This window comes from Eoetvoesiella caeni (assembly GCF_003315175.1).
In the GTDB taxonomy this organism is placed as follows: Bacteria; Pseudomonadota; Gammaproteobacteria; order Burkholderiales; family Burkholderiaceae_B; genus Eoetvoesia; species Eoetvoesia caeni.
In genome coordinates, this window is the sequence record NZ_QNRQ01000018.1 from 1 (window position 1) to 54,814 (window position 54,814).

Here is a 54,814-nt window from a genome sequence, read left to right on the forward strand (position 1 = left end):
AGCGTGCCATTACAAAATCAAGATCAAAAAAGACCGAAACCCGCGTGAACAGGGTGTTTGATCTCGAACCAGGGGTTCAAACTGTCGAACTCAGGTGGTAAGGACATAGTTGCTTCTCCTGATGGCTTGGGCTTCGAGTCGCCGCGTATCTTGGTTGAAGTAAAGCATCGCACTGAGCAAATGGGCAGCAACGAAATACGTAGCTTTATTGGTGGACTTCGCAGCGGCGATAAAGGACTTTATGTCAGCACTGGTGGTTTTTCGAAAGAAGCACGTTACGAGGCAGAGCGAGCCAAGGAGCCTGTGATGTTGATGGCCTTAAATGATTTGGTATATAGCATTATTGAGCACTACGACGAGATGGATAGCAAAGGCAAGGGATTGCTGCCTTTGACCAAAATCTACTGGCCTGTCTAAGCCGCAGTTTTCACCTTACTTATCGGTCAACGGACAAAGCTCAGTGCTCCCAACGGTCAATACAGCCCCGTCCGAGTAAGAACAGTATCGACTGAAACCTTGGACGCGCTGATCGGTTAATGACCCGAAGCCAGCATTCCGGTTCTCGATTGTTATTGTGGGTGAACCGTGGTTCTGGAAAACGCCGGAATTATTGATGGGGCATAGTTCAGTACTACCAACGGTAAGTACGCCACCATCGCTGTATGTGCAGTACCGGCTGAATCCGCTAATGGATTGAGATTGCAGGCCACCCCAGGCATAGGCTTCCGGTGCATTGAATGCCAGCAAGGCCAAGCATACGACCGCAAGCATGTTTGTAAGCTTTAGCCAGCGAAGGCTATCTACGCGGCTTTTAGAACTTACAGGGGCAACGCTCAGTGCCGCAGAATCTGGCCAAGTTGTTTTCATGTCTCCCTGTCTCCTTCGTGTCGCATGAAGTATTCTCGCCTGGGTTTTTAGCAAAGCTAATGTTCGTGAGCCTTTCGACAAATTGTCTCCCATGTCTCCCGTGTCGCCTAACAAAATTTTATTTTCAGAAAAATGCAGACCGATATCTGGAAATCAAAAAACCAAGCCATATACTTTTCTTGATGAGACATGGGAGACATAGGAGACATTAGCTAAACGCTATACTTTACGGCCATATTCACCACCTCAGCCTGTCGCATAGCCGTCTCCTTTTCTTCGTATTGGGAGACACCACCAGCAAGAAAACCCGCCGTCAAGTGATAAACACGTGTTTTACCGATCCCTGGAAGCCGCTTTTCAACTTGCGGCTTGCCATCCTTAGCCGTGGCCAAAAATCCGCGTTCCACCAGGACCTTCGTGACATACGTGGGATTCAGGCCTGAGCATACTTCGGACTTGTAGACCTCGGGGAAAATAAAGTACTCGGTTTGTTCACCGACCTGCTGACGAAAACCCGCACGATTAATTGTTTTGTTGTATCCACTATTTTCAATGCCTGGCGACAACAAGGTAAAACGGCTTTCCCCGTGCATTTCGATAAAGTGTCTAACTTTGGCAACGGCTTGTTCGGCTTCATGGTTTCCCACCCCGCCCCGCAGATCAATCCATGCTTTAAAACATTTATGACACGCCTCGAAGGCTTCACCCTCGGGCCAAGGCAATATTCCAAGTTCAATGCACAGCTCACCTGCCGCTGCAACCAAGCCAAAGCGATCTGCAACCCGAGCCACTTGACCTGCCGACTGAGTAGGTACATTCGTATTCACAAATTGCTTGATCAAACGACGGGTTTGCTCGATGAGTCTTGGCCGTAGCTCTGGATCCGCTAATTGCGCTACAAACGCAGGGCCAGCGTGTCCGTGGTGCTCCGAGACAGCTCTTTTGAGTTGATCTGCAAATATCTGCGATGACGCAGCAGCATGGATGCTTTCAAATATGCCATAACTACATCCGGCATCAGCCGGTATTTCCACCATACGTACTTCTTGGCCCGCCATAACAATATGCCCCGCTTGTGCCATCATCGTAGCCATGCTCTTTTCCCCTGACGAGAGCACAATATTCCGCCAACGCTTTATGCTTCTTGCGTCACCGTCTTTAGTAGCACGGCTCTTGCCCTGCCCATTGCCTAGCATGTAAGCCGCTTCGCCTGCCGTTTTGGGGTCTGCCTGTCCTAGCTCGTCTAATGGCAACAGTATGTCGTTGTGCAAGGCATCCTGAACGACTTTGTGCCCAACGTCAGCAAGTTGACACTAGTCGCGGACTCAGATTGTCTGCTGACTGAGGAGAAGCTGGCATTGGAGCTTCGCGGGCGCGGGTTCGACCTGATCGAGTTCAGTGACCCGGTCGAATTCAGATACGCCTATGAGTCCAAGTACCGTTCGATTTGGGACCGGGGTGAGCACACCGATCTGGTGGTGGTCCTCCGCTTGCAGAACGCGGAGTTGGAATCCTTGCCTTACGACCTGCTACAGGCGGGCAGGAAGTTGACGTTCAATTTGGGAGATCTCTTTCCCAACCTGAGTTATCCTGTCATTGAGAAGCTCGATCGCAGCCTGTTGGACAGGCTTTTTGAGGCTCAGTGTAAGTCGCCGCCAGACCCCATGGGCGATAACGCGACTAAGGATTTTATTCTCTGTTATGTGTTTGGCATTGCCGCAGAACTGATTACCAACGAGGTAGAGCTGCTTCGTGCCTTGCTTCGTCTGCATTACGGCAAACTTCAACTACCGCAAATGCTGGCCGAGCGGCTAATCCAAGTACTTAAAGGCCGCGATGGATTCAAGACCTGGCCGCTCTCTGAAATAGTTCCGGATGATGACGCCTTTTTCGCCTTTTTGCAGGAACGCTGGCCATTATTTCTTGCCAGGCTCGGCAGCATCAACCAAGTACGGGAAGATTCGCCGGAATACGGCCTCAAATATCCCGGCCCTGATCGCCTGCCGTTCGATCATCAGGACATCAAGGTCTACATCGACAACCTGTTCCTGGAGGGGAAACTCACACCTGTCGAGGCTAAAGGCATTGAAGTGGATGCCGGATCCTGGGTTCAAAGCGGTATCGCCATGTCCGGCGTGGACGATGATGTTTCCAACGTCCTTGACTCCCTCATCAATCCTGGAAAAACCAAGGCGGTGGGGCTGGTCGTGGATAAGGTTGACAAGATCATGCACGGCATGCAACTTGGCTCAGCTGGGATGCACAACCAAATCAAGCAATGGTGTCAGGGTGGTTTCCTGGCTGCGCTGGTGGGCCAACTATTGGAATACGGCTATGAGGTCTGGCTGACCGCCGATCATGGCAACATCCAATGCGACGGCAAAGGCCGCCCATCTGAAGGTGTAATTGCTGAAACTCGTGGCGAGCGTGTTCGTGTATACCCCACTCCGGAGCTTCGCGCTCAGGTCGCAGGAGCCTTCCCGTTTGCTCACGAGTGGCAGCCGGTCGGATTGCCAGCGGACTATTTCCCTCTGGTGGCTAGTGGTCACGACGCATTTGTCAGCCCAGGAGAGGCTATCGTAGGTCACGGTGGTATAGCCATCGAAGAAGTCATCGTGCCCTTGGTGAAATTTGAGAGAAAGAGTAGGTAATGGCTCAAAGGCACGAAAAATTAGGTATTAAGCAAACGATTCAAAAGGAATGGATGGATCTAACTGTCCGGATGATGCTGGCAGGCTTGTCCGAAACAGAAATCCGCTCTGAGTTAGATGATTATTTGTCCACACAGAAGCAAAGTGGTGGGGTAGGCCGCAGGGGCGAAAAGACATATGGCATGGCTATCTCTCTCCTTGCTTCATGGTTTGCGCCAGAAAGGGATCTGCGATCATTTCGTGACGATGCTTTGACTTTAGCGAAGAACATAAAACCAACGGAGTGGCTCCCCTTGCATTGGGCGGTAATTTCGGCTTCATATCCGTTTTGGCTCAACGTCGCAAAACAGACGGGCCGACTACTTAACTTGCAAGATCAAATCACGCAAGCACAGGTCTTTAATAGGCTTAAAGAAAAATATGGTGATCGTGAGACGGTAGGCTTCAGCTTTACTCGGAATAAGAACGGTGTGCGCCCCGTCATCGAATCGGACGACTATATCGATACCATTCCTGATCTCGCCCATCTAACCGTTGAAGGCCTCAAGCGTGATCGACTTTTTGTCCATGACGTCGATGGCGACATCACCGAACACTCGGTATATCGTTGTATTTACTTCGAGATCCTCGATGGCGACAAAACGAAGATCATCTTTGATGGCAAGTGGTATGAAGTCGACGCAACATTTATTGGTCGAGTCGCTGAGACATTGGACTTAGTCCCAATATCCACTCTTCCATTCCCGACAGTTGAAATATGGGAGGAGGACGGTAAATCGAAAATTGAGTCTGAGGGTGACTACAATATTCGAGCGGCTGCAGCGTACGGATATTTTCTGCTGGACAAGAGACTTGTTAAGACCAACCGCACCACATCACCCATAGAACTCTGCGACCTCCTGACCCCTGCTAAGCAGTTGGTGCACGTAAAGCATCGCAAGGGTGGATCGGCTGGACTTAGCCACCTATTCGCTCAGGGAGGGGTAGCTGCCGAAATTATGCTAGGCGATAAAGCGTTTCGCAAGAAGGCGCGAACTGTGCTGCGTGGTGTTAATCTGGCCGCACAGGGTCTCATACGACTGGCCAAGCCTTCACGACGCAGGGCCTCCAGGTCTATCTGCATGTCGCGAATTTTGCGTAGATCGCCGGGCGTCTGGATGTTGCGCGGTCGGCCTTGGATGGCATCAAGTGCAGCAGGAGGGGGTGATGGTTTCATCGTGGAAGACGGAAGGCTGGCAGCTGCTGTTCGCTGGGCTTTACGCCAGCGGTACAGCGTGATAGCGAAGGTGCTGCGTTGCACGGTCAGACCTGCAGCGGCCAGATCCTCCAGTACGGCGGCGTGTGGCACACCTGCAGCAAACTCGGCTTCGATCATTGGAAACAGTGCGCGTAGTTGGGCTGAAAGGCTGATGCGTGGGTCAAGGCCAGAAAGTACGGCCCGATAACGAGACACGGGTTGGGGTGAGTACATAGGTTTCCAGGAGTTTGGTTAGAGACAGTGCCGCTTAGTGCGACAGATCAGGAAAGACCCGGGTCTGCTTGTCCGCCAGCCAGGAGCAACCTGCAGCCAGCGCTTCGTCGTAGGCAGACTGTTCGTCCGCGAACTGGACGGACTTGCCGCGTGCGGAGAAACGTCCGCCGCCGACTTCGTGACCGTCACTCAGCAGGCGCAGGGTGTAGCCGCCGGAGTCCGAGTGGTGGGGGACGATCTCGAAGGAAAACCGGAGTCGGGCGTGAGTCACTTCAGTGTGAAATTGCCGGGCGACTTCGCAGAGGCGTGCAGCCCAGTGTGGGCCGATGCGATCCAGGGCTTGGGCGATGCTGTAGCCGCGCTCGCGCAGCCAGTCGCTGCGATCCAACACCAGGGCGGCAGTGAGTGCTTCGCCCAGGCTCATGGTGCCAATGCCGTAGTGGGCGGCTTGTTGCACGATGTGCAATATCCGGGTGTCGATGGTCGAGTGCATGAGGACTCCTTTGCCCAGCAGCTTGAAGGGCAGTGATGGGGGATGAGGGTGAGGTGTGTCCGAAAGGGCGGATGTGGTCACTTGCAGACCGATGCAGCCGCGATGCGGTTGCCCAACGTGACAATTCAAAACGGCGTGGGTTGTGCAGGCAATGTGTTGCGATCAGGTGGAGCGCAGGTTGGACTTATCCACAGGCCTTGCTGGTAGTAATAAGGTAGAAATAAGGTAGAAGGCGTTTTGATGGCTGGAAAGCGCCTGTTCATGCAGGTTTCCAGAAATGATGCGCGATGCTATGACGAGAAAGCGCGATGTTATGACGATAAGCCGCGATCTTATGACGATGCAGGCGCGATGCTATGACGACGGCAATCAGCACTTATCCACAGCCTGAGAATCGGCTTTTAAGAACACTTGCGCGATGTTATGACGATGGAATATTTACCGATCCAGCCGTGTCCAAACTGCTTGCTCGTGGCCCTTGATTGCGGTTTCTATGCGTGGCTCTGAGATCACTTTTAGGGCTTCCAGTTCCGTCAAACTACGTTCCAGACTTGTCCGAAAATCACGCATGCGACCGGTGTATTGAGCGCGTTGCTTCAGAATGTCCAGGCTGTACTTTTGCTGGATGTCGGAAGAGGTACCAATCAGGCGTTGCAGGCTTTTGGACAGATCATGTCGCATATGCAGGCGTTTGGTCCAGTCCACCAGGGCGTACTCCCGGTTGCTAAAAATCTGTGCCCAGCGAGGGTCAGCGTAGATCGTGTAACTGCCGGAGGGTTCGTCATAATCGAAGCCGCCGAGCATCGCGAGGACTCGGGTCGATGGGTGGTTACCATAGCTGTATTTGACCGAGCCATCCTTTCTACGGGCCTCAATGCACAGGGAGAAGCGGGCCAGGTCTTTCATGCCTTCATGCAGCCATTCATAGGCGCTGCCACCTGTGGGTCTGCCCATGCCGCGTAGGAAATCCGCCCGGTTGATGGTTGGCGCTTCGCCCAACAGGGCCGTGGTCTGCAAGTACATGGCATGCATCCAGATGTCGGCGTGATCCTCACTTAACTGCTTGCCGGATCCTTTAAGCAGGATGTTGCTGCCTTCCAGAAACACGGTCTCGTCGTGTAGGGTGCGCCAGCCCCGGCGAACCGGCGCAAAGATGGCGCTTCGGGCGATGTAGTTGGGAATGGCTCGGGCCGTTTCATTGATGCCGGGTAGTATGAACGGGGCAGGGGTGACTGCTTGCTTTTCTGCGGCGGCGGCCAAGGCTTGGTTGGCCTTTTGCTGGGCGCGCTGCATGGCAGCCGACAGACGCAGCAGATTGCTGTCCCGATGAAAGGGCAGGCGAGTCGATGAGGTCATGGGTAAAACTCCAGACGAGCCCATACAAGGCCTGCCCGGAGCGTGTGCAGTGCCTCACACGGATTCAGGGGTAGGGATGACTAGGCAATAGGAAGCCAGGTCAAAGGGATTGGGACAAATGCCTGTTAGGGCGTCGTTAGCGGCGGGTCAGCGGCTAACTTGCCGCGAGGGTTCAAACCAAAGCTCTTTCAGCTGAAACCGCTCGAAATACAGCACGATGTCTACGGTCTGGCGCAGAAATGCTTGAATCGTTGCCAGGTCGAGGTTGCCGCCGGTAGGCGATTGCTTGATAAGCACTGCCAAGCGATGAAACGTATCGGTCGCCCCATTGGCATGGGTGGTGGTGACCGACCCTGGATGGCCGGTGTTCAATGCCGCCAAGTAATCCCAGGTTTCAGGGCCGCGCAGCTCGGCCAGGAATATCCTATCTGGCGACAAGCGCATGCAGGCTGCCAGGCTCGCCGTTGCCGAGACGCGACCCCGCGTTCCGCCATACATCAGGTGAACACGGTTTCTATGCCTAGGCAGAATGAGTTCATGAACATCTTCAATCGTGACCAGGCGTTCATCAATGGACACCCGGTCGATGAGTGATCTGGCAAAGGTGGTTTTGCCGGAACCTGTCGCCCCGGAAATGACCAGATTCTTGCGTGCTTGGACAGCGGCATGAAGGAATTGCGGAATGTCGCCAGCCGCCTTTAGGGCCAAGAGTGTCTGGTCGGTCTTCGAGAGGCCGCCTGCTGCGCAATCGGCGGTGGCGTCGTGGGTGGCTTCAAAAGCGCCTTGCGCCTGCAGCTCCTCCAGGGAGAGGGCCACTTGGGCGTGTTTTCGGATATTGATGGCCAGCGTGCCGTCGATGCAGGCCGGAGGCTGCACGATCTGGCCACGCTCACCGTCGGGCAGGACGACCGACTGAATGGGGCTGCGTGCCATGTGGTTGTAGGCGGCCAAGGCCGTAGCCAGGGCCTCCAGGTGAGGATAGGAAAGCTGAGCGCACTCGTGCAACTGCCAGGCTCCGCGCGTGCGGGTGTAGAGCTCACCAGGGCGCACGATGGCGATTTCAGTCACGGTAGGGTCGTGCAGGTGGACGGCCAACGGGCGTAGAAATGTACGAACAGCGATGGCACGATCAAAGGGAATAGGTTCAGGGGACGGGTTCGAGCTCATAGACTTTGCTGAAATCCAGATCGCGGGCGACCATGATGCCAATGCGCTCGCCCTGGTTTTTGTAAAGGGTAGGGGGTATATCCAGGGACTTTTCCAGAATCTTGGAGACGGCCTCCTGGCCGCCTTGGCTCGTATTATCAAAACGGATGTTGTTGCTGCCCGATTCTCCCTGATTGGATGCCCAGTTGCCCAAGTCACCGATCAGGGAAAGTAGGATGGCGTTGCCAAAGCGGTCCCAGAAGTGGTTGTCGATATGGCCGTCTAGCCCTGGCTCGCCCAAGGGTCCCGTTCCGGGCGAGCTTAGATTCACGATGACACCGGTAGGGGTTTCCAGTCGATTCCAGGTCACGAAGGCGCGGGCTTGGCCCTGCTGTATGCCGCCGGACTGGTATCCCGTGAATTTGGAGCCAGCATCAATCAGTTTGACCTTGCCGTTGGCGCTCATGACCTCGTGCGTGGCTAAGCAGGTCAGCAGCCCGGCCTGGGTGCTGACGAGCTTGGTTTGCAACGTGCAGTCAATCATGGTGCCTTGGGTCAGTAGAAAATTGCGGTCGCCCAGTTGGCCTGCAACGGAAGGGGAAAGCTCTAGCGGTCGCAGTTTGTCAGCTAAGGGGCCAGCATCGCTATACGGGCCTTGCTTGCCGCTCGCTTGATCTGTCGTCGCGCCGCTTTGGTCGTTGCCGCCTGCTTGCAGTGGGCTGGCCAGTCGTCGTTGGGCGACTTCATTGATGGGCGCTGGCGCACTTGGCATCGGTGGCGGAACGTAATAGCTTCGCGCAGCCTCGGGTTCAGCGGCCGGTTGAGGCACGGATGGTGGTGGCGCGGGGCGTTCGACCTTTGGGGCTTTAAGGCGATTGGTGATGCCGCTTTGATCGACCTCCAACCCGGTATCCTCCTTTTCCCGGGGCCCACGGCTCCAGGTCTTTACGAGCACGCCGATTGCCACAGCCAGCGCGATTAATATTGTGAGCCAGAGGAAGGCACGAGCACCCCTAGGCGTACTGTGCCCGGTTGTGTCCAAATCGACCGTCTCCCGTTCCAGCTCACTATGCGGTTGGTTTGATGGGTGATCGTGGGCTAAATCATCATCTTGATGCCTGGCTGCTGCTGGATCTGAGCCTTGTTCCTTTTCCGTCATGGGGTGTTCCTTCATTGCGTGACTTCGCGTATCCGTATGGTGGGTACGGGTGCCACAGCGGCGGGTTGTTCGGCAGCGGCACCTTTGATGCGGCGCTTCACGGATGGCGATGTAGTTCCGGTATGTGCTGGTGCGGCTGTCGTGCCGTAGGCGCCGTTGTAGATGGCCAGCACTTGCTCGCCCAGGCGAAGATGCCAAAGCGCAGAAGTGCGACGCAGCACCATGGTGCGTTCATCTGCCATGTGGTAATTCGTAATGATTTCCTGGCCATCTGGTGTGACGCGATACACAGTGGGAATGTCGGCCTGCGGGGCGAACTGCAGCCAGGTCTGACGGCCATCGTCCCAGGCATGCACGGGTGCGATGCCTGCATCGCCGCTGCGGGTGTAGGACTGCCACTTCAAGGCTGCGCCAGTGGCTTGCAAGGATCGTTCAATGGCCGCCTTCTGAGTGGCTTTAGTTCGTTGTTTGGCTTCAGTTTCTGGGTAACGGATCACAAGCTTGTAAAGGGCCGGTGAGCTGTGGCTGCTGCTATATGAGAGCCTAAAGCTGTAGTCGCGACGGTTGGTGACCACGATTAGGTTGGTGTTGGCATCTTCTGCTGTCGGCTTGAAGAACAAATGATTGTCCTTGTGCGTAAACGCATAGGCCTGGCTGTCGCCAAAGACGTGATAGACATAGTGCTCGCCGGGTTCGAGCACGATGTGAGTGGCCACGCCGATGACGGCATCGAGCTGGATGACGTTGGCCGTGTTGTAGTTCACATAGCGCACGCGATGGTCAAGCCGTGAATTGCGAGGTGTTTCCAGTGCCAAAACGCTGGTAGGAACGGCCAGGCAGACAAACAAAGCCAGCGCCTGCCGACTGGGGAAATGTTCAAACATAAGGATTCCTTCTGAGCTTTGTCGGTGTCAGCGAGATAGGTCGGCAGCCAAGTCATAGCGCATGATCTGAAAGCCCAGCGGGTTTAGGCGGGCGACTTCTTCGGTGAGGGGAACGTTGGTGTATTGGTAGGCCATGGTGGCGATCAGATGCCGGACCTTGCTGATATTTCCCGTGCTGACTTCCCGCTCCGTCTTGGTGAAACGGACAATGGCAGCCTGGTTGGCCCCCAGGGTGATGGAATGAACTTGCACGTCCACGGAGCTTTGGGCACCAAGGCGCGTCGTGACAGCGTCTGGGCCTTCGAATCGTTTGCCATACTGGATCTGAGTCGGCGCGGAGGAAAGCAGGGCGCAGGTGTTGAATTGCTCCTGAATGGTTTGCCAGCTATAGCCTTCGCAGTTCAGCACATAGGTATTCAGGAAATACTTGGCGATACGCTGACCATAATCTTCCATGGGCTGGCCAAGGCTGCTGACATGCTCGATGGTGCCAGTGGCGTTATCCACCCGCACCACATACATTTCGGGCGGCTGCTTGAGCGGCGTGAGACCGGCCACGGCGGCAACGGAAGCGAAAGCAATGAGGCCGGACGCAATGGCTACCTGCCAGGCGCGTTTTCGGCTGCGCACGAGCTCACCCAGATGATCGCGCTCCAGGCCGCGCGATTGCTCCAGGTAGGCGGCAATGTCTTCGGACTTGAGTGGGTCAGACATGAATCAGACTCCTTTGAAATGCGGCGGCGTGGCGTTCACTGGCACGCGAGGCGTATCGGCGGGTTGTGGCGGCTGGGGAGCATGAAAGGCGCAGCCAGCCAGTAGCCCGGCCAGCGCCAGGGTGGCGATGATCTTTTTCATGGATAAAGGATTCCTAACCGGCTCGACTGGCAGGTGGATGGGGGAATTTGAAGAGATTGGATCGGCCTGGTGTTGGCCGGTAACGAGACCTGCTTACTTGGCGCGCAGGCGTAACATGCTGCGCAGCCGCAGGATGGAGAAAGCGCCTTTGGCTGCGGTTCCGACGCCCAGTTGAGCACCGAAGCCGTTGGATAGACCGGCAGCCAGGCCTGGGATCATCACCATGATTACGAGGCTGGCGATGCCTACCAGTGTTTGGGCTCCGAAGAGAGACATAATGTCCTGATCGCCTGCGTTGATTTGGCCTGCGATCATGCGAATAAGCTGAATGTTTATCTGTAGCAGCAACCCAAAGATGAGCCCCGCTAGCAGCGCCAGAAACACGAAGTTAAGGGCCTGTGAAATCCAACTGTTGAATAACGGTTTAGTGGGTTCAAACAGAGTAGCTGCTATAAAAATTGGTCCGGCAGCGACGATGAGTGCCATCCCCACTTTGCAGACCACGATGATCACCATAATGATGCTGCCCAAGACGGCAGCATTGATGCGTACCAGCGTGGCTAAGATGCTGACGAGGACTTCCTGGGTTGAGGGAAGAAAGCCAAGCATGGAATCACCTCCACCAGCACCTAGCATGGTGTTGGACGTCTCGCTAGTTTCGCTTTGCAGTTTGTCGACTTCGTGAGCCACGTTGCCAGTACCTATTGCTAGCTCAGTTACATCATCTGGCAGCGCAACCATAGCTTTGGCGATGTCATTCTGGTACAGACCACCCACCCCGAAAATCATCGAAATGATGGCCACGAGAATTGCTTTGCGAAAGAACTCAGTCACCGTCATATTGCTCTGTCCGTGCATAAGGGCAAACGCGTACACGACAAATTGAAGTGTGAGGCCAACCACGATGACTGGCATCAAGGCCTCGAATAGGGTCTGCATGGGTCCATTCACGGCGTCATTCAGGACATTTTCTGTTTGGGTCATGACCCATTGGGCGATGTCGCTGGGTGCTGACGGCGGGGTGACAGTAGGAGTTAGGTTAGACATGATGCCGCCTCACTTTGCAGGGTTGGTCGCATCACTTGCATTAGTGGTATTGCCAAACCAGCCCCCATACACCTGTTGCGCTCTTGCCTGCAATAGATTGCGCTCGGCTTCTAGTTGTTGGGACGCGAGCTGAATCCGGGTCTGCTCCGCTAGAATGTTCGCTTGCTCTATCTGAATACGAGCCTGTAGCTCAGCGATTTCCTTAGGGTTCGTTGTCTGATTGATCTTGTCCTGTAAAGCATCGACGTTGGCTAGGCGTCGAGTCATGGCGTCATAGGCCCGTTCGCTCATAGCTTTGGATGTAGCCTCAATATTCAAAGAGCGCTTGGACAGTTTCTGGCGATCTTCCTGGAAATTCACGTGAGCCATCACCTCGTCCGTGATACGGCCTACATCGCCATCCAGGTTCGACCCTCCCGACCGATCTAGTAGGCTCTGAGCATTGGATGGCAGGGCTGCGCGCAGTTGGTTCCGAATATCGTCGTTGCCGACGACGTTGCCGTAGCCGCTGGACTGAGTGAAGGCTGCTAGCTGACTTTTGGCGGTAGCTAGCTGATCAGTCAGGTTTTTCAGTTGATCGCGGGCGGTCAGTAGTTGTTCCTGTAATTGGACGATCGTTGCAGCATCGACGGTGGGGATGCCGTTGGCATGGGCAGAATTTACAAATGCGGCGGACAGGATTATGCCCGCCGCAAACGACTTGCAGCGTGTCATGAATGAGACTCCAGGATGTTCACGAAGGCCGACGAACGCCGGCCTGTGGATTGCGCGGGAAAGAGTTACGTCTTGTTGGTAGCGCTTTGGTATTGTGTTTCGGTGATGCGATGGGCTTTCATGCGACCCGAGACGATCACATCTTCCTTTTCGTCGTATGCCAAATGAACAGTCTCGCTTATGACCAGTATATTGTCGGCTTCTTTAATGACAGCCGGTACGGTGCGAGTTCGATACCCCACCTTTCCGACAATGCTCCATGCTGTTTCATGGAAAAGGAAACTCTCGCCGTTACGCTCGATATGGACCAGCACTGGGTGATTTCCTTTGTCTGACTTCCAGTACCCAAGAAATTTTTCACCACCTGGTTCTGTTTTGCATCCAGTCAGGAAGTTCAGCAGAGCAGTAGCACTGGCGGCTGTGATGAAATGTCGTCGATTCATTGGGTTTCCTATGGTTAACGGTTGTCCGAGTTCTCTTGGCAATGCTTGAAGGCTGCCTAGATGTTGGCCACGCTGCTGACGTGTTGGGTCTTTGTACGCCAGTAGGCTCGTTTGTCAGGTTTCAAATTGTTCCCCATCGTCATGCTCAAGGCTTCATTGGAAGGAGTGGCCGTTTGCTTATGGAAGGCACTACAGACATAGGTCTGGGCCCTCCTGCTTTGCTTCCTGTAATTGGAAAGCTTGGTGATCAAAGCGTACGTTGAGCAAGTTGGCTATCCGCTGATAATCAGCAGGTTCAGGTGGATGCCCGTTCACGTCATGGACGTGCAGGCTGTAATATTTTTGTACACCTTGTTCAAAATAAGTACGATCTTCGCGAGGATAAGTGGAGCGGAACCAGATGTCCGGACTCATCTTGGGATCGGTGCAAGATGGTTCGGAAAGACCGTAGTTTCGGCTATGGCGCACCAAATCGTCCGCACCGACCGTGACGTAGTCAAGTTCGGTTTCTCGGGTGTTGGCTTCGCCTGCTTCCAGTTCCTGATGCGTCCAGTGTTCACAATGGATGGAAATTACAAAGGTATCTTCCAGAGTGTCGGTGTCAGGGTCTGTAAGCCCCAGACGGGTATAGAACTCCTGATCCTTTGCTGCTTGCCGATCGTCTTTGGCCTGTGCTTGGCGCGAGTTGTGTTCAAGCGCTACCCGCTGTTTCTCCCGATCTAGGGTGTCTTGTTTCATGGTTCACCTTTCTAAGGGGTGGTGGTTATCTGACGGCTTTGCCTGACAGTGTCCAGATACACAGGTAGCCAGACAGCAGGGTCATGCCCGGCCTGGGCCACGGCCTGCTCTGCTATCTCGGCCATGTCGGGGCTGCCGGAGAACACCAGCAGTTCGTCTTCGCAACCAGACAAGTCCAGTTGGGCGACCGTGACACTGGATCCCTGCTTGATGAGGAACTTGCGGCTGGCCTCGCCCAGGGTTTTGAGCAGCTCGAACTCGGCGGGCGTCAGGCCAAAGCCTTCGATGTAGTCGCGGGCCTTGGCCCTGGGATTGGGCAACAGGACTAAGGTGGCTGTTTGCTGCACCAGAGAGGGGCCGACCGGGTTATCTATGATGGCTCCCGGCTCTTGGGTGGCGAAGGCCAGTACGCCGTTTTTCTTCCTAATCGTGCGGCTGGCATCCTGCATGTCATCCTGAAAGTGCAGGTCTTTCAATGGGTGCTGACACTCGTCGTACAGATTGATGATGCGCCGGCCATCGTGCAGGGCGTCAATACGGTGCTTTAGATACATCGTTGCCGCGCCTCGTACCGCGTCATCGTCCAGCAGCTCGGTGAGGTCAAAGCCGAAGATAGCGGGCTTACCTACTTCATTGGCCAGGTTCAGCTTATCAGCAGGGTTGTCGAATACCCAGCCGTACTCCCCTCCTTGGCACCATGGGGCCAAACGAGCATGTACAGTGCTTGTGGTTTCATCCTCGCTGTACGGGTTAGGTAGCAACGTATTCAAAGTGGAAAGTGTGCGGGCGTCGTGGTCAATTAGGGTGACCAGCTGCTGTACTGCCTGCGTGATGTCAGCGTGCTGGCGCGTGGTGAGCGTTTCACCCCTGCGTTCGGCCAGGAATACGACCAGGCGCACCATGAACGCGATATTCCCTTTGGTAGGCTCTATTTGGAATGGATTCCAACCTGTTGCTTCGCCAAGGTGGATGTTGAAGTAGTGGCCGCCGAGCGCCATGATCAGTACCTGCATGCCCTGATCCTTGTCCCAGACTACGCAGGTCGCGCCGAACTTCTGGGCTTGAGTGAGCAGCATTCCTTGCAGGACAGTCTTGCCCGTGCCGGTCATGCCGATAATCATGGTGTTGCCCGGACGTCGTTTGCCAGTTTCATCCATGTCCTCCGTCGAGGCATGGAAATTGAAGAAGAACGGACTACCCGTTTGGGTTTTGAGCAGGGTAACTGCCGGTCCCCAGGGGTTCCCGACTGGCTTGCCGATCAGCTGATTGTGCAGGCTGGAAAAGCACAGGAAGTTAAGTGAGGTAATCGGTACGGGGCGCGGCCGCCAGTGCCAGTTGCCGGGCAGTTGTGCCCAGAAACCGGCTTCCAACGCTCGATCCAGCGGTCTGAAGCCAATGGCATCTTCGGCCAGTGCTGTAGCGCTTTGAGCCAGCGCCTGGCGTACCTCTTCTGCGGTGTCGCCATAGACCAGTAATGTGGCGTGATGGTCTCCCAGGCCGAGGCGGGCGGAAGTTAGGTCGTCCATGACGTCGGCCAGCTGGGCAACTTGGCTGGTGGAGTCGTCACCGGAATCAACCAGCAGCTTGTGGTGTTTTTTGACCAATTTTTTGGCGGCTGCCCCTGTATGGCTACCCCAGGATTGGGTGAGTACGAATTCATGTGGCAGGCTCACCAAGCGGTCCAGGTGGCCAGGTTTGGTCGATTCGGGGTAGTCGCGCAGTTCCATCATGCCGAAAATGCGGGAGTTCGCAATACTGCGCAGTTCTCCGAGTTCTCCGCGACGGCCAAAAATCGGTCGAGCGAAGGGGAGCGTTTCACGCAAGCGTTCCCGACTGATGGGCACCGACCGATGAACCCCGCAGAGCAGATACCCCAGAAACTCTGCGGCTTCGCTAAAGGCAAAACCCTTGCGATCCACAATCCCCAGAATCTGAGGATCGTAGCGGTATAGGCCGGCGGTCATGGTTCGCAAGATATTGTTCAGCCGTTCGATGGATTCGGCCTGCCAGAGCGCAACGCGCTGGGCGTCAGCCTTCTCTAGGCTGGCGAAGGTGCCCAATATCGGGTCCTGAACCGGGTGAATGAGTATCGTCAGGTACAGGTCGTTAATCATCAGGCCGGAGGCATCAAACGTCGCCCGATAAGCTGCATCGAACCGGCTGGCAAATGGCTGGGTAAAAGTGCTGTCGGGATATTCCGTTACTCGGCGACGGACGATGTGGGAGTACAGACCAAGTGTTCCCATGGGTAGGCCGCGCAATACGTTATGCAGAGCTTCGATCCATTCTTTCAGTTCGTCTTGCGCATAGGCGTCTGGGGTGCGGCCCGCTACCTTGATAACGGCCAGGTACTCGTGGTTGTCGCAAGCAATAATTTGATCGGTGACATGATGAGAGTAGGGCAGGTAACGCGATACGCGCCGTTCGTCCACAGCTAAGGTGGCAGCAGCAGTCATGGAATCTTCCTTTATTTGATGAGGTGGCGCCAGGGCCGGTGCCGGTGATAACCCTGCAGGGCGTAGCTGGATCCGCGCCAGAAACGCTGATTGCGGTTGCGACGCCGTGTCTTGAATTCAAGCCAGAGCACGTCCAGCGCCTTATCGTCATCACGGGTGAGGACAGCAAGCACGGGTATGACCAGGAAAAGCAATCCCCACCAAGCCAAGCCAGCCATCATGGCGATGATCGCTACGCAGGCGAAGGCTCCGAGCAACAGCGTGGTGGGGATACCCATAAACGTGGCCTTTCGGCCCAGTCCCTTGAAGACGGGATAGGAGTTGGCTGCCATGGCTTACTTCCAGAGCAGCATGACCAGTTCTGCGGCAGATCCCGCGAGCAGAACTCCGATGCCCCAACGGATGGCATCATCTTTGCGCATGACCTCTGCGGAATACAGTACGAAGATGATGACGCCGATGATGACGGCGGCAATGGGCAGAATCACATCAAGATTGTCTTTGAGTGTCTGTAGTGTGGATTGCGCCCTGGACAGACCGCCAATGGACTGGGCAAGTGCAGCCTGATGGATACTAATCAGTAGCCAGGCCGTAGCCAGTTTGCTAATCATGCGTAGGGAGGGTGCTGCCATTCTGAATTGTTTCAGTAGAGACATGAAAAGACTCCTGCCCCAGGACGCCGTGTGGCGTTGGGGTCATAGGTGGTGGTAGGAAGATGGAGCGGTTGAGGCATGGCCCTGCAGGCGTTAGAGCGCTGCGCCTTGGTCAGTTTCTGACTCTTTGTCGTGCGTCTGTACAAAGCCGTCTACAACCGGGTTAGCAATGAAGCCGTCTGGCGTCCCTTCAACTTGAGCAGGCGCTTCGTGGCCTGGAGTCTGTGTTGACGGTGATTTCGGCGATTCGCCATCCCTTGTGGGGTGAGACTCTTCTGCTTTCAGGGGTGTCAAAGCAGGCACCTTGATGTCGGCCTTTGCCAGAACCTTGCCAACATACCCATTGGTGAAGCCGCGCGTGAAATTTCCGGTGTTGTAGCAGGACAGTGCTGCACGCAAGGCCTGTTGTGGGGCCTTGTGTCGCGACAATGATCTGGCATAGCACTCTGCAAGCACCGTCTGGGCAGCTGCCAGATTGCGGCAGGGATCGAAGACGGTTTTGGCGTCCAGGTTTAGCCAGGCCCAGTTTCGTACGTTGATCTGCCCTAAACCGGCATCGAAGTCGATACCTTGATCAATGAGGCGTTGAGCTGCTTCGGCGGCTTCCGTCAACGTTCGAGGCTGTTGTTGCAGATGCATGCCCTTGCGGTTTACGCCGATGGCGTATTGTCGAGCGCGAGACTCATGACTGATCAAAGCATGTAGCGTTATCGGGTGAATATTGGGTGCGCAGGCAAGGGCCAAGGCAGCAATTTCTGCGATCATGGAGTGGCCCCTATCAGTGATCGGCCCTATGCCTGGGATCGGTTAGAGAGAAATTCCAGCCGCTGGCCCAAATGCCGCCATGATCGGCATCCCATTTGGCTTGTGCTGCGTCGTAATCTTCAACTTTGACCCAGTGCCCGCCCATGGTGGGTCTCCCTACGTAGCGCACAGACAGCTCATGAGTCCAGGAGTGATCGTTGTAAACGACACAATACGTGGGCAATTGATCGAGTGTGACAGTAGGAAGCGGATGGACTTCGTAAACGGTCTGCCCGCTGTCGCCGCCGAACTCGTGCTTACGCCATTTGTAGGCCGTATCGGCATAGGTACGGTTCAAATAATCTGGGTCGCATTTCCCGGCCCCGCGTGAGATGGCGTCAATGCGTTCTGGCATGCCCTGATCGGTTGATGCTGGGCATTGAGATAGAAAAGAGCGTCTGGCGTCGGCTGTTGCTGACCAGTCCAGGCCATGTTTGCTGTATTTTTTGATGTCGAAGTAATGATCCAGCGATGGGCTGCATTCGTTGGGTCGCAAGCCGGAGGATAGGCACAGCGTTGCTTCGCAAGCCAGACGAGGGATACCGGTGAGCAGGTCAGTAGCGACAGCATGGGTGGCTGGAGCTAGGACGCAGGCGAGCGCCAGCGTCCCTGCCCGCAAGGCGGGAAAGGATTGCATGAAGATGTCTCCGGGGAAGGGGTAAAGCAGATGGCGGTGGAAAGGCCGGGGATGGGTCAGCGTTGACGCTGCAGAGTCTGCTGAGCGATGGCGATCTGTTCAGGCTTGGCCATGGCTCGCACCAGATGAGCGGTTTCGATGGTGGCCTGGCGAGTATCGCGCAGATGTCCCAAGTCGGCCACGATCTGGCGTAGCAGGGTTAATTCTTCCTGCAGCGTGTCGTCGGCAGACAGTCGCCGTCTTATATAGTTAGAGAGGGATAGCCCGGAAAGAGCAGCAGCTTCGCCCAATCGGGCAGCATGAGACGAGGTCACCCGGATACGGATGACCTCGGAGAGAGGTTCGTTCATGGGGATTACCTGTGGATGGGGTAACGCAGCAGCGCTGTGTCGGTACAACGATTATTGTCTGAGATGTATTAATCTAGACCCGATCTGTCATGTGCTGTCAGATGCGTTAACTTGAGGCTGACAACTGCCATTGCCGGCGAGAAGCTAGATATTACGGAGGGCTAGGAGCTTGTGCGAATTATCGACTCTTGATGGGGGGATATATCGTCGCACCCTGTGGCACAAAATTGAAGGTCTTTCGTTAGTTCACTATCGAGATATCCACACCGAAAAACTTCTCCATTAGATATTCCCTGAGTCAGCTCAGTTTCTTGTAACTCATAGAACTCATTGAGGCATACCCAAGTGTTCAAGGGCAGGGAGCAACAACCAGCAGTTAAAAGAAAGGCCGGATAATAATTGCCAGACTGGCAGCCGTGATCATTTCTGTATCTGTGGCCTTTGGATGTTGTTTTGACCGTGATGGCTATCCCTGCGCTTTGTCCGAGAACAATCAAATATTTGTCTTTAGTCGTTCCATCAGAAAAAACGAAGTTTTTATGTAGAAGTATTACACCTGGCCTCAACTTACTTCTCCAGCACAGCTATTATTTCTTTTCGATCTTTTATCGATTCAACCATGTGCTCAAAGTCTTGCTTACGCAAAGACATTGCATAGGGGATCTGTTGCTGTTTGCGTTTTTCAACTTCGTAAATTTGATGCCAGGGAAGATTCTCCAAGTGGGTGCGCTCAACCATTTCGTCTGCGGTCGCGTCACGAAATTCCGACGCGAGCTCTTGCATGATTCGTACTTCTCTTTTCGAGAAATGCAACGGGTTAAATTCGTTTAGTGCTTGTACCGACAGCATTTCCTTGCCATTACGAACAGGAATGGACTTGAATAAGCAGTTCCCTTCCCAGTCTTTACTTGGGTTGTCTAATTCATTGTGAAATTCGACAGGAACCGGCCCCATAGGCCAAGCAAAATACTCCATTCCCGTCACTGGCCTTCCAGTGTCGCGGTAGTGGGTAAAATCGAGAAAATACAATAGCTTATAAAGCTTTGTCTTTCCCAGTTTACGAGTATTTAATGCGAAAAACTTTACTGCCTCTACTAGTTTTTCACGTTCGTGATGGATTAGCATCGTAATAGCATACTTTAATCTGTGGCTTTGGGTAATCTGAAAGTCAGTTGTGGTGGTTGGTTGTCAAATTGGTTCTTTTAAATCACGTCCATGTTTGTCCATGCATAACAAGCACCAACTGAAAGTAATAGAAGGAAAATAGGCGCTCAGCCCTGCAGCTTATCCAACTTCCCCACCAAATCCTCAGCCCTCAAATGCGTATACCGCTTCAGCATCTGCATGCTTTTATGCCCGCTGATCGCTGAAACTTCCTGATCTGACAGCCCGGCCTCTACCAGTCGGCTAACCGCTTCATGTCGCAGATCATGGAAGCGAAAATCTACCAGGTCGGCAGCTTTCTTTGCATCATTCCAAGCCTTATCAAACAGATAAGGCCGCCGGACCCCATCACGGCCAGGCTCACCAAAGAACACCAGGTCAGTTTCAGGCGGCCGAATCGGATTATCTAGTGCGGCCTGAAACGTGCTTGTCGCAGCCTTGGTCAGTGGCACAGTACGCGGCGAGGAGTTCTTCGTGATATCTAGTCGCACAACTCGCTTTTGCATATCCACCTGGCCAACCCGCACGCCAGCAATCTCCGATAGCCGCATCCCTGTTTCCAGCGCGATCCGTACTATCCAGCTAAACATTGGATTCGAATAGGCATCCACTGCTATCAGTAGCCGTTTATTTTCCGCTGGTGTCAGCCGTCGATTACGCCCGGCACCAGGTGCGGGGCGGCGGATATTAGACACGGGATTGAACGGCAGCCCAATGCCCCATTCCTTGATCGCAATGGTGAATAGGTGGCCAAGTAGGGCTAGCTCCAGGCGTACGGTGTTATTGCTACGCGGTACGCGCTTGCCGGTCTCGTCTTCATCACCAGCCAGGCGCGCATCACGGTACTGGGCGACAATATCAGCGCTCAAGCCAGCCAGGGAATACTTACCCAAATGCTTAATCAGCGCCAGGGCCTTTTTATGTTCGCCAATTTGGGTCGATGCGCGCTTAGTCGGGGTAACTTCCCGCAGATAACGCTTCAGCGCCGCCTCAAGAGTCATCCGTTCGGCCGGCGCACGGTGTATGTACATGCCGCGTACCATTTCATCTTCAGTACGGCGCGCCCAGTCTTCGGCGTCTCTTTTGGTGCGGAAAGTTTTGGCGGTAGTAGGCCAGCCCGTTTTGCGGATTAGTGCCTTCCAGGTACCGGAAGGAGTCTTGACGATAGTGGCCATTCAGGCTCCGGATGATGCTCGACGCTTCACCACTGTACCGAAACTGTACCTAACTCGCAATCTTGGAAAATCCCCCAGTCTTGGGGTAGAGGTCTGAACCCAGCTAAACACTTGTAAATATTAAGTATTTTAAGCTGGTGCCGGGGCCGGAATCACAGGATGACCGCAAAGCCAGTGTTCATGAGGGTTCTGGGGATTTCTTGTTTTTAGGGGCACACCCTTGGGGACTTAAAGTGTAAACGTCTGATAAAGGCAACATCCGATGCTATACGGGACTCATACTTGGTTTTCTACGTCATTACAGGCGCATGCGATGCGATCCTGTTCAAAGCTACCCCTAATGCCCGATCATCGAATAAACGATTTTTACGCGCGGCGGCATGCTTTCCCCCTTGCCAGTGGTGTAGGCCCTCGCGCAATGCGGGAACATTGGGTGTGACATGTTCCTTGGCTAGCAGCCAATCAACAGTTGCCAATAATTCCATGCCAAAAGGGGATTCAAAGCCGTCAATGGCAGCGGCTGTTTCTTCAAGCGCAGGGAGGTAAGCTTTAGCCTCTGTCTTCAAGTATGTTTGGACAAAGTCCTTGCGCTCGTCGTCAAACCAAATAACGTCAAGCGGTCCAGCATCACTGATACGTTTTTCACAGTGAAGATAGCTTCCATCCAAGCCTTCAAGCAAGTGACGCAGGCGATCTGCATAAGGTCCGTATTGATGAGCTTTAAACCTCAAGTCCAGAGAGGGCAAACCCGCTTTTTCAATGGAGCGTTCCAGAAACCAGGCTAGTTTCTGTATCTCTAAAAGGCTGCATTCCATGCCTAGAACCCAATAGCGGCGCACAAGCTCGGCGATTAGAGCGCGAGCTGGCGTGAGTTTTTCCACCCCTGTTCGTTTGGCTACATTCTGATATTTTTGTGTGGGCTCGAAGACGATGATATCCAAATCTAGATCGCTAAGCTCTTTTTCGATAATGGAGCGTACTTCGCTCCATGCCAAACCGCCATTACCTGCTCCCAACGGAGGAATTGCAATGGACTTGATCTTCTTCTCAAGCAAGAACCGGCGCAGGTCCTGCAGGCCATCAACAATCCACTCCAGGCGCGATGGCGAGCGCCAATGCTGTTTGGTCGGAAAGTTGACGATCCAGCGTGGACCGGCTAGCTCATTGACTTCGGTAATGAACATTTTTCCCGTTTGTACCTCATTTGCCTTGCAGGCCGCAGCGTACAAACGGTAGTTGTCGGCGAAGCGCTCTTTGAACATCAGGGCGATGCCCTTACCCATCACCCCTACAGTATTGACCGTATTGACCAATACTTCGGCGTCTGCTTCCAGTAGGTTTCCGTGCGTGTAAGTAATCATTAGAAGTACCATTGCGGCATTACATGCACCGCCAGTTGCAAACCTTGTGCTCGGATTTGCGTATCAAGTTGAACCTTTATGGCCTCCGTATAGCACACCACACCCAACAAGCCATGTACCGGTACGCTTTGGTGTACCAAGGTCTCTGCCTGATAGCGTTCAATCTGCTCCGGGTCGTCGGCGTTACGGGCGAAATTCCTCGCTTGTAGCAGAGGCCAATCGATGTGAAAAAGGTCGTCAATCTGATTGTAATACTGAGCCATAGCGGTATAGGCATGGCGATCAGTAAAAACAAACTCTAGCCCCACTTCCCGGATGCGATGAACGCTTGATACCAATATACATATGTCCTGATTCAGACGTTTGGGTACACCGCCACGCCCCGTATAGATGTTATACATCATAGGAGAAAACGGAGTGAAATAAAACGGGACATAGTCCGACAGGCATCCACCTGGTGCGATCGGAACAACCCGTGTGCTACGTCGGCCGATCAACTCCGAGTTGCCGATTGTAACGAAGTGGGGATCGCGCACCGTAGAGTTCATGCAATGCAAACCGTGTTGGAGAATCCATGCGAGATTCTCTAGGTGAACAATTCGCCAGATCAACGCACGATCCGAGTTCAGGTTGGGGTAGTGGTTCGCCATTGGCTATTTCAAGTATTGCAGCATGGTTACGTTGATCCCGAAATACGCAGTCACGAAATAATAGCTAGCCAATAGAAAGAATGGTAGTGGATCCATGAGATTTCAAGCCGCTTTCGTTCTCTCGTTGGTCGGTGCTGTGATCTGCGGATTGCAACCCGGTAGTTCACGAATGAGGGCCTGCATCCATGCCGGCAGTGTGTTGAAGCCTGAAATCAAATCCTGGCGGATGGCATCGCCTTGTGTATCGGCGAGCAGTTGGGTCAATCGTTTGATGATGCGGGGCTTGTCAGCAGGCAGAGTGTCCTTTAGCCAATGCAGTGCCTGTACGACACGCATGGCCGGGCGGCCGGCCCAATACAGACGGCTCGGTGCGGTGAGCTTGAATGTGACGGTCAGGTTGTCGAGCTGGATGGTGCGCCGGCGTGCATCCGTATGGATGGTGACATGCGCGGGCACGGCGTCCGTCAGGCCCAGGTCGTTGGCGGCGGTCATGCCATCGACGAGCAGGCGCAGTTGGTCGCGGCGGGCGATCGCATCCACGATGGCACGATAGTCGGGAGTCGCTGCCTTCGTGGTCAGGCTGTTCACCTTGGGCCTGTCATACAGGCCACGGTCGATACGGCGAAGTTCGCCGGTCGCAACCAGGCGCTGAAGCGCCTTGTCCATGGCACTTCGGCTACCGAGGTGAGAAAAATCAGTCGGCGTCCAGACTTGGCCGGGAGCGGCTGCGGCGATGTGGGCGAGGATTTGCGCTTTGAGATCGTTCATAAAAATGCCTATGTCCGACATTTGTATGCGTTTTTCGGACTTTTGGCAAGTTTATCCGAAATTTGTAGTTATTTTTCGGACTTATGGCTAATGAGCAGCGGGTTACTTAACTCTTATGAACCTACTCGCGTCGAGTCTGCATTGCCCCGGACAGCCGGACACCGATGCGGTCCACGATGTCGTTATGGCTCTTCGTGCCTCTCCAGGTCGGATGGCCGTGAAGACCCTACCTCCACTGTCTGCTATTGGAGGGAGGCGGTCTTGCTGTTCCCTTCACCGTATCACGGCGTTCGCGCAGTAAAGGGCTGCGCGTGCCGGCACGCTTGCGGCCAGGTGGCCGTCTATCGACCCCTGACTGCTTGCGCTGCGCCGTGCTGAACACGGTTCCGGGCAATTCCGCCCGAGTAACCGGAGCACGATCATGTCGCAATCATCCTTTTCCTCTCTCGATTCCGCTTTGCTGGTACATGACGCGCAGGGGCGCTATCTGCCGGCGACCACAGACCAGATTCTTGAAGCGGCCCGCCAGGCGGTTGACCAGAAACTGGTGCGCGGCACGGCGTTTACGTCGCCAGCGGTCGTCAAAGAATATCTGACGGCAAAACTGGCTGGCTTCGACGTGGAGATGTTTGCTGTCCTCTTCCTGGATTCGCAGCATCGTTTGATCGAATACGTGGAGATGTTCCGAGGCACGCTCAATCAAGCCTCGGTCTATCCGCGTGAGGTCGCCAGGGCGGCGTTGAACCGTCACGCGGCCGCTGTGATCGTGGCGCATAATCACCCAAGCGGGAATCCCGAGCCGAGCGCGGCGGACAAGGCGCTGACCGCGCATCTCAAGAAGGCACTGGCGCTGCTCGATGTCAATACGCTGGATCACGTCGTTGTGGCTGGGCGGGAAACGGTGTCGTTTGCCGAGCGCGGCCTGCTGTAGGGATGGGGGGCGTGAACTGTACTCCAAAGGTTGGAATAGCGTTCAACTTTTGGGGTGCAGTTCATCGGCCTTTTGTACAGAGCCAGGCTGTCCGATGCTGCTTTGTTCGAGGCGGTTCAGAAGATGAAAAGTTCTGCTACCGCTGCATCGACGATGTGCAAGCAGGAGCTAGGCAGGGCTTAGCCAACTGGCCCAACGCTAAAGCGCCTCAACATCCTTGTCCAGAAAGGACTCCGGGTCATCCTTGGATTCACCTACATTTTTGCCACAATCATCTAATTTCGGTTACGATCTCTTACTCGCTCAACACGTCTATGGAGGTGATAGGTGGCAGAAAAACGGAACGTGTTTATCAGCCATGTCCATAAGGACGACGACGGGCTAAAAAAGCTCAAAGATCTGCTGGCTCCGAAAGGAATGGATGTGAGGGACTCCTCTATTCATACCGGGAAATTTAACAATGCTACGGATGAGCACTACATCAAGACACAGATTTTGGCCCCAGCCATAAACTGGGCAGGCGTATTTATTTGCTACGTTTCACCTCAAACCAAGGATAGTAACTGGGTGAACTGGGAAATCGAGTATGCGGCCAAGCAAGGGAAACGTATTGTTGGCGTCTGGGAGCATGGTGAGAAGGAGTGCGATATTCCCGAGGCACTGAGAGAGTATGCCGATGCCCTCGTCGGCTGGAATGGTGACTCGATCATTGATGCCATCGACGGAAAAGATACATGGGAAAAACCCGATGGTGGTGCCTGTGACTCGGTTCCTCTGAAAAGGCATCCTTGCAGATGACACGTATCCACTCTTACGTGGTGCGTTACGACAGTGGTTTCGCCCCTAATCCGTTCTATGAATACTGCACACTGGCAACTTGTAAGCCACCTATACGTAGTAGGGCCGCCATCGGTGATTGGGTGGTCGGCAGTGGCAGCAACGATCGACGTATTCAACGAGGTGGGTATCTGGTGTACGCGATGCGGGTCACCGAAACGTTGACATTTGATGAATATAGTGTGGATCCACGATTCCAGTCCAAAAAACCTTATCGCAATGGTAGTCGGAAACAAAGCTGTGGGGACAATATCTACTTCCGAACCTCGCCAGCCGTCGCTTGGCAGCAACGTGATTCCTTTCACTCGCTCCCCAGCGGTTTACTAAACCCCGAACATGTCACTCGCGACACAGCGGTAAATAGGGTTCTGATAAGCAATGACTTCGTGTACTTCGGGGGGGAGGGACCAGAATTCCCGGAAGGGCTAAAAGACAAGAAAGGCCGAAGCCTATGCAAAACAGGAAGAGGTCGAACTATTTTCGACGATCCAGAACTGACCGTACACTTGGAGCGATGGATTCGTAGCCTTAGGGTGAGTGGATATCAGGGCGCTCCATTTGAATGGCTAATGCTTCGGAGGTAACTGATGCACAAGGAAGCTTCTCTGCTGCTTTCGGACTACGCTTCAGAAATTGCAGCTACGGATGTATTGAATCCGACTGACTTCAATCCCGTCCTTCAAGGGCTTTATGGAGAAGTCGGTGGAATAATGGCTACGGCCAAAAAGCATGTCCGGGAAGAGTCTGCGTATCCAGGTTTCAGAAGGGCGGCAGAAGAAGAATTTGGCGATACCCTTTGGTATCTAGCTGCAATCTGCCGACGAATGCGAGTACCCCTTGAGGATGTTTTCGCCGAAGCAGCAAATCACGGAAACTTCAAGAACATTGGAGCGGCAAGCGATATCGCTGAAGGTGCACTGGCTTACATCGCCATGCCAGTGTCGGCACCAGCGTCGTTGGACGTTACTCTAGTACGCTTAGGCCAAGCCGCCGCTGCCATGCTGGGAAGTAGCCCCATGCGCGATGACGTAGTTACATTTGCACGAGCCTATCTTGATGCTATCCATGCGTCGGAGTTGATGTTTTCGAGCGTAGCGCGGGGGAATCTCCGGAAAGCTAGGGGCGCATTCTTAGATCCACAGCCTGCTGACCTAATTGACCTTGACTTCGATAGTGAGTTTGGAATTGAAGAGCAGCTTCCTAGAGATTTTAAAATCCGAGTCAATCAACGCGGCAGCGGTAAAAGCTATCTTCAATGGAATGGTGTGTTCATAGGTGATCCTCTGACTGACAACATCGCTGACCGAGATGGCTACCGATTCCATGATGTTTTCCATTTCGCATACGCGGCTATATTGCATTGGTCGCCCGTGATACGGGCATTGATCAAACACAAGCGAAAGAGTCAGTCCAAGTACGATGAAGAGCAAGACAGTGGTCGGGCAATCGTCGTTGAAGAAGGGCTTACGGCTTGGATTTTTTCCAGGGCTAAGGAACTGAACTTCTTCGAGAATCAAGAAAAAATTTCTCTTGGAATTCTCAAAACCATCGGTGAGTTCGTGAGTGGCTACGAGGTCGAGAGGTGTCCACTAAAACTTTGGGAAAAGGCCATTTTGGACGGTTATTCTGTATTCCGTAACATCAAGAGAAACCAAGGCGGTTGGATCATCGGAAATCGAGAAGAACGTACTTTACAATATATGCCACTTGAGTCTGAACAATGAAACTTCACCCCTTCGTTGAAGCCGTTTCTTCACTACAATTCGAGAACTGCTTTAATCCTTATTCTGATCGCTGCGAACTTCATGATCGTCGAGATGCACCACGTCGTCGTGCTGCTGCGCTTTCCGCGTTATTACGTTGCGCTAGCGAGAAGCCTGTAGATGCGATTTGGATTGGCCGAGATTTAGGATATCGCGGAGGTCGCCGTACAGGGCTAGCCCTGACTGACGATGTTCACATGAGCCAGCATGCCAAGCGTTGGGATATTGATCTGGCCCCAGAACGGCCGACAGTAGGTGATGCTGTAGCCGAGCGAACCGCTGCAGTCATATGGGGAATGCTAGAGCACATTGATGCTCGCATTTTTTTATGGAATGTTTTCCCACTGCATCCGCATGAATCAGGGGATCCATTTACCAACCGGCAGCATAATGCCCGCGAAAGGCGAGCTGGCGAAGAGCTGCTGCAGCAGCTTATTGTTTTACTCCGCCCCTCGCGCATTATCGCCATCGGCAACGATGCTGCCGCAGCCGCTCATCGAATCACAGATGGCTTGCCCGTCATTTGCGTGAGGCATCCGAGCTATGGTGGGCAAACGCAGTTTCAAGGGCAAATCACGGATCTTTATGGGCATTCCATAAAAACAGGATCACTATGTTGACGAAGTGTTTTGCGTCCTAGTGAGAGCGGATGCCTCACTGATTGTCGCTTGTAGGTAGGTCACCCTCGCTACGCAATCTCTACGGACTTTTGGATGCGCGCAGCCTATCGCGCTGATAGTGGGAGCGCTACAAACCTTCCGCAGCATTGTGACTTCATAATCGGCTTTTGTAGCACAGTGACGAACGGAGCACTATTTAAGCGTGCCGTCCGTAGTTGCGACCAAATGAACGTGAAAGAGGCGCGCAAAGTCCACATCGGCAAGCTCTGTGTCAGAGAAATATCCATGCTCCTTAGCGAGGTTTAGGGCAGCCCCTCCGGGTGCAGGCACCGGCAGCACTTTAGACGTAGGATGGCATCGCCTGAAAATTTCATGCTCGACTTCCACCCCCTCCATCCCGCCGATGAAGACAGCAGCAACTAAATCTTCACGCGAAAGCATTATTTCGCGCATGAACTGCAAGCTCGCGCCCCTATCATCCGGCACTGCCTCGGTGAGGACGACGTTCTGGAAACGCCTGTTTTCTTCAGGATAGCGATCCTGAAAGAATTTGCTTTGATACAGCACTACGGATTGCGAGTAATCCATGCCTAAGTCTTCGCAAATGCTCCAGATCATTGGCGTAATAGCTGGATGTCCACCCCACACGATCTTGTGCTGCCGAATGACGGCCATGATCAATTCTCGCACCGCACATTGGATGAGAAATGGGTTGGCAGTTTCGTGATATTTGCCTCGGTCAACAAGTGGCACGCTGGCGGAGAGAAAAATAGCACCCATACTTTAAGCCTCCCAATCTGCAAATTGCCAACCAGCCTCGCTGGCCTTGACCCACCGTGCCGAGTGGATGTGCTGCCCTAACCACTCTAAATGCCCCAACCAACGAGGATGCAGACCGATGTGATCGTACACAACGGCTACAGATTGATTGGGCGAATTCCTGGATGCGTCGTGCAGCGTTGTTGATGTGGGAACACCGACCGTCGGGTAAACGACTACGTTCCGACCATCAGGCAATTGGATATGAACTGCTTTGTGGGTTCCCACTCCAATGACCTGTCCGCCGATAGTTTGTACTGCATTGCGTATGTTGCTTACAAGATTGATGGAGCGAACTGCATGGCTTTGGCTTCGGACTTCCTCAAGTTGCAAGCAAATGCGCTCCACAGCGTCATCAGCGATGTGTCCGGTAGCCTGATTAACTTCCTCAGGTAATAGCTCGGCGCGGCTTGCTGTTGCCGTGCGGGCAGAGGGGGTCGCGTCTGGCCAGCCTACCCGCAAAACGCTGATACCTTTCGCCAGAGCTCTTCCGAATTCTGCGCTAGTCCATCGGCTTTCGAAGTACCTTGGCGTATCAAGCATCAAGAGAACGTCAGAATCGCAAAGGCGATGCCATAGCATTGTCTGAAAGTCTTCTGCAGGAGGAATACCGTGTGTATCAAGGAACACATCGAAGAGCCGCGAAGACAGAGCGTCGAACAACTGCAAAGCAGCCTCTCGGGCTTCATCGCGGCGGTAGCTGACGAATACTCGGCGTTGCCGGGGCAGTAAGCCAGCACATTCCAACAATGCGGTCGCAACGCGTTGTGCACCACCTGCTGTATACACTAGACAGTTGAGCGGTTGCAATATTCCCGGAATTTCGGTACTGACTCTACTGAGATCCGACGCCACGGGCAGCAACGGTATGCCACGTTCTAACAGATTTGCAATATTGGCGAGAGGTGCATTCTCACCGCCGAAAAAGACAGCAGCTGCTGATCGCTGTTGTTGAGGATTGAATGTTTCGGGACAAATTTCCCATCCCACCTCTTGACCCAGCCGAAGATTGAACATGCCCACGGCGTGGGACAAGATATTCTCAAGCTCAGAAATCTGAGCGGCACTTGGAGCTCCAAGTATTCCAAGTTGATATAGAGAAGGCATGTTTACTTTAGCCACATAATTTTAAAAAATCGGGCGATAGCGTCCCGTTTCATACACGATCCTTATGGCTCTCCAAAAAAATTAATACCTTTGCCATGCTGGCGCTAACTGACCATCCAAGAATCTAGATCGAACGTACACAAAAGAATCCTTACCCACCTCATTCCCTCGTTCAGTCATTTCTTCAATTGCTTCTACATCGTCAAGTTTAATTTCTATCGGAGTCTGTTGATTAATCCGAAGATGGCGCGTTGGGCCTAAAAATCCCTCGGCCAGAACTAGTGCTCCATGCTCCTGAGCAGCAAAGAAGAGATCGGCACTATTGGGCGCCCATCCAGCTTTCCCCTTTCCAAGTGATTCCGTGAAATCGCTTTCATTACCCATCGTGCCGACGCTTAAGACATCTATTCGATCTAGTGGTATTTTTAGATAACGAACAGCCTCTGCCAGTGCGGGGAGAATAGGATTGTTTGCCCAAACACCACCATCGAGAAAAGATTCAGGAGCAACCGGTCCATCCCAGACAGACTCGTCAAAATATGTAGGAGCAGCTGACGATGCGAGAGCTGCTTCGACCGCTGAGATGTCACGAAATGCTGTTCTATCTGGGCTATGAGCTGTGACAATAGCTTCAGCCTGCCCATGTTTCGCTCTTACTGTAGGGATAACGAGTCTGCAGCACGAGGAGTCAGTTATTTTCCTATCACCATATACTTTAAACAGTAAATCTCGGAGTGTGGAAGATTCGTGCTTGGATCTCAGCCAATGCCGAAGTTTTCTATCTTTTGGGAAAATTAATGGCCCTTGTGCTTGGTAGAATTTCAGTATATCTCGTGGAGTTATTCCGAGGGCTAGCCCAATCGCAAGTATTGCACCAGTGGATGTGCCAGCTACTAAATCGAAATGCGATATTAGATTGTTGCCGCCACCCCCTCTGAGCATATCATCCCACTTTGCCAAAACGGCGGCAGTGAACGTCCCTCGCAACCCTCCTCCATCAAGAGCAAGAATTCGAAAATTCCGACTCCGCGATACACTGCGTCGCACTAGCGGTAGAAGCTTTAGCTGAGTAACAATCGTTTCTACAATACGTTCAATAGATGTATCGTTTGCAATTTCACGATTCGCATCTTCAGATAGTCCATTTTGTAGCCTCGAAGGCAAGCTCGGGTTGTCCTTTATATAACCTGCGATTGCTCCTCCAAATCCCGCAACAATGAATCCTGGTTTTCCGAGTTCCAGCATCGCATCGAGTTCTGTGGGGACACCTGCTTTGGCCTTGTTTATGTCCCACCACTTACCTCCAACGCAGACAACCGCATCCGATCGCTCAGCCATCCAGTCTCGCATGGGCGTTAAATCACTATTGCTTACTCCATCAGTCTCGGCGGGAACTATCTGTACTGCTGCGAATTGGCGTTGAATTTCTATTTCTGTAATTTGCTCATCTGTTTCGGCAAACTTTTGAGCTCGCACCAATGTTAATGCACCCACCTCGCCGCCAGCTTGAAGAAAATCTTTTGCGGCATCTTCTAATGGTTTAGACAAGGATGGGTGACTTCCATGAATTACCGAGCCTCCCTCGCTAAATATTCGTGAGGCGAGCGTGTTCACAAACAAGCATATTTCTTCTTTCCGTTCATCTAGAGCAGATCCTGAGAGATGAATTCGCACCCCGGCAAGAGGCTGTCTTGAGGTCATGAATAAACCTTGTTGGCTAGGACGATTTTATTAGGCGTAATTTCCTCTAATCTCAATAGCTTTTTCAATCCAGTCCTCTAAGTTTTCCTTGATATGGCTGTACACGTTAGTGCTAGTGGAATATGGCGGGTTGTAAGTTTTCACAATCTTATCCATGGAGACACCGTTTATGGTGAGCTTTGAAAATGGATTGAGTCCTTTTTCTGATTGATCTCCATCACTATCCTTGAGGTTATGGATATGGATTCCGAGTATTCCCTTATTATCTACCCATGCTTTTTTTATTTCATAGTTGATCCACTTTCGTCCAGCGGTATTCTGTCCGATGAGAACGATCGCAACTGACTTCCCTTTTAATTGGGCATCAATCCAGTCTTGAATTGCATCATCTCCGCCCGCCTTAACATCTTCCCAAGCGTTATCGGAAGCCGGCTTGTTTCCCTCAATAACACCCATGCTTCTAACCTGAGCAGCTCTCCAATTGTCTGGCTTGTAGTGAAAGCTGTAAAAGGCTTTACGCGTCATTTTCCCTCCTAATATTTCTTCGCGGCTAAAGGCATATTCTCCAGTCACAATTTACAACAGATGTATTCGTTTTGTGAAACTTAGTTGAATTGCTAGGGACAACCCTAATCAGGAAAGCATACCCGGTCGCGCTGTCAGACTACGTATCGAGCCGCCTGTCGGGTTTCGTTCCCGGAAGGCTTGCATTGTTCCCTCACCTCACTTTACTCGGCTGACGCCTTCGGCCCGGCTTCTCAGCTTCGGGCCTGCGCGCTGGCGCTTGCGTGCAGCCTGCACACCAAGACGGGCCGTTGCCTGCTCAACCACCTTTCCTGACTTCATCACCTTGTCCGCGACTGTAGCCCGTGGCCGCGTGCCGTCAAGGCGCGCCAGGCCGTGTCCTCGGCTCTCGCCTGCGGGCCGCACCCCCCTGACGCTTCTCTCCTTGACGGCCCACGTTCGTGGGCTCCTGACCGTCGCGGGCGACGAACTCAGGACAGACGGTGGCAACGAGGCCAACCGGGTTCTTCGTGCCGACCGCACAACAACAGCTCAAAAGCCTTGGGCTTCCGAATCTAGGAATCCGGTGTGCGGCAAACAGCAAACCCTTTCTTTGTCAGGAGAAACATCATGCTTGCATCCCGCTTCGGTTCCCACTCCCCGGTGCTTCGCAGCGACCGCCCGCTGTCGGACGATCAGATCCGGGCCGTGGTGCCGTCCATCTATGCCGATGCGCCACACCAAAGCCGTTCAGAACGCTATCGCTACATTCCTACGGCGGCGGTACTGACGGAACTACGGAAAGAGGGGTTTCAGCCCTTCATGGTGACGCAAACGCGTGTGCGTAACGAAGATCGACGCGAACACACCAAGCACCTGATTCGCCTGCGTCATGCCAATCAGGTCAATGACAGCATCGCCAATGAAATCATTCTCTTGAACTCGCACGATGGCACGAGCAGCTACCAGATGCTGGCCGGGGCGTTTCGTTTCGTGTGCAGCAATGGGCTGGTGTGCGGCGACACGGTGGCCGATGTGCGCATCCCGCACAAAGGCGACATTGCCGGGCAGGTGATCGAAGGCGCGTACGAGGTGCTGGCGGGTTTCGAGCGGGTGCAGGAATCCCGCGAGGCCATGCAGGCCATCACACTGGGTGATGGCGAAGCCGAAGTATTCGCCCGCGCAGCGCTGGCCCTGAAATACGACGACCCGGATAAGCCCGCGCCCATCACCGAAAGCCAGATTCTGATGCCGCGCCGGTATGACGACCGCCGCCCCGATCTGTGGATGACCTTCAACCGTTTGCAAGAAAACCTCACCAAAGGCGGCTTGCGGGGCCGCAGCGCCAACGGACGCCGTCAAAGCACCCGAGCGGTGCAAGGCATTGATTCCGACATTCGCCTGAATCGTTCCCTGTGGCTGCTGGCCGAGGGCATGCGCCAGTTGAAAGCCTGATTTCCCTACGTGGCAGGGGCAGGCAGCCACCCTTGCCGCGCTTTTCATGGCTGCAATGTAAAACCTCAAGGAGTGTTCACCATGAACGCGATCAACCACACCGAAGTCCAAGTTATCGACACCGCTACGCCCGAAGCCGCCGCCCCGGCGCAAAACCTGATTCTCGTACCGCTGTCGCAGCTTCGCGCTTCAAAGCGCAACGTGCGCAAGACCAAGACCGCAGGCCAGTCGATTGATGCGCTGGCCGAGAGCATCGCCCGCGTGGGGTTGCTGCAAAACCTCACCGTCATCGCCGCCGTCAATGGCGAGCATTACGAGGTCGTGGCCGGTGGCCGCAGGCTGGCGGCGCTCAAGCTGCTGGCGAAGAAGCGCCGCATCGCCAAGGATTGGGAGGTTCCATGCCTGCTGGTGGCGGACGCCAGCGCCCGCACCGTGAGCCTGACCGAGAACGTGCAGCGCGAAGCCATGCACCCGGCTGACCAGTTTGAAGCGTTCGCCGCGCTGGTCAAAGAAGGCCGACCCATCGAAGACATTGCGGCGGATTTCAGTGTGACCCCGCTGGTGGTGCAGCGGCGCTTGAAGCTGGCGAACGTCTCGCCGCGTCTGCTGGCCGATTACCGCGCTGATGCGGTGAACCTTGAACAGTTGATGGCCCTTGCCATTACGGACGATCATGCGGCGCAAGACGCGGCGTTTTACGATGCGCCCGAATGGCAGCGCCAGCCCCACGCCTTGCGTGATCGGCTGACCGAGCGGGAGATTGACGCAGGCCATGCACTGGTGCGTTTCGTTGGGCTGGATGCCTACGAAGCCGCAGGCGGCGGCATCCGCCGTGATTTGTTCGCGCAGGATGATAGCGGCGTGTATGTCACCGATGCGGCGCTGTTGGAAACGCTGGTGCGCCAAAAGCTGGACGAACACGCAGCCACCGTGAAGGCCGAGGGGTGGGCATGGGTGGATGCCACACCCGCCGCCTCCTATGCCGATTTGCAAACATTCCAGCGCGCCCCGCGTGAGCGGCGCAACCCCACCAAGCGGGAAAGCGACCGCATGGACAAGCTGGAAACCAAGATGCAGGCCATTGGTGAAGCCATCGATGCGGCGTTGGAAGATGACGACGAGGAAAAGGCCGACGCCTTGCAGGCCGAAGGCGATAGCCTGGGCGAACAATTGCAGGCGCTGGAAGATCGTTTGCTGGATTACGCCCCGAACGTCAAAGCCGCTGCCGGTGCCATCGTCACGCTCGATCGGCAAGGGGAAATTGTCGTGCATCGCGGTCTGATGCGCGAAGCCGAAGCGAAGGCGCTGCGCACCTTGGAACGGCTGCGGCAGGGTTTCAGGGGCGAAGACGACACGAACGACGACGAAGACGACGCGCAGCCCAAGGCCGCTTCTATGTCCGACCGGCTGGCGCAACGCTTGAGCGCCCACCGCACCGCTGCGCTGCAAATCGAATTGGCCCGGAATCCACAAACCACCCTGGCCGCTGTGGTGCATGGCATGGTGCAGACGGTCTTGCAAAAGGGGTATTACTATCGTGATAGTTTGCCGCTGGAAATACGCCTGACCGAGCAAAACCGGCTGGAAAGCCTGGCCCCGGACTGGCCCGAATCCCCCGCCGCCGTGGCGCTGGCCGAATTGCAAAAGACCATAGGCGAGGACTTGCCCCAGGACAGCCCCGACCTGTTCGCCGTCTTGTTGGCAAAGTCGCAAGATGAACTGGTGCGGCTGCTGGCAGTGTGCGCGGCGGCAAGCGTGGATATTGTCACACCCCGCGCTACGGCGCAGCAACCGGGTGCGGTACTGGCGCAGGCCGTGGGGCTGGACATGGCGGCATGGTGGCAGCCGACCGCCGAAGGTTATTTCAAGCATGTGTCCAAGGCCGTGATTCTGGATGCCGTGGGCGAGTTCGCACCTGACCACGTATCCCGGCTGGCGAAGCTGAGGAAGGCCGATATTGCCAGCGAAGCGGAACGGCTGGTGCAGGGTACGGGCTGGATGCCCACCATCTTCCGGGGGGAAGCCCCGCAGGATGCGGCGGCAGACGAAGACGGCGCAACCGTCGAGAATGCCGACGCGCCCACTGAACCGGCTGATGTAGTCGCAGCATAACTCCGACGAGTGACCAGCGCTCCGGTTCCAGCCGGGGCGCTGGCGGTTTATGGGTTCATTTAGCACCGTCCCTCATGTCCTTCTGCCATGGGGGACGGTGAGCAAAATCCGGGCGCTGCATCGCCGCGCCCGGTGATAACAGCCAAAGCGAAAAGCCAAATCAGCCGGTCGCCGCCCACGGGGCCAGCGGCGACCGGAGCCTATGACACAAGCGCGCTTGGGGGCGGACGGCCATCGCTGCGCTGGACAAATAGCAGCCCATCCAGGCGCAAGGCACGGAATGACAAGGGCTGTCATAAAATTTTCATGGCTTATGCACAGGCTTGCTCACAGAATCTGTGGATAAATCCGTGCGTGCCGGCGCAGCGCCGCCGGGCTGTCGGACTTCGCTCCATGCTGGCTTTGCCGTCACGGCCATTCGGCTTCCATCCCTCACGCCTTCGCGCCGGGGGCGCTGCGCACTGCGCTTGAACGTTGCGCGACCCGCAACGATTACAGTCTGGCTGCGTTGCACGCAGAGGATTCCAACGCAAAACCCAGTGACACGGTGGGGGCTGTTTTGCTCCCGGCCATTGTGTCATGCCGTTCTTATTTTCAAGGGCGGCGCGTCGCCGTGGGCGCCGCTTGCGGCCGCTGGCCGTCTTCGACCCTTGAAACCTGCGCTGCGCCATGCCTTCGGGTTCCGGGCAATTCCGCCCTGAACACTGGAGCGCATCATGAACAACACCATCGCCGCACTGAGCTATGACAACATGGACGAGGCCTGCACCCTGTATGTACGCAGTCCCAGTGGCCGCTACAAGCTGGCCAGCGACGAGCAGATTCTGGCGGCGGGCCGTAACGCTGCGGAAAGCTTGGTTTCCCAATCGTCGCCGGTCGATCAGCCGACCAAGGTAAAGCAGTTTTTTCAGGCCAAGCTGGCCGGGCTGGGCCACGAATGCGCCGCCTTCCTGTATCTGGACTCACGTTTCAAGCCGATTCGCTACATCGAGCAGGGGTCGGGCACATTGAATCAAGCTAGCGTCTATCCCCGCGAGATCGTGAAAACTGCCCTGCGACTCAATGCCGCCGCGCTCATCATGGCGCATAACCATCCGTCCGGTTCAACTGAGCCAAGCATGGCAGACCTGAACCTGACCAAGCATCTGAAAAACGCGCTGGCGTTGATAGATGTACGGCTGCTCGATCATGTCATCGTGACGGCGGCCAGCACGGCCTCATTGGCCGAGCAGGGGCAGGTGTAAAGCTCCGACAACCGCACAGGGCGTTAGGTCCTGTGCGGTTGTTAAATAAGCAGGGTCAAGTGCTTGCGGCTTCTTCTGTATAGCGCCCGCCAACGGCGGCGCGGGTAAGACTACGCCTGGACTGGCTGGCGCAGGTTGCACGCACGCGTGTCGTCCTCGATGCTGGCAGGTGTTTGTCTGGACATCACGAGGGACGGTTCACCGATACGCCGCCCAGCCTGAGCTTATGGAACTTCCACACCGCGCCTTCAAAGGCAGCGCCGCAGTGTGCGGCGGGGATGTTTTCGCCCAACATCGGCAACTTGGTTCTTGCCCGCGTCAGGGTGCTTACCGGTCGAGCATGTATGCGGTGAAACCGAGTCCGCCACCTCTCCTTGCAGGACGGTCGGCCTGTACGTCCTTGTCTTGTCGTGAATCCTGGCGGGGGACGGCAAGCCTTGGGCTGATGGGCCGCAACCGTCCAGCACAAACAATTTCCCCTGCGCTACGCGCATTCCTCGCGGGACAAATTCTGTGTGCTTCCCGGCCCTCCACGCTGTTACGGCCGCTTGCGCGGTGCGGCCCGCCCACCCCCGCCGACCGGATCACAACAAGGACGCACTGGCGCGACCTTGATTTCCTGAAAGGAGTATCACCATGGCTACCATCGGCACCTTCACCGCAGATAACAACGGCTACACCGGCACCCTGCGCACCCTGACGCTCAACGTCAAGGTCAAGCTCGTTCCCAACGACAAGGGCGAAAACGGTAAATCCCCCGACTTCCGCCTGCAGGCCGCCGGCAATGACATCGGCGCGGCGTGGAAGAAAACCAGCGAGGCCGGGCGGGAATACTTGTCCGTCACCCTGGACGACCCCACGTTCCCGGCTACCGTCTACGCCCGCCTGATCGAAAACGAGGACGGCACGCATGATCTCCTGTGGACGCGTAGCAAGCCGCAGGCGGCTTAAACCACCGCGCGCCCCGCCTTTTGGCGGGGCACTATGCACCCGACGGCCCATGGCGGCGTTGCCGCCCCAGACCTTATTCTGAGACCTTGCCTTCGGCAAGCTGGGCTTCTGTCCGGGTCATGAGCACTGCCGTGCTGCATTCGAGCGCGCCGGCGATCTTGAAGATGATGCCCAAGGTGGGCGTGTGTTCGCCGCGCTCGATCTTGCCCAAGTGGGAGCGTTCAATGGTGGCCAGATTCGCCAACATTTCCTGGGCGATGCCGCGCTCCGTGCGCAAGGCACGCACCGCCATGCCGAAGGCTTGCGCCAATTCGGCATCGTAGGTGGTGGCGCCCAGGGGTCGACCGCGCTGGATGGATCGCTTCTGCATAGACAGAAGGTTCGTTTGGCGGCACAATTAAAACCACGTTATCTTTAACTCATTCATCTAAACTTTATTTTCTTTTTGTGTCATTACGGAAATCCGTATTGACGTATTAACTTAAAATCGGAGAACCCCAATCGTGCTTTGCATGCCTTGCGCACAAATGGCATTACGATTGCCCGCATTTACGGCTTCAAGACAAACCGCTTGCGGGTCTTCGCACAAAAGCACAAAGACAGATCAGCGGCTTTACGCTTTGGCAGAGAAAATGTGATCCATCCACTCATTACTAACGAAGAGCGTGCGCAATTGCTTGCGCATGGGCAAGCGCGCGCCACAGGCCAGCGCATCGACCCGCTGCCCGTTGTACGGATCTTCACGCCGGACGCCCATGCGACCTGGCTGCTGGCCAGTCTTGACCCGATGGATGGCGATACGGCCTATGGCCTGATCGACCTGGGGATAGGCATGCCGGAGTTGGGAGCGGTGCAGCTTTCCGCCTTGGCCTCCATCGTCGGCCCACGCAAGCAACCCGTGATGCGTGACCGCTATTTCCAGGCGGTACGCCCGCTCTCGGAATATGTGCGCCTGGCAAAAGAAAACGGTTCGATCACGGATTGAAACCGGTGGCTGCGATCAAAACGCGCCGTCCATCCAGCCAGGGCGCATTGAGACTATTTCGGTCATATTCAAGACCGGTACGGTCTGAATCAGGAGTCTTGCAGAAAAGCGCAGCAGCTCAGACTTAAATAGTCATGATCTTTTGCACGCAATGCGCCAGGGTGATGAGTGCTGCACGCTGATTGTTTAGCGGCGTGGGCGACGCATTCAGATCAACAGCGCAAGGGTTAAGACGCAATCGGGCTTGATGGTTTTAGTTTCATTTTATGCGATTGGTAGTTAAATCTTAACGTATTGAAACTGCGTTGTGTTTGTTTTTCTATGCCGTCGCCCCGCTGAGTAAAAAAGGGGGTTGCGTCATGGCCGATTCGCTCGCCACCAATCACTGGCATCCGCCAGCCGCGTATCTCTATATCCTGCATCTGGACGGCCCGACGCTGGCCTGGGAGTACCTGCGCAGAAACCCTGATTACCGGCTCGACTGGCTGCGCCGCCATCGCCACCCGGACGCGGGGCATCACTGGGGTTTGCACCTGTTGGAAGCCCCAGCGCTAGATGCCCGTGATGCTCACCCGATCTGGCTTTCTGATCACGATACTGTGGTGCAGCTCCACCTGGATGCCGACCCGCTGCCTGATGCAGCGGCTTTCGCGTTCTGGCATATCCCTGGCCGCAAATATCTGATCCACGATGGCAAGCGCCTGGTGCTGGTGGCGCAGCGGCTGGGCTGCGCCATGCGGCTCGTACTGGCTCCGGGTCTGGAGGACGGCATGGCCTTTCTGTACGCCATCCGGGCAAGCGCCACGCCCAGCGCACGCTATCGCGTATTCGCGGCCACGCTGGACGCATTGGCCGCCGCCACGAACATCATGCCAGTGGCCACAACCCGTTCTCGGCCCACACCAACTGCATTGCTGGAACTGCACACCTTGCAGGCGCTCGACGCGACCCTGGCGGGCGCGTCCTTGCGCGAGGTGGCCGAAGGACTGTTCGGTGTGGATGCCGTTGTGGCGGACTGGCACGCCGACAGCGCCTTGCGCGCCCGCGTGCGGCGGCTGGTGCGTCGCGGCGATGCGCTGATGCGCGGCGGCTATCGCCGACTGGCGCAGCTTCCAGCGCCACTGGCTCGATGAGGGGGACGTTTCGCACCCCCTGCAAAACGTCCCTGAGCAAGCGCCTCCTCTTTGTTGAGACTGTCTGCATCCGGCCGCGCTGCGTGGCCGGGCGTTCTCAACCGATGGAGGTTCACCCCATGCGACCCGCACCTTTACGGCCTGCCGCCGCTCCCGCTGCTTTCGCCGCTGCGCCCGCGCAACCCCAACGTTACCTCACCAATGACGAGGCCGCCGACTATCTGCGCCTGTCGCCGCGCACGCTGGAAAAGCAGCGCGTGATCGGCGGCGGACCGAAGTTTCGCAAGTTCGGCCGGCGCGTCATGTATGCCGTGGCAGACCTTGATGCCTGGGCCGATGCGCGCAGCTATGAGGCCACGTCCGACCCGGAATACGCCGAGCGTCACGCGGGCGACTACCGTGATGGCCGTTGATCGTCGGCTCGCCGGTGGCCTTCGCCATGTCCAGCCCTTCGCCGTCATTGAGGCAACGACCACCGCAGCAGCGCGAACAACTGGCGTTGTTCCGCGCACTGCCGGGCGAGGACATGGCGCCGCGCGATGCCCAGGACTTGATGGCCTATCCCTTCTTTTCGCTGGCGAAGTCGCGCCGCATCGCGCCCATCGACTTTCGCAGCGGCCACATCACCATTCGCGTGGAGGGCACGGCCGAGCATGGCATTGCCACCATCTGGGATGCCGACATCCTGATCTGGGCCGCCAGCCAGATCGTGCAAGCCCGCGATGCGGGCCTTCGCAGCTCACGGCTGATGCAGGTGCGTCCCTACGAAATCCTGCGCTTTATCGGGCGCGGCACGGGCTTGCGCGACTACCAGCGCCTGAAGGCGGCGCTGGACCGTCTGCAATCGACCACGGTGGCGACATCCATTCGGGAAACCACGGGGCGGCGACTGCACCGCTTTTCCTGGATAAACGAATGGAAGGAATTGGCCGATGCCAGCGGCAAGCCGCTGGGTATCGAACTGGTCCTGCCGGACTGGTTCTATGCCGGGGTGATGGATGCCGCCCTGGTGCTGACCATCGACCTGGCGTACTTCCGGCTGACCGGTGGTATCGAACGCTGGCTGTACCGTCTCGTGCGCAAGCACGGCGGCAGACAGGAAGATGGCTGGCAGTTCGACTTTCGACACCTGTATCGCAAGTCGGGCAGTGTGGCGCGTTTCTACGACTTTGCCGCCGACTTGCGCGCCCTGGTGAACAAGCAATCCTTGCCGGGCTACGTCCTGGGCATCGAGCTCATACCGGAGAACAGAATCGAATTGCTCACCTTCCGGCCCGTGTCGCCCACGGCACGGGGATAAATCTGTGGATAAGCTGTGAGTATCCTGTGGATAGTGTCGTGCTATCAGGCAACAGAACACTCGTGCTATCAGGCAACACATCCTCGTGCTATCAGGCAACAAAAACGGCCGCAACCCCGCTCCATTGCTGGCTTTGCGCGCCCCTTAACTTATCTAACTTAACTACTCTAACTTTTAATAGAGCAGCGCCATATCCATGGGCAACATCCCAAAGCCAAAAACCAGGAAGGTCTGAACCGCGAAATCAGCCGAAAAGCCAAGCTCGTTTGGCAAGGCGAAAACAGCCCGGTTTTCCAGGCGGGAGGGCAGCGCCATGATCGTTGCCTTGCTCAATCAGAAAGGCGGTGTGGGCAAGACCACGCTTGCCACCCACATCGCGGGAGACCTCGCGCTGCGCGGTCAGCACGTTATCCTGCTGGACGCCGACCCGCAGGGTTCATCATTGGACTGGACACAGCGCCGAAGCCAGCAAGGACTGCCACGGTTGTTCAGTGCGGTGGGCCTGGCCCGCGAAACGCTGCATCAGGAAGCGCCGGAACTCGCCAGACGGGCCGATCACGTTGTCATTGATGGTCCACCCCGCATCGCCGCCTTGGCGCGCTCCGCGCTGCTGGCAGCCGATTACGTGCTGATTCCCGTGCAGCCTAGCCCCTACGACCTGTGGGCCAGTGCCGAGATGGTGGCGCTGATTCGCGAGGCCCAGGTGTTCCGGCCCGCCTTGCAAGCGGCTTTTGTCATCAATCGACGGGTCAGCACCACCGTCATTGGACGTGAAGCACGCCAGGCGCTGGCCGAGCAGCTATTGCCGGCGCTGCGGACCGAGGTTCGGCAACGGATTGTCTTTGCCGACAGTGTGGCCGCTGGGCGGCTGGCATGCGAAATGGCGCCCGATAGTGCGGCGGCGCGTGAGATCACCGCGCTGGTCGATGAGCTGCTGCGGTGGCCGACATGACCGCCAAGTGTCCACCACAGCCCAAGCGCGTCGGCATCGGCGCACGCCCGCCCGCAAATCCACACGCCGAGGCATGGATTCGCCAGCGCGACGCCGGCGCACTGAACAAGGGCGACCGCTACACCGCCCGCCTGACGCTGGACATCACACCCGCCATGCGGGCGCGCATCAAGGTGTCGGCCTTCAAGCAAGGCCTGACCGTGGCCGACCTGCTGCGCGGTCTGCTGGAGCGCGAGTTTCCAGAACATCGCAACGAGGACACGCCATGAATACCTCCGTTTCGCCTGCCGCTGACGCGGGGACGGCGACATCGCTGCCGCCATCCGCCGTGCTTGCCTTGCAGGCCAACCGCGCACCGCTGACATGGGTGGCGCTGGCCACAATCGAACCCCACTTCAATCTTTACCTGCGTTTTGGCGAGCCGGCACATACGCTGCGGCTGGACCGTTGGCGACGCTGGGCAGTGTTTCTGCCGGGCGCGGTGCTTTGCCGCGTCCGCTGGCAGGCCAACGACTACGGCACGGTGCGCTGGCAACTTATGGTGATGCAGGCCTGCACACCGATGGATGCAGCGCAGCGCATCCTCGGCGTGCAGCCCGGCGCGCGCCTGCTGCTGCACGTCGAAGGCCATCATCCAGTCCGTTCGGTGTTGGAACGTATTGACGCCATCGAGGCGCGGGGGATTGCCCCCGCCGCCGTCTCGCCCGCGTACTGGCGCACGCTCGCCAATCGGCTGGCGGCTCGTTTGCCGCTACCCGACTACACCGCTGAGCGGCACGCCGCCTGGTTGGCCGGAAGGATGCGGCCATGAGCAGGATTTGCACTGCTGGCCCTGCGCAGCAACCTCGCTCACGCTGGCGTGCTCGCATCGTGCTAGCGGGCTTCGCCGCCGTCGGCCTCGCAGCACTGGCCTGGACGGCTTTCATGCAGCCGCTACCGCGCCTGATCTATAACCCGTCCGACAGCGTGGCAGTCGGCTGGTATCGCGTCGAACCGTTCCAATATCAGTCCGGCTCGCTGCCCCATCGGCTGGAAGTGGGTAGCATCGTTCTGACCCGATTGCCTGCCGACGCCGCCGCGCTGGCCGCGCAGCGCGGCTACCTGCCAGGACATATCCCGCTACTTAAACATGTGGGCGCGGTCGCGCCGCAACACGTCTGCATCATCGACGGTCAGGTACGTATCGACGGCGTACCGGTGGCCGCCGCGCTACCTACCGACCGGCTGGGCCGCCCACTGGCATCCTGGCCGCAGTGCCGGCCATTGATGGCGGGCGAACTGTTCTTGTTGAGCGCCACGAATCCGGCCTCGTTCGACAGCCGCTATTTTGGCCCGATCAGCGCAGCCGCCGTGATCGGCATCGCGCATCCGATCTGGCATGAGGTGCAGCCATGACGATCGCCGATTTAATGCACGTCGCGCTGCATGTCATCGTGCTATCAGGCGTGTCTTCCTTGGGGCTGCCGTCATGTCGTTGCGTCTGCCGTGCTGGCGCCAATCCTGTGTATTGGATACTGCGCGCCGCGCGACCTCCGGCGCGGCCCTCCCACGTGCAGGCGTCTTGTCTCGAACGCGCCTGGTCTGCGGCCCCTGGAGCATCCATCGGCGCGTTCGCCGGTGTGCGGGCTGCCCGCAGCGCTGCGCCACCGGGCCGCCGACGCCGGGAGCGAAAGCGACAAGCAAAGGCGGAAGGCAAGACAAAAGGGGGCGGCACCCAGACGCCCGCAAAGCCAGTCTGCACATGGGGGTGGCGCGGCACGATGCGGCGTTGCCGCCGTGCCGCTGGGGGCGTGATTCCCGCGCCAAGACGGGGCTGGCCGCGTGCTCCACACGACCGGCTACGCCACAACTGCATTCAGAACTTATAGAGAGCGTAGCCATGAGCGACCGCCGCGATGATGATTTCCGGGTGCGTCCCAGCGCCCCGAAGAACCGGAGCAAGGGCCAAGGCCAAGGTTTTATTGCCAAGGTACTCAAGCAGACCGGCAAGGCCAGCGGGGGCAAGTCCTCAATGCGCCATTCCACAGCCGGTGGCTGCAGCGTACGCGCTGGCCAGCGTCCCGGCGCACGCCTGGGGCGCGGCCATACGGCGGCACGATTCGCAGGCGCCAATCTCACGCCATTCTCGCGGCGCGTGACCATCAAGACGCTGCTGGTGAATCAGCAACGTGCCAGCCCCCAGTCGCTTGCCAAGCACCTGCGATACATCGAACGCGATGGCGCGGGCCGTGATGGTGAACCGGGCCAGGCCTATGGGCCACAGACGGACGTCGCCGATCTGGATGCCTTCAAGGAACGCTGCGCAGACGACCGGCATCATTTCCGCTTCATCGTCTCGCCCGAAGATGGCGCGGAGCTGGATGACCTGCGCACTTACACCCGACATCTGGTGAACCGCATGGAAGCAGACTTGGGGACGCGCTTGGATTGGGTGGCGGTGGATCATTGGAATACCGATAATCCGCATACTCACCTGATCGTGCGCGGGCGCGACGATACCGGCCAAGACCTCATCATTGCGGGTGACTATATCGCCCAGGGCTTGCGTCATCGCGCTTCTGAACTGGCGACCGAATGGCTGGGGCCACGCACCGAGCGGGAAATCCAGCAGACCATGCGGCGTGAAGTGGAACAGGAGCGGTGGACAAGCTTGGATCGAACTCTACGACGCGAGATCGGCGAGGATGGGCGGGTGCATATCCAGCGCTTCAATGAACCGACCTTGCAACGCCAGCGCCTGCTGTTGATCGGTCGTCTGCAACACTTGCAGCGCCTGGGGCTGGCCAACGAAATACAGCCCGGCACCTGGGCCATGCATGTCGATGCCGAAAAAGCCTTGCGCGCCCTGGGCGAACGCGGCGACATCATCCGCACCATGCAGCGGGCCATGAGCGGAAAACAACGTGAACTTGCCGTGTTCGAGCCGGGCCAAGACGACGATGGGGGTGGCCGCGCCATCGTTGGGCGCGTGGCGGCCAAGGGGCTGGCCGACGAGTTGCACGACCGGGGCTATCTGGTGATCGACGGCGTGGATGGCAAAGCGTACTATGTTGCGCTCAATGCGCGTGACGAACCGGCCAACTATCCGACCGGTGCGGTGGTGGAAGTGAAGGGTTCCGCTGATATCCGGGCTGCCGACCGCAACATCGCGACACTGGCAAGCGATGGCTTGTACCGCACTGATCATCATCTGGCGATTGAACAAGGCCGAGCCAAGGCGGGACGCTACCCTCAGGAAGTGGTCGCATCTCACGTTCGCCGGCTGGAAGCCTTGCGCCGCGCCGGCATTGTGGAGCGCGTAGCCGAAGGACTATGGAAAGTGCCGGGCGATCTGCCCGAACAAGGTCGTCAATATGATGCGCAACGCGTGGGTGGTGTGGCGGTGGAACTGAAATCACCCCTGCCGATCGAACGGCAGGCCCGCGTGATCGGGGCCACTTGGCTCGACCAGCAACTGATCGGCGGCGGCAAGGGCTTGGGGGATGTGGGTTTTGGGGGCGAGGCCAAGCAGGCCATGCAGAAAAGGGCTGGCTTTCTTGAAGAACAGGGGTTGGCACAGCGACGCGGGCAGCGTGTGATCCTTGCCCGGAACCTGCTCGGTACGTTGCGCAATCGGGAACTGGCGCAGGCGGCCAAGGACATCGCCGCCGACACTGGCTTGGAGTACCGACCGACGGCAGACGGGCAGCGCGTGGCGGGCATCTACCGGCGCAGCGTCATGCTCGCCAGTGGACGTTACGCCATGCTCGTCGATGGTATGGGGTTCAACCTAGTGCCGTGGAGCCCGGTACTCAAGGAGCGGCTGGAGCAGGAAATTGCTGTGACTGTGCGTGGTGGCCGGACTTCTTGGGAACTCGGAGTGCGCCGGGGTCTTTCTGTCTGATGGCTTTTAAGCCAGAGTGCTAAAAATAGGTACCCGTGTCCTGCACGGCCAATGCCTCTATGCATTTGGGTCGTGTTCTTAACGCTCCCCGTAAAATCGCTTAACGAACGGCTGACGGAAATTTTGGTGGCAAGCTAAACAGCTTTGTTGTGTTTTTGAGAACGCTTCGATAACTCTTTGACCATCTGCTTGCTTTGCCGCTTCGCCCATTTCTGTAGCCGCCTCCTGAACCTGCATATCAAAGCTTCGAAATTCTCCCGCATCAGATCCAAGCCAAGTGAGAATCTGCACCTTTTCCAACATCGGTGGTTCGGCATGGTGGGAAATTTTCGGTGCTAGCTCCGCAATTAGTGCCCAGTCTTCCTTAGAAATTGCGCCAGTCACTGCTTCCATATCATGGCCAAGTTTTTCCATTACGGTACGAAGACTCATGGGTTCTTCGGCTTGTTCGGTCTGCGCATTAAGACTCGTGGTGTACGCAGCCAGAATTACCGAGAAGAAAGTTTTAAGCAAAGTGTGAGTTTTCAAGAAGTTGTTCATGGAGTTCTCAATGTTTGTTATGAAGGCATGTCGTTATGGGTTTTGTAGAGATGGAAGTTTTGGATGGCTGCTAAGAGCGTTAAACGTGTTTTTTAGGGGCAGATAGAAAATTCGGCCAAAGTACCTCATGACCATGTTCGGGTACAGTCACTTGCCAATCGAGAATTTTTCTCAAGGTATCAGCCAGTGTTTGCGACGCTGTGGGTTCTCCATGTACGACAAATGTTTGCGCCGGTGGTCTCTCGAAAGCTGCTGCCCAAGCCAATAGAGCATCTTGGTCGGCGTGTGCTGAAAGACTATCAACAGAGAAAATGGAAGCCCTTACCGGGATATCTTCGTCGAGTATGCGTACTTGTTTTGCACCGTCTACCAAACGTCTACCAAGCGTGCCCTTGGCCTGGAACCCAGGGATGATCACGCTGCATTCTTGCCGTGGCAAGTTATGATGTAAGTGGTGACGGATGCGCCCAGCTTCGCACATGCCGCTTGCAGAGATAATAATGGCGCCGGATCGGACTCGGTTCAGTACTTTGGATTCGTTAACATTGGCAGTGAAGTGTAAATAGGGTAAGTCGTGCTCCAGAGCGTGCCATTCTGCGAGATGTTTGGCCTCTTCGTTAAATAGTTCGATATGCTCGCGTGTAATGCTCGTCACGGCTGTCGCCATCGCCGAGTCAACAAATATCTTGGGAGGTCGAAGTCGCCCCTCGAGAGTAAGTCGGTGTAATTGATAGATAATCTGTTGAGCGCGTCCGACTGCGAACGCTGGGATGATGACGTTTCCGCCTCGTTCAAAAAGGGTGTTTTCAACAATGGAAACCATGTCGTTTTCGGTCGCAGTCAAACTCTGATGTCGACGGTTTCCGTATGTCGACTCTATAACGAGGATGTCAGCATTTTTTATTGAAGTAGGGTCTTGTAAGATCTGACGTCCAGGTTGGCCAAGGTCGCCGCTGAACACAAGCTTTGTCGGGTAACTGTATTCGGTGATCCAGATTTCGATAATGGCTGACCCGAGAATGTGCCCGGCATTACGGAACCGACACTGTACTGTTGCATGTGGGGAAAACTTTTGATCGTAGTCCACCCGCTTGGTTTGACAAAGGCATTTCCGAGCATCATCCAAGGTATAAATTGGTGATGCTGTTGTCTTGTGCACACGTTGTACGGCATTGCACCTGGCATCGCTTTCTTGAATGTGAGCGCTATCGGGGAGTATCACGCTGAGTAAATCTGTTGTTGCCTTCGTGGCGTAAATTGGCCCTTTGAAGCCAGAGCGGGTGAGCTTGGGCAGTAAGCCACAGTGGTCGACATGGGCGTGTGTAAGCAACACGAAATCAATGGAAGTCGGATCGAATTTGAATGGCTTGTTATTACGTTCGGCTGCCTCCTGCCCACCTTGCACCATGCCGCAGTCGACCAGGAAACGAGTGTTGTTCGTTTCCACCAAAAAACATGAGCCAGTAACTTCGCTCGCTGCACCCAGAAAACTCAATTTCATTGAACACTCACTCTGGCTTGTGTCGTGAGCAGGTGTTACGGCCTAACAAACGGTATCCTGGGCAGCGGCCGATCAAACCGGTGGCCAAGGGCATGACTCCTATCAGTCCCAGCCAGCGCCACGGTGTGTCGAGCCAGAATGGCAGACTTAACAACACAAGGCCAATGACGATACGTATCAGGCGGTCGATATTTCCGACATTAGTTCCCATGGCTAATCTCCTTTTGTGTTTGAGCTAGGGTTTTGTAGATGCGGTAATGCTCTTCGGCCGATGGAGGTGTCAACGCCGGCTTTTCGGGTGCATTCCAACCTCCACCCAATGCTTTGTACAAAGCAATCATTTGTACGGCTGCGTTCAGCTGGGCGTGCGCCACTGCTTTTTCTGCGTCGTGGTAGTTGCGCTGAACAACCAGCAGTTCGATCAGCGTTATGTCGCCCGCGGCGTAGCGCGTTCTGCTGCGTTCGTAACTGGTACGAGATGCGTGTAACGCGGCGGTACGACGTTCCAGGCTCGCAAGCCCTGCGTGGTAGTCGCTTATTGTGCGTTCGGCATCCCCCAAGGCAGTTAGTACGGCCTGCTCATAGGCCCATGCAGCTTGATGTGCAGCGGCCTCGCTGGCCCGGATCTCTGCACGCACCCGACCACCGTCGAACAGCCTCCAGGACACCAACGGCAGGACGGAGAAGCGAGAACTGGATGGGTCAAACCAGTTTCCTGTACTGAGTGCCTGAAACCCGCCGCCGAAGCCAATTGTTAACTTTGGGAACAATTCGGCCGTTGCAACGCCAATGTCGGCGGTGCTTGCAGCCAGGTGCCGTTCTGCGGCCAGAACGTCGGGTCGTCGGCGCAGGATGTCGGCGCGCTCACCGATGGGCAAGGTTCGTAATGTGAGTGAGCCCATTTGACCGTCAAGCAAATAAAGCTCACGTTCCGGCGGTGAACCTAGCAGTACGCCTAGACTAAGCATCGCAGCGCGTTGGCGCGCCTGGATGTCGGGTAAAAGTGCGTTGGCGGTGGCCCACTGTGCATAGGCAACGTCGACATCGGTGGCCGAGACATCTCCTTGCGTATGTCGCAGGCGGGTCAGTTCGAGTGTTTGCTGCAACGTATCCAGTGTGGATGTCTGAACACGTAGTTCGTGCTCAGCGCCAACGGCTGTGAACCATGCCCTTGCCACTTCTGCGATGATGCGTATGCGCACTCCCTGAGCTTCGGCTTCGGTGGCCTGCAGCCGTGCGTGCGCGCCTTCCAGGGCGCGTTGCCTGGCGCCAAACAGATCGACCTCCCACGCTGCGTCAAAGCCTGCATCGTAAATAGTTTGCGTGGCGTCCAGGCCGGGCATCGAGTTGATCGGTAAGGGGCCATTTTCACTTTGTCGCTGCCGGTTGACGCTGGCGCCGATTTCGACAACAGGCAACCGCTCACCCGCAATCCGATCACGCATGGCGCGTGCCTCGTCGATCTTGCCTGCTGCTTGTCTCAGATCCAGGTTTTGTGTCAGAGCGGTGGCAATCAAACGATCCAGCACCGGATCGTTTAACTCAGACCACCAATTGCTTAGGTTCGCTTGACCGGATGCGTTGGCCAGTGGTAGCGACCACCCCTCACCGCTATCAACCGGCGGCTCCTGATAATCGGGGCCGACAGTGGCGCAGGCAGTCAGTAACAGACAAGCTGCGGTCAGCGTGGCAAGGCGCAGGCGGCTGCGAGTTCGATACAGGGCGCTGTTAGGCGAATGGCTGGTTATCATGAATGTCATTGCAAGCGTCCTCGGACGAATACGGTGGACATCGTCAGAGTGACCAAGGCAATAAGCGCTAGTGGCCAAAGGCTTGCGAAGATGTCAGCAGGCGGCATGGCCTTAAGAAAACTGCCCTCGACGATGATCAGGAAGTGAGTCAGGGGAATAGCCTGTGCCAGCCATTGCAGAAACAACGGCATGTTTTCCACCGGCGTGGCGAACCCTGACATCAGTACCGCTGGTACACCTATAGCAAATGCGCCCAGGATGGCTTGCTGCTGGGTCATGCTGACGGCGGAAATCATCAGGCCGATGCCCACCACTGACAGGATGAACAGCACAAGGCTGGTCAGCAGCAGGACAAAGGAGCCTGTAAAGGGAATCCCGAACAGGAACACGCCTGCGCTGATCATGAACAGGCCCAGCAGGGTGCCGATGGCCAGGGCTGGCAGCGATTTTGAGATGATGATTTCCGGCGTCGAGGTCGGCGATACGAGCAATTGGTCGAATGTGCCCAATTCGCGTTCGCGGGCAATCGACAGCGAGGTGATCAAGAGTGCGCTGAACAGGGCCAGGATGCCGCTAAGGCCGGGCACGATGAACCAGCGGTAAATCAGGTTCGGGTTGAACCAGTGGCGGGTCACCACCGGGATTGGTATTTGCGCCTCGGGCACGACCGTGGCGCCGACGTCAGCCGCGATGGTAGACAGGTAGCTGACCGTAATCTGTCCTGAGTTGCTGCGCCGACCGTCAACCAATACTTGTGCCATACCGCTGCCGCCGGCCGCAATCGTGCGGGAAAAGTCTGCGGGTATGGAAAGGGCGGCAATGACTTCGCCTCGGTCGATCAAGGTATGCAATTGTTGCCGGTTGTCAATACGGTGCAGATGGGTGATGAAGTCGGCATTGTCCAGACGCTGGATCAGTTCGTACGACCATCTTCCAGAATCCTGGTTGTAGACGGCGACGTCGATATTGCGGACTTCCAGCGTGGCGGCAAAGGCGAACACCAGCAGTTGCAAGATGGGTGGCACGAACACCACCATGCGGCTGCGTGGGTCACGCAGCACGCTAAGCACCTCTTTGATGAACTGGGCGCGCAGGCGGGTGAATGAAAATGCGGAGGCGAACACGGCGTTACTCCAGGTTCTTGCGCGTGGCACGCTTGGCAATCATGAAGAACAGCACCCCGATTGCCGCCATGGCTGCCAGGTTAGGAACGAACACCGCCCAGACGTCTCCGGCCAGGAATACGGTTTTCAGTGAATCAACAAAGTAGCGTGCAGGCACCAGCAGTGTGATGGTCCGGATCCACGCGGGCATGGCGTCGATTTCATACAGAAAGCCCGACAGCATGAAGGCCGGCAAAAAACCTGTGAAGAGCGCGATTTGTGCCGCGAGGAACTGATTGCGCGCCAGCGATGAGATGAGCAAACCCTGCCCTAGCGCCGGCACCATGAACACCGCCGACAACAGCATCAATGCGGTCAGCGAGCCCCGCAACGGAACGTTGAAAACAAACACCGCAAGCGCTGTTGCACCCAGCGTGGACAATATGCCAAGCACGAAATACGGCAGCAGCTTGCCGATGAGAATTTCGGCCACGGAAGCTGGGGTGGACAACACCGCCTCCATCGTGCCGCGTTCCCACTCGCGCGCTACGACCAGCGCGGTGAGCATCGTGCCGATGATGGTCATCACGATGGCGATGGCACCAGGAACCAGAGCCCGTCGGCTTTCAAGCTCGGCATTGAACCAGTAGCGCGGTTCGAGCACGACGGCTTGAGGCGGCGCACCGACATCGAGCCCGGTCCGCCACGACTGCACAACGCCTCGTGAGTAGTTCTCGACATAATTGGCGGTGTTGGGATACGAGCCGTCGGTGATGATCTGTACGAGCGGTTCGCTATTCCTTAGCGCCATGCGCTGCTCGAAGTCTTGCGGGATGACGACATAACCGCGCAGTTCGCCCGACACCAGTTTGTTGTCGACTTCCCGGCGATCATGGACGAAGTGCGCATCCAGATAGTCGGTGGCAGCGAACGCGGCTGCCAGAGCCTGGGCCGAAGCCCCTTCCGATTCCATCACGACACCGATACGAACCTGCTTGGCGTCCAGCGACACCGCGTAGGCAAACAGAAGGAGCAAGACCACAGGCAATACAAAAGCAATCAGCAGTGTTGAAGGGTCACGCAACGCTTGAAGGCTTTCTTTGTAAATCAAGGCCCGTAAGCGTTGCAGGTCAAAGCGACGTAGGTCCGCGGCGGGCCCAAGTGTTTCGCTTGATCGAGGCGTCGAAATGTTCATGCAGCGGCCTCGTCGTTTTGCTCGGCGGATTCCACCAGGTGGATGAAGGCGTCTTCCATGGTTGGATCTGGCGTTTCTTTGGTGGCAGCCCCTTGCTTGAGCGCATCGGGCGTGTCCAGGGCAATCAGGCGCGCGCGTGAAAGCATGGCGACGCGATCACAGTATTCGGCTTCGTCCATGAAGTGGGTGGTGACCATGATGGTCACGCCCTTGCGTGCCAGGCCGTTAATGTGGGTCCAGAACTCGCGGCGGGTGATCGGGTCAACCCCAGAGGTCGGTTCATCCAGAAAAAGCACGGGTGGGCGGTGCATCAAGGCACACGCCAATGCCAGCCGTTGCTTGAGCCCCAGGGGCAAGGAGTCGGGCGTGGTCGACAACCAGTTTCCTAAATCGAAGGTGTCGATCATTTCTTCGAGGCGTTCGTGCCGCGTCTGGCCCTCCAGCCCGTACACACCTGCCGAGAACTCCAGGTTCTGGCGCACCGAAAGCAGACCGTACAGAGAGAACTTTTGCGCCATATACCCCAGCTTACCTTTGGCCGCGCCAGTGGCCCGGCGCAGATCGTGCCCCACCACCTGGGCCTCGCCCTGGGTGGGCCTAAGCAGGCCGCACAGCATCTTGAACGTGGTGGATTTTCCCGCGCCGTTGGGGCCAAGCAAGCCGAAAATTTCGCCTTGATGCACATCGAAACTGACGTTGTCGGTGGCGATGAAATTGCCGAAACGCTTAGTAAGATTACGGCACGACACGGCAATGTCGGAACCGAGTTCGACAACAGGCAGGCGTTCGGCCAGCGCTGAGGTGCCGCCTGGGCCGCCGCCTAACAGGTCAATGAAGGCGTCTTCAAACCGTGCGGGTACTGGCGTTAATGTCACGTGCGCCTGCTTGGCCAATGTCTGGATGGCTTCAGGTTGCGCACCGGCGCGCAGCACAATACGTACGCCCGCCCCCTGAATGACACCGTCGCTTACGGCGTCCAGATCGAGTGCCTGGGTCAGCACCGCCCGACGTTGGTCTCCTACGTTTTGCAGGCGAAAGCTGCGGCCCTCAAGCTGCGCCGTCAGGCTCTGTGGCGGCCCGTCGAACAGCAGCTTCCCTTGATTGAGCAACAGAACGCTTTCGCAACGTTCAGCCTCATCCAGATAGGCGGTGGACCACACCACGGCCATGCCCTCATCGGTCAGGGCCTGCACCATGCGCCACAAGTCTTGTCGGCTGACCGGATCGACGCCTACGCCGGGTTCATCCAGCAGCAACACCTTGGGTCGCGCCATCAGCGCGCAGGCCAGGCCCAGCTTCTGTTTCATGCCGCCGGAAAGTTTGCCAGCCAGGCGCTCGGTGAAGGGCTCCAGACGCGTGAAATTCAGCAGTTCGGCGAACAGGTCGGTGTTGCGATGGGCATCCATGCCACGAAGTTGCGCGTACAGACGCATGTTCTCCATGACCGATAAATCTTCGTAGAGCCCGAAACGCTGCGGCATGTAGCCGGTGACCACGTGAATCGCTTCGTTATCTTGCACGACATCGTATCCCGCCACTGTGGCCCGCCCCGCATTGGGCTCGAGCAGGCCGGTCAAGATACGCATGAGTGTCGTCTTGCCCGCACCATCGGGGCCCACCAGACCGGTCAGGCGTCCGTAATGGATGGATGCGCTTAACGCCTGCAGCGCCTGAACATGGCCGAAATGCTTATCCAGCGAATCGATGACGACAGCAGCGTTTCCATTTTTCGATGGGTCAGCCGTGATGGAACGGGCGTGCATGTCAGTTTTTCCTGGTTGGGGTGCTGGAGTCGGTATGGGTATCGACGTCTATCGTCACCGGCATGCCTTGGCGCAATCCCTTGTCGCTGTCGGCTTCATCAATGACGATACGCAGGCGGTACACCAGATCGGTGCGCAAGTCTGTGGTTTCTACTGTTTTGGGGGTGAACTCGGCGCGAGGCGAGATGAAACCGATCTGGCCGTCATACACTTTGTCGGTTGAGTCGTTAGAAACCTTTACTTTAGTACCGGGCGCGATGCGCCCAAGATCCGGTTCCGCGACATAGGCACGGACATAGACAGGTTGATCCAGACTCAGGCTGTAGACGGAGCTTTGGCTGGTCACCATGCTGCCGCCAACGGTTTCCACAGTCAATTACGCATTGCGCTGTCCGATGGCATCACACCCTCGCGCTTGCCCAGCCTGCTGGCCCTGTGCCGTGAGGAAGAGCCAGAGGTCGAAATCCGCGTATTCGAGGTGTCTCTGTCGCAGCAAATCAAGGGGCTGAATGACGACCTGTACTACGTAGGGTTCGCGCAGTCCGATCAAGTTGGAGAAGGCATTGCTGCCGATGCGGTATGGAGTGATCCGCTATGGGTGGCGGTGCCGGCGCGCCATCCGTTGCTTAAGCATAAGCGCATCCCGCTGGATGAGTTGCTGCGTTATCCCCTTGTGCTGTGTGACCCGCAGGCATGCGAAGGTCATGCGCAGCAAGTGGAACGGGTACTGCGCCGCGCTGATATGGAACCATTGATTGCAGAGCGGGTGGCCTCGTTCGATTTGATGATGGCGCTGGTGTCGGCAGGCTTTGCGCTGGGCCT

The 54,814-nt window shown here is 56.2% G+C and carries 59 protein-coding genes (1 of these 59 cut by a window edge); 22 read left to right on the plus strand and 37 right to left on the minus strand.

Annotated elements, in window-relative coordinates:
* Positions 1 to 57 precede the first annotated feature (57 nt).
* Positions 58 to 417, plus strand: a complete 360-nt coding sequence (locus tag DFR37_RS20605) for a restriction endonuclease (protein WP_113935062.1) — start codon at positions 58 to 60, stop codon at positions 415 to 417.
* A 662-nt stretch (positions 418 to 1,079) separates the two neighbouring features.
* Here DFR37_RS20605 and DFR37_RS20610 read toward each other — a convergent pair.
* Positions 1,080 to 2,138, minus strand: a complete 1,059-nt coding sequence (locus DFR37_RS20610; protein WP_113935063.1) for a DUF927 domain-containing protein — start codon at positions 2,136 to 2,138, stop codon at positions 1,080 to 1,082.
* Here DFR37_RS20610 and pglZ point away from each other — a divergent pair.
* Together pglZ and DFR37_RS20620 are read left to right on the plus strand one after the other, a co-directional pair.
* Complete coding sequence (pglZ, locus tag DFR37_RS20615) at positions 2,133 to 3,518, plus strand: BREX-3 system phosphatase PglZ (RefSeq protein ID WP_113935064.1); 1,386 nt, start codon at positions 2,133 to 2,135, stop codon at positions 3,516 to 3,518. The two genes, DFR37_RS20610 and pglZ, sit on opposite strands and share 6 nt — an antisense overlap.
* Positions 3,518 to 4,963, plus strand: a complete 1,446-nt coding sequence (locus DFR37_RS20620) for a TIGR04141 family sporadically distributed protein (RefSeq protein WP_113935065.1) — start codon at positions 3,518 to 3,520, stop codon at positions 4,961 to 4,963. The genes pglZ and DFR37_RS20620 overlap by 1 nt, the downstream gene beginning before the upstream one ends.
* A gap of 60 nt (positions 4,964 to 5,023) precedes the next feature.
* Here the strand turns inward: DFR37_RS20620 and DFR37_RS20625 are convergent, their stop codons facing one another.
* From DFR37_RS20625 to DFR37_RS20730, 22 genes are all read right to left on the minus strand, one after another.
* On the minus strand, positions 5,024 to 5,563 hold the full coding sequence (locus DFR37_RS20625; protein ID WP_242341933.1) for a hypothetical protein: 540 nt from the start codon (positions 5,561 to 5,563) through the stop codon (positions 5,024 to 5,026).
* A gap of 357 nt (positions 5,564 to 5,920) precedes the next feature.
* Positions 5,921 to 6,838, minus strand: a complete 918-nt coding sequence (locus tag DFR37_RS20630) for a TrfA (protein WP_113935067.1) — start codon at positions 6,836 to 6,838, stop codon at positions 5,921 to 5,923.
* Positions 6,839 to 6,985: 147 nt separating this feature from the next.
* Positions 6,986 to 8,005 carry a P-type DNA transfer ATPase VirB11 gene (gene virB11, locus DFR37_RS20635; protein WP_113935068.1) on the minus strand — a complete coding sequence of 340 codons (1,020 nt, stop codon included), beginning with the start codon at positions 8,003 to 8,005 and terminating at the stop codon, positions 6,986 to 6,988.
* Complete coding sequence (virB10, locus tag DFR37_RS20640) at positions 7,983 to 9,143, minus strand: type IV secretion system protein VirB10 (RefSeq protein WP_113935069.1); 1,161 nt, start codon at positions 9,141 to 9,143, stop codon at positions 7,983 to 7,985. Before virB10 ends, virB11 begins: the two co-directional genes overlap by 23 nt.
* Positions 9,144 to 9,154: 11 nt before the next feature.
* Positions 9,155 to 10,027 carry a TrbG/VirB9 family P-type conjugative transfer protein gene (locus DFR37_RS20645; protein ID WP_113935070.1) on the minus strand — a complete coding sequence of 291 codons (873 nt, stop codon included), beginning with the start codon at positions 10,025 to 10,027 and terminating at the stop codon, positions 9,155 to 9,157.
* 27 nt (positions 10,028 to 10,054) lie between these two features.
* A complete protein-coding gene (locus DFR37_RS20650; RefSeq protein ID WP_113935071.1) occupies positions 10,055 to 10,741 on the minus strand; it encodes a VirB8 family type IV secretion system protein in 687 nt (228 codons plus the stop codon).
* 3 nt (positions 10,742 to 10,744) lie between these two features.
* The gene (locus DFR37_RS20655) at positions 10,745 to 10,882 is read right to left on the minus strand and encodes a conjugal transfer protein (protein WP_113935072.1); all 138 of its coding nucleotides are present in this window, start codon (positions 10,880 to 10,882) and stop codon (positions 10,745 to 10,747) included.
* Positions 10,883 to 10,975: 93 nt separating this feature from the next.
* Positions 10,976 to 11,929 carry a TrbL/VirB6 family protein gene (locus DFR37_RS20660; RefSeq protein WP_113935073.1) on the minus strand — a complete coding sequence of 318 codons (954 nt, stop codon included), beginning with the start codon at positions 11,927 to 11,929 and terminating at the stop codon, positions 10,976 to 10,978.
* A 9-nt stretch (positions 11,930 to 11,938) separates the two neighbouring features.
* Entirely contained in the window at positions 11,939 to 12,643 is a 705-nt protein-coding gene (locus tag DFR37_RS20665) for a TrbJ/VirB5 family protein (RefSeq protein ID WP_113935074.1), read from the minus strand.
* A gap of 65 nt (positions 12,644 to 12,708) precedes the next feature.
* Positions 12,709 to 13,086 carry a hypothetical protein gene (locus DFR37_RS20670; protein WP_147251648.1) on the minus strand — a complete coding sequence of 126 codons (378 nt, stop codon included), beginning with the start codon at positions 13,084 to 13,086 and terminating at the stop codon, positions 12,709 to 12,711.
* A 189-nt stretch (positions 13,087 to 13,275) separates the two neighbouring features.
* Positions 13,276 to 13,824, minus strand: a complete 549-nt coding sequence (locus DFR37_RS22875) for a hypothetical protein (protein ID WP_147251649.1) — start codon at positions 13,822 to 13,824, stop codon at positions 13,276 to 13,278.
* Positions 13,825 to 13,835: 11 nt separating this feature from the next.
* Positions 13,836 to 16,280 (minus strand): VirB4 family type IV secretion/conjugal transfer ATPase, encoded by a 2,445-nt coding sequence (locus tag DFR37_RS20680; RefSeq protein WP_113935077.1) that lies wholly within the window; start codon positions 16,278 to 16,280, stop codon positions 13,836 to 13,838.
* 11 nt (positions 16,281 to 16,291) lie between these two features.
* Complete coding sequence (locus tag DFR37_RS20685) at positions 16,292 to 16,612, minus strand: VirB3 family type IV secretion system protein (RefSeq protein ID WP_113935078.1); 321 nt, start codon at positions 16,610 to 16,612, stop codon at positions 16,292 to 16,294.
* A 3-nt stretch (positions 16,613 to 16,615) separates the two neighbouring features.
* On the minus strand, positions 16,616 to 16,936 hold the full coding sequence (locus DFR37_RS20690; protein WP_113935079.1) for a TrbC/VirB2 family protein: 321 nt from the start codon (positions 16,934 to 16,936) through the stop codon (positions 16,616 to 16,618).
* Positions 16,937 to 17,026: 90 nt separating this feature from the next.
* On the minus strand, positions 17,027 to 17,698 hold the full coding sequence (locus DFR37_RS20695) for a lytic transglycosylase domain-containing protein (RefSeq protein WP_113935080.1): 672 nt from the start codon (positions 17,696 to 17,698) through the stop codon (positions 17,027 to 17,029).
* Between the two features lie 13 nt (positions 17,699 to 17,711).
* Positions 17,712 to 18,374 carry a TrbM/KikA/MpfK family conjugal transfer protein gene (locus tag DFR37_RS20700; protein ID WP_113935081.1) on the minus strand — a complete coding sequence of 221 codons (663 nt, stop codon included), beginning with the start codon at positions 18,372 to 18,374 and terminating at the stop codon, positions 17,712 to 17,714.
* A 56-nt stretch (positions 18,375 to 18,430) separates the two neighbouring features.
* Positions 18,431 to 18,724: a plasmid mobilization protein gene (locus tag DFR37_RS20705; RefSeq protein ID WP_113935082.1), complete on the minus strand. Its 294-nt coding sequence runs from the start codon at positions 18,722 to 18,724 to the stop codon at positions 18,431 to 18,433.
* 567 nt (positions 18,725 to 19,291) lie between these two features.
* The gene (locus DFR37_RS20710; protein ID WP_113935083.1) at positions 19,292 to 19,849 is read right to left on the minus strand and encodes a Panacea domain-containing protein; all 558 of its coding nucleotides are present in this window, start codon (positions 19,847 to 19,849) and stop codon (positions 19,292 to 19,294) included.
* A 146-nt stretch (positions 19,850 to 19,995) separates the two neighbouring features.
* Positions 19,996 to 21,063, minus strand: a complete 1,068-nt coding sequence (locus tag DFR37_RS20715; protein ID WP_113935084.1) for a site-specific integrase — start codon at positions 21,061 to 21,063, stop codon at positions 19,996 to 19,998.
* Between the two features lie 290 nt (positions 21,064 to 21,353).
* Positions 21,354 to 22,424, minus strand: a complete 1,071-nt coding sequence (gene darG / locus DFR37_RS20720) for a type II toxin-antitoxin system antitoxin DNA ADP-ribosyl glycohydrolase DarG (RefSeq protein ID WP_113935085.1) — start codon at positions 22,422 to 22,424, stop codon at positions 21,354 to 21,356.
* Entirely contained in the window at positions 22,424 to 23,074 is a 651-nt protein-coding gene (darT, locus tag DFR37_RS20725; RefSeq protein WP_113935086.1) for a type II toxin-antitoxin system toxin DNA ADP-ribosyl transferase DarT, read from the minus strand. The genes darG and darT overlap by 1 nt, the downstream gene beginning before the upstream one ends.
* A 102-nt stretch (positions 23,075 to 23,176) precedes the next feature.
* Positions 23,177 to 23,842 (minus strand): DUF6088 family protein, encoded by a 666-nt coding sequence (locus DFR37_RS20730; RefSeq protein ID WP_113935127.1) that lies wholly within the window; start codon positions 23,840 to 23,842, stop codon positions 23,177 to 23,179.
* A gap of 421 nt (positions 23,843 to 24,263) precedes the next feature.
* Between DFR37_RS20730 and radC the strand changes: the two genes are divergently transcribed.
* The 5 genes from radC (at position 24,264) to DFR37_RS20755 (ending at position 27,993) form a co-directional block, all read left to right on the plus strand.
* The gene (radC, locus tag DFR37_RS20735) at positions 24,264 to 24,773 is read left to right on the plus strand and encodes a RadC family protein (protein ID WP_113935087.1); all 510 of its coding nucleotides are present in this window, start codon (positions 24,264 to 24,266) and stop codon (positions 24,771 to 24,773) included.
* A 327-nt stretch (positions 24,774 to 25,100) separates the two neighbouring features.
* On the plus strand, positions 25,101 to 25,571 hold the full coding sequence (locus DFR37_RS20740) for a TIR domain-containing protein (protein ID WP_113935088.1): 471 nt from the start codon (positions 25,101 to 25,103) through the stop codon (positions 25,569 to 25,571).
* Positions 25,568 to 26,194, plus strand: coding sequence for an Nmad2 family putative nucleotide modification protein (locus DFR37_RS20745; RefSeq protein ID WP_113935089.1), 627 nt, complete (start codon positions 25,568 to 25,570; stop codon positions 26,192 to 26,194). The genes DFR37_RS20740 and DFR37_RS20745 overlap by 4 nt, the downstream gene beginning before the upstream one ends.
* Positions 26,195 to 26,197: 3 nt before the next feature.
* Positions 26,198 to 27,334, plus strand: a complete 1,137-nt coding sequence (locus tag DFR37_RS20750) for a nucleoside triphosphate pyrophosphohydrolase family protein (protein WP_113935090.1) — start codon at positions 26,198 to 26,200, stop codon at positions 27,332 to 27,334.
* Complete coding sequence (locus DFR37_RS20755) at positions 27,331 to 27,993, plus strand: uracil-DNA glycosylase (RefSeq protein WP_113935091.1); 663 nt, start codon at positions 27,331 to 27,333, stop codon at positions 27,991 to 27,993. The genes DFR37_RS20750 and DFR37_RS20755 overlap by 4 nt, the downstream gene beginning before the upstream one ends.
* A 192-nt stretch (positions 27,994 to 28,185) precedes the next feature.
* Here the strand turns inward: DFR37_RS20755 and thcA are convergent, their stop codons facing one another.
* The 4 genes from thcA to DFR37_RS20775 form a co-directional block, all read right to left on the minus strand.
* Complete coding sequence (thcA, locus tag DFR37_RS20760; RefSeq protein WP_113935092.1) at positions 28,186 to 28,773, minus strand: Thoeris type III anti-phage system protein ThcA; 588 nt, start codon at positions 28,771 to 28,773, stop codon at positions 28,186 to 28,188.
* Positions 28,774 to 28,776: 3 nt separating this feature from the next.
* Positions 28,777 to 29,919 carry a Thoeris type III anti-phage system protein ThcB4 gene (thcB4, locus tag DFR37_RS20765; RefSeq protein ID WP_113935128.1) on the minus strand — a complete coding sequence of 381 codons (1,143 nt, stop codon included), beginning with the start codon at positions 29,917 to 29,919 and terminating at the stop codon, positions 28,777 to 28,779.
* Positions 29,920 to 30,000: 81 nt separating this feature from the next.
* Positions 30,001 to 31,620: a CBASS cGAMP-activated phospholipase gene (locus DFR37_RS20770; protein WP_113935093.1), complete on the minus strand. Its 1,620-nt coding sequence runs from the start codon at positions 31,618 to 31,620 to the stop codon at positions 30,001 to 30,003.
* Positions 31,621 to 31,650: 30 nt separating this feature from the next.
* Positions 31,651 to 32,145, minus strand: coding sequence for a TIR domain-containing protein (locus tag DFR37_RS20775; protein ID WP_113935094.1), 495 nt, complete (start codon positions 32,143 to 32,145; stop codon positions 31,651 to 31,653).
* Between the two features lie 606 nt (positions 32,146 to 32,751).
* On the opposite strand from DFR37_RS20775, the gene DFR37_RS20780 reads away from it, so the two are divergent.
* The 4 genes from DFR37_RS20780 to DFR37_RS20795 all read left to right on the plus strand — a co-directional run bounded on the left by DFR37_RS20780 (position 32,752) and on the right by DFR37_RS20795 (position 37,886).
* Entirely contained in the window at positions 32,752 to 33,579 is an 828-nt protein-coding gene (locus DFR37_RS20780) for a DUF932 domain-containing protein (protein ID WP_180148094.1), read from the plus strand.
* A gap of 81 nt (positions 33,580 to 33,660) precedes the next feature.
* Positions 33,661 to 35,691, plus strand: coding sequence for a ParB/RepB/Spo0J family partition protein (locus DFR37_RS20785; protein WP_113935096.1), 2,031 nt, complete (start codon positions 33,661 to 33,663; stop codon positions 35,689 to 35,691).
* A 716-nt stretch (positions 35,692 to 36,407) separates the two neighbouring features.
* Positions 36,408 to 36,935 (plus strand): JAB domain-containing protein, encoded by a 528-nt coding sequence (locus tag DFR37_RS20790; RefSeq protein ID WP_211317322.1) that lies wholly within the window; start codon positions 36,408 to 36,410, stop codon positions 36,933 to 36,935.
* A gap of 636 nt (positions 36,936 to 37,571) precedes the next feature.
* On the plus strand, positions 37,572 to 37,886 hold the full coding sequence (locus tag DFR37_RS20795; protein WP_113935098.1) for a DUF736 domain-containing protein: 315 nt from the start codon (positions 37,572 to 37,574) through the stop codon (positions 37,884 to 37,886).
* A 73-nt stretch (positions 37,887 to 37,959) separates the two neighbouring features.
* On the opposite strand, the gene DFR37_RS20800 is transcribed toward DFR37_RS20795, so the two are convergent.
* Positions 37,960 to 38,256 carry a helix-turn-helix domain-containing protein gene (locus tag DFR37_RS20800; protein ID WP_113935099.1) on the minus strand — a complete coding sequence of 99 codons (297 nt, stop codon included), beginning with the start codon at positions 38,254 to 38,256 and terminating at the stop codon, positions 37,960 to 37,962.
* Positions 38,257 to 38,523: 267 nt separating this feature from the next.
* Between DFR37_RS20800 and DFR37_RS20805 the strand changes: the two genes are divergently transcribed.
* The 4 genes from DFR37_RS20805 to DFR37_RS20820 all read left to right on the plus strand — a co-directional run bounded on the left by DFR37_RS20805 (position 38,524) and on the right by DFR37_RS20820 (position 41,304).
* Positions 38,524 to 38,871: a DUF2958 domain-containing protein gene (locus DFR37_RS20805; RefSeq protein WP_180148096.1), complete on the plus strand. Its 348-nt coding sequence runs from the start codon at positions 38,524 to 38,526 to the stop codon at positions 38,869 to 38,871.
* A 359-nt stretch (positions 38,872 to 39,230) separates the two neighbouring features.
* Positions 39,231 to 40,004 carry a DUF2285 domain-containing protein gene (locus DFR37_RS20810; RefSeq protein ID WP_113935100.1) on the plus strand — a complete coding sequence of 258 codons (774 nt, stop codon included), beginning with the start codon at positions 39,231 to 39,233 and terminating at the stop codon, positions 40,002 to 40,004.
* 119 nt (positions 40,005 to 40,123) lie between these two features.
* Positions 40,124 to 40,417: a helix-turn-helix transcriptional regulator gene (locus tag DFR37_RS20815; RefSeq protein WP_113935101.1), complete on the plus strand. Its 294-nt coding sequence runs from the start codon at positions 40,124 to 40,126 to the stop codon at positions 40,415 to 40,417.
* Between the two features lie 26 nt (positions 40,418 to 40,443).
* The gene (locus tag DFR37_RS20820; RefSeq protein ID WP_113935130.1) at positions 40,444 to 41,304 is read left to right on the plus strand and encodes a replication initiator protein A; all 861 of its coding nucleotides are present in this window, start codon (positions 40,444 to 40,446) and stop codon (positions 41,302 to 41,304) included.
* Positions 41,305 to 41,478: 174 nt separating this feature from the next.
* Here the strand turns inward: DFR37_RS20820 and DFR37_RS23090 are convergent, their stop codons facing one another.
* Positions 41,479 to 41,619, minus strand: coding sequence for a hypothetical protein (locus tag DFR37_RS23090; protein WP_170139972.1), 141 nt, complete (start codon positions 41,617 to 41,619; stop codon positions 41,479 to 41,481).
* Here DFR37_RS23090 and parA point away from each other — a divergent pair.
* The 5 genes from parA to DFR37_RS20850 all read left to right on the plus strand — a co-directional run bounded on the left by parA (position 41,618) and on the right by DFR37_RS20850 (position 46,139).
* On the plus strand, positions 41,618 to 42,256 hold the full coding sequence (gene parA / locus DFR37_RS20825; protein WP_113935102.1) for a ParA family partition ATPase: 639 nt from the start codon (positions 41,618 to 41,620) through the stop codon (positions 42,254 to 42,256). The two genes, DFR37_RS23090 and parA, sit on opposite strands and share 2 nt — an antisense overlap.
* Complete coding sequence (locus DFR37_RS20830; RefSeq protein ID WP_113935131.1) at positions 42,253 to 42,525, plus strand: chromosome partitioning protein ParB; 273 nt, start codon at positions 42,253 to 42,255, stop codon at positions 42,523 to 42,525. Before parA ends, DFR37_RS20830 begins: the two co-directional genes overlap by 4 nt.
* Positions 42,522 to 43,067, plus strand: a complete 546-nt coding sequence (locus tag DFR37_RS20835) for a DUF2840 domain-containing protein (protein WP_113935103.1) — start codon at positions 42,522 to 42,524, stop codon at positions 43,065 to 43,067. The genes DFR37_RS20830 and DFR37_RS20835 overlap by 4 nt, the downstream gene beginning before the upstream one ends.
* Positions 43,064 to 43,651 (plus strand): S26 family signal peptidase, encoded by a 588-nt coding sequence (locus DFR37_RS20840; RefSeq protein ID WP_113935104.1) that lies wholly within the window; start codon positions 43,064 to 43,066, stop codon positions 43,649 to 43,651. The genes DFR37_RS20835 and DFR37_RS20840 overlap by 4 nt, the downstream gene beginning before the upstream one ends.
* Positions 43,652 to 44,135: 484 nt before the next feature.
* Entirely contained in the window at positions 44,136 to 46,139 is a 2,004-nt protein-coding gene (locus DFR37_RS20850; protein ID WP_147251651.1) for a relaxase/mobilization nuclease domain-containing protein, read from the plus strand.
* 78 nt (positions 46,140 to 46,217) lie between these two features.
* Here DFR37_RS20850 and DFR37_RS20855 read toward each other — a convergent pair whose 3' ends face one another.
* The 8 genes from DFR37_RS20855 to DFR37_RS20890 form a co-directional block, all read right to left on the minus strand.
* Positions 46,218 to 46,679, minus strand: a complete 462-nt coding sequence (locus DFR37_RS20855) for a cytochrome c (protein ID WP_170139973.1) — start codon at positions 46,677 to 46,679, stop codon at positions 46,218 to 46,220.
* A gap of 79 nt (positions 46,680 to 46,758) precedes the next feature.
* Positions 46,759 to 48,180 carry an MBL fold metallo-hydrolase RNA specificity domain-containing protein gene (locus tag DFR37_RS20860; RefSeq protein WP_113935106.1) on the minus strand — a complete coding sequence of 474 codons (1,422 nt, stop codon included), beginning with the start codon at positions 48,178 to 48,180 and terminating at the stop codon, positions 46,759 to 46,761.
* A gap of 7 nt (positions 48,181 to 48,187) precedes the next feature.
* Positions 48,188 to 48,391 carry a YgaP family membrane protein gene (locus DFR37_RS20865; RefSeq protein WP_113935107.1) on the minus strand — a complete coding sequence of 68 codons (204 nt, stop codon included), beginning with the start codon at positions 48,389 to 48,391 and terminating at the stop codon, positions 48,188 to 48,190.
* Entirely contained in the window at positions 48,381 to 49,931 is a 1,551-nt protein-coding gene (locus tag DFR37_RS20870; RefSeq protein ID WP_242341934.1) for an efflux transporter outer membrane subunit, read from the minus strand. Before DFR37_RS20870 ends, DFR37_RS20865 begins: the two co-directional genes overlap by 11 nt.
* A gap of 5 nt (positions 49,932 to 49,936) precedes the next feature.
* On the minus strand, positions 49,937 to 51,055 hold the full coding sequence (locus DFR37_RS20875; protein WP_113935109.1) for an ABC transporter permease: 1,119 nt from the start codon (positions 51,053 to 51,055) through the stop codon (positions 49,937 to 49,939).
* A 4-nt stretch (positions 51,056 to 51,059) separates the two neighbouring features.
* Positions 51,060 to 52,229 carry an ABC transporter permease gene (locus tag DFR37_RS20880; protein WP_113935110.1) on the minus strand — a complete coding sequence of 390 codons (1,170 nt, stop codon included), beginning with the start codon at positions 52,227 to 52,229 and terminating at the stop codon, positions 51,060 to 51,062.
* Positions 52,226 to 53,992, minus strand: a complete 1,767-nt coding sequence (locus tag DFR37_RS20885) for an ATP-binding cassette domain-containing protein (RefSeq protein WP_113935111.1) — start codon at positions 53,990 to 53,992, stop codon at positions 52,226 to 52,228. Before DFR37_RS20885 ends, DFR37_RS20880 begins: the two co-directional genes overlap by 4 nt.
* 1 nt (position 53,993) lies before the next feature.
* Positions 53,994 to 54,341 carry an HlyD family secretion protein gene (locus DFR37_RS20890; RefSeq protein ID WP_242341935.1) on the minus strand — a complete coding sequence of 116 codons (348 nt, stop codon included), beginning with the start codon at positions 54,339 to 54,341 and terminating at the stop codon, positions 53,994 to 53,996.
* Between DFR37_RS20890 and DFR37_RS20895 the strand changes: the two genes are divergently transcribed.
* Positions 54,288 to 54,814, plus strand: the 5' portion of a protein-coding gene (locus tag DFR37_RS20895; RefSeq protein WP_429866788.1) for a LysR family substrate-binding domain-containing protein. It continues 205 nt past the right edge of the window; 527 of the gene's 732 nt are visible here — the first part of the coding sequence; its start codon is at positions 54,288 to 54,290; its stop codon lies beyond the right edge, outside the window. The genes DFR37_RS20890 and DFR37_RS20895 overlap by 54 nt on opposite strands.

What these genes read in the sequence shown, in the direction of transcription:
- DFR37_RS20620 (WP_113935065.1), top strand. Translation starts at nt 3,518, where the DNA reads ATGGCTCAAAGGCACGAAAAATTAGGTATTAAGCAAACGATTCAAAAG.
- DFR37_RS20630 (WP_113935067.1), bottom strand. Translation starts at nt 6,838, where the DNA reads ATGACCTCATCGACTCGCCTGCCCTTTCATCGGGACAGCAATCTGCTG.
- virB11 (WP_113935068.1), bottom strand. Translation starts at nt 8,005, where the DNA reads ATGAGCTCGAACCCGTCCCCTGAACCTATTCCCTTTGATCGTGCCATC.
- virB10 (WP_113935069.1), bottom strand. Translation starts at nt 9,143, where the DNA reads ATGACGGAAAAGGAACAAGGCTCAGATCCAGCAGCAGCCAGGCATCAA.
- DFR37_RS20645 (WP_113935070.1), bottom strand. Translation starts at nt 10,027, where the DNA reads ATGTTTGAACATTTCCCCAGTCGGCAGGCGCTGGCTTTGTTTGTCTGC.
- DFR37_RS20650 (WP_113935071.1), bottom strand. Translation starts at nt 10,741, where the DNA reads ATGTCTGACCCACTCAAGTCCGAAGACATTGCCGCCTACCTGGAGCAA.
- DFR37_RS20655 (WP_113935072.1), bottom strand. Translation starts at nt 10,882, where the DNA reads ATGAAAAAGATCATCGCCACCCTGGCGCTGGCCGGGCTACTGGCTGGC.
- DFR37_RS20660 (WP_113935073.1), bottom strand. Translation starts at nt 11,929, where the DNA reads ATGTCTAACCTAACTCCTACTGTCACCCCGCCGTCAGCACCCAGCGAC.
- DFR37_RS20665 (WP_113935074.1), bottom strand. Translation starts at nt 12,643, where the DNA reads ATGACACGCTGCAAGTCGTTTGCGGCGGGCATAATCCTGTCCGCCGCA.
- DFR37_RS20670 (WP_147251648.1), bottom strand. Translation starts at nt 13,086, where the DNA reads ATGAATCGACGACATTTCATCACAGCCGCCAGTGCTACTGCTCTGCTG.
- DFR37_RS22875 (WP_147251649.1), bottom strand. Translation starts at nt 13,824, where the DNA reads ATGAAACAAGACACCCTAGATCGGGAGAAACAGCGGGTAGCGCTTGAA.
- DFR37_RS20680 (WP_113935077.1), bottom strand. Translation starts at nt 16,280, where the DNA reads ATGACTGCTGCTGCCACCTTAGCTGTGGACGAACGGCGCGTATCGCGT.
- DFR37_RS20685 (WP_113935078.1), bottom strand. Translation starts at nt 16,612, where the DNA reads ATGGCAGCCAACTCCTATCCCGTCTTCAAGGGACTGGGCCGAAAGGCC.
- DFR37_RS20690 (WP_113935079.1), bottom strand. Translation starts at nt 16,936, where the DNA reads ATGTCTCTACTGAAACAATTCAGAATGGCAGCACCCTCCCTACGCATG.
- DFR37_RS20695 (WP_113935080.1), bottom strand. Translation starts at nt 17,698, where the DNA reads ATGATCGCAGAAATTGCTGCCTTGGCCCTTGCCTGCGCACCCAATATT.
- DFR37_RS20700 (WP_113935081.1), bottom strand. Translation starts at nt 18,374, where the DNA reads ATGCAATCCTTTCCCGCCTTGCGGGCAGGGACGCTGGCGCTCGCCTGC.
- DFR37_RS20705 (WP_113935082.1), bottom strand. Translation starts at nt 18,724, where the DNA reads ATGAACGAACCTCTCTCCGAGGTCATCCGTATCCGGGTGACCTCGTCT.
- DFR37_RS20710 (WP_113935083.1), bottom strand. Translation starts at nt 19,849, where the DNA reads ATGCTAATCCATCACGAACGTGAAAAACTAGTAGAGGCAGTAAAGTTT.
- DFR37_RS20715 (WP_113935084.1), bottom strand. Translation starts at nt 21,063, where the DNA reads ATGGCCACTATCGTCAAGACTCCTTCCGGTACCTGGAAGGCACTAATC.
- darG (WP_113935085.1), bottom strand. Translation starts at nt 22,424, where the DNA reads ATGATTACTTACACGCACGGAAACCTACTGGAAGCAGACGCCGAAGTA.
- darT (WP_113935086.1), bottom strand. Translation starts at nt 23,074, where the DNA reads ATGGCGAACCACTACCCCAACCTGAACTCGGATCGTGCGTTGATCTGG.
- DFR37_RS20730 (WP_113935127.1), bottom strand. Translation starts at nt 23,842, where the DNA reads ATGAACGATCTCAAAGCGCAAATCCTCGCCCACATCGCCGCAGCCGCT.
- radC (WP_113935087.1), top strand. Translation starts at nt 24,264, where the DNA reads ATGTCGCAATCATCCTTTTCCTCTCTCGATTCCGCTTTGCTGGTACAT.
- DFR37_RS20745 (WP_113935089.1), top strand. Translation starts at nt 25,568, where the DNA reads ATGACACGTATCCACTCTTACGTGGTGCGTTACGACAGTGGTTTCGCC.
- DFR37_RS20750 (WP_113935090.1), top strand. Translation starts at nt 26,198, where the DNA reads ATGCACAAGGAAGCTTCTCTGCTGCTTTCGGACTACGCTTCAGAAATT.
- DFR37_RS20755 (WP_113935091.1), top strand. Translation starts at nt 27,331, where the DNA reads ATGAAACTTCACCCCTTCGTTGAAGCCGTTTCTTCACTACAATTCGAG.
- thcA (WP_113935092.1), bottom strand. Translation starts at nt 28,773, where the DNA reads ATGGGTGCTATTTTTCTCTCCGCCAGCGTGCCACTTGTTGACCGAGGC.
- thcB4 (WP_113935128.1), bottom strand. Translation starts at nt 29,919, where the DNA reads ATGCCTTCTCTATATCAACTTGGAATACTTGGAGCTCCAAGTGCCGCT.
- DFR37_RS20770 (WP_113935093.1), bottom strand. Translation starts at nt 31,620, where the DNA reads ATGACCTCAAGACAGCCTCTTGCCGGGGTGCGAATTCATCTCTCAGGA.
- DFR37_RS20775 (WP_113935094.1), bottom strand. Translation starts at nt 32,145, where the DNA reads ATGACGCGTAAAGCCTTTTACAGCTTTCACTACAAGCCAGACAATTGG.
- DFR37_RS20785 (WP_113935096.1), top strand. Translation starts at nt 33,661, where the DNA reads ATGAACGCGATCAACCACACCGAAGTCCAAGTTATCGACACCGCTACG.
- DFR37_RS20790 (WP_211317322.1), top strand. Translation starts at nt 36,408, where the DNA reads ATGAACAACACCATCGCCGCACTGAGCTATGACAACATGGACGAGGCC.
- DFR37_RS20795 (WP_113935098.1), top strand. Translation starts at nt 37,572, where the DNA reads ATGGCTACCATCGGCACCTTCACCGCAGATAACAACGGCTACACCGGC.
- DFR37_RS20800 (WP_113935099.1), bottom strand. Translation starts at nt 38,256, where the DNA reads ATGCAGAAGCGATCCATCCAGCGCGGTCGACCCCTGGGCGCCACCACC.
- DFR37_RS20810 (WP_113935100.1), top strand. Translation starts at nt 39,231, where the DNA reads ATGGCCGATTCGCTCGCCACCAATCACTGGCATCCGCCAGCCGCGTAT.
- DFR37_RS20815 (WP_113935101.1), top strand. Translation starts at nt 40,124, where the DNA reads ATGCGACCCGCACCTTTACGGCCTGCCGCCGCTCCCGCTGCTTTCGCC.
- DFR37_RS20820 (WP_113935130.1), top strand. Translation starts at nt 40,444, where the DNA reads ATGTCCAGCCCTTCGCCGTCATTGAGGCAACGACCACCGCAGCAGCGC.
- parA (WP_113935102.1), top strand. Translation starts at nt 41,618, where the DNA reads ATGATCGTTGCCTTGCTCAATCAGAAAGGCGGTGTGGGCAAGACCACG.
- DFR37_RS23090 (WP_170139972.1), bottom strand. Translation starts at nt 41,619, where the DNA reads ATGGCGCTGCCCTCCCGCCTGGAAAACCGGGCTGTTTTCGCCTTGCCA.
- DFR37_RS20830 (WP_113935131.1), top strand. Translation starts at nt 42,253, where the DNA reads ATGACCGCCAAGTGTCCACCACAGCCCAAGCGCGTCGGCATCGGCGCA.
- DFR37_RS20835 (WP_113935103.1), top strand. Translation starts at nt 42,522, where the DNA reads ATGAATACCTCCGTTTCGCCTGCCGCTGACGCGGGGACGGCGACATCG.
- DFR37_RS20840 (WP_113935104.1), top strand. Translation starts at nt 43,064, where the DNA reads ATGAGCAGGATTTGCACTGCTGGCCCTGCGCAGCAACCTCGCTCACGC.
- DFR37_RS20850 (WP_147251651.1), top strand. Translation starts at nt 44,136, where the DNA reads ATGAGCGACCGCCGCGATGATGATTTCCGGGTGCGTCCCAGCGCCCCG.
- DFR37_RS20855 (WP_170139973.1), bottom strand. Translation starts at nt 46,679, where the DNA reads ATGAACAACTTCTTGAAAACTCACACTTTGCTTAAAACTTTCTTCTCG.
- DFR37_RS20860 (WP_113935106.1), bottom strand. Translation starts at nt 48,180, where the DNA reads ATGAAATTGAGTTTTCTGGGTGCAGCGAGCGAAGTTACTGGCTCATGT.
- DFR37_RS20865 (WP_113935107.1), bottom strand. Translation starts at nt 48,391, where the DNA reads ATGGGAACTAATGTCGGAAATATCGACCGCCTGATACGTATCGTCATT.
- DFR37_RS20870 (WP_242341934.1), bottom strand. Translation starts at nt 49,931, where the DNA reads ATGATAACCAGCCATTCGCCTAACAGCGCCCTGTATCGAACTCGCAGC.
- DFR37_RS20880 (WP_113935110.1), bottom strand. Translation starts at nt 52,229, where the DNA reads ATGAACATTTCGACGCCTCGATCAAGCGAAACACTTGGGCCCGCCGCG.
- DFR37_RS20885 (WP_113935111.1), bottom strand. Translation starts at nt 53,992, where the DNA reads ATGCACGCCCGTTCCATCACGGCTGACCCATCGAAAAATGGAAACGCT.
- DFR37_RS20890 (WP_242341935.1), bottom strand. Translation starts at nt 54,341, where the DNA reads ATGGTGACCAGCCAAAGCTCCGTCTACAGCCTGAGTCTGGATCAACCT.